Source organism: Streptomyces sp. NPDC043908 (genome assembly GCF_056435525.1).
Genome location: NZ_JBWKEI010000012.1, coordinates 1 through 57,671, shown reverse-complemented (window position 1 = coordinate 57,671; position 57,671 = coordinate 1). Strand labels below are relative to the sequence as shown.

46 protein-coding genes, 1 tRNA gene and 1 rRNA gene (1 of these 48 running past the window's edge) are annotated in these 57,671 nt (G+C 72.4%); 17 read left to right on the top strand and 31 right to left on the bottom strand.

Annotation, left to right across the window (positions count from 1 at the left end):
* On the bottom strand, positions 1-429 hold the beginning of the coding sequence (locus AC069K_RS25310; RefSeq protein WP_478620143.1) for a diaminobutyrate--2-oxoglutarate transaminase family protein. Its footprint begins 981 nt before the window's first position; only the first 429 of its 1,410 coding nucleotides appear in the window; it begins with the start codon at positions 427-429; the stop codon falls past the left edge of the window.
* A gap of 396 nt (positions 430-825) precedes the next feature.
* Here AC069K_RS25310 and AC069K_RS25305 point away from each other — a divergent pair, with 396 nt between their 5' ends.
* Both AC069K_RS25305 and AC069K_RS25300 read left to right on the top strand, forming a co-directional pair.
* A complete protein-coding gene (locus AC069K_RS25305; protein ID WP_365108700.1) occupies positions 826-2,046 on the top strand; it encodes a trypsin-like serine peptidase in 1,221 nt (406 codons plus the stop codon).
* A 209-nt stretch (positions 2,047-2,255) separates the two neighbouring features.
* Positions 2,256-3,425 carry a trypsin-like serine peptidase gene (locus tag AC069K_RS25300; RefSeq protein ID WP_478620140.1) on the top strand — a complete coding sequence of 390 codons (1,170 nt, stop codon included), beginning with the start codon at positions 2,256-2,258 and terminating at the stop codon, positions 3,423-3,425.
* A gap of 110 nt (positions 3,426-3,535) precedes the next feature.
* On the opposite strand, the gene hflX is transcribed toward AC069K_RS25300, so the two are convergent.
* The 6 genes from hflX to miaA all read right to left on the bottom strand — a co-directional run bounded on the left by hflX (position 3,536) and on the right by miaA (position 11,708).
* A complete protein-coding gene (gene hflX, locus AC069K_RS25295; RefSeq protein WP_358833849.1) occupies positions 3,536-5,041 on the bottom strand; it encodes a GTPase HflX in 1,506 nt (501 codons plus the stop codon).
* 152 nt (positions 5,042-5,193) lie between these two features.
* Positions 5,194-6,663, bottom strand: a complete 1,470-nt coding sequence (locus AC069K_RS25290; protein WP_478620135.1) for a M1 family metallopeptidase — start codon at positions 6,661-6,663, stop codon at positions 5,194-5,196.
* An 80-nt stretch (positions 6,664-6,743) separates the two neighbouring features.
* Positions 6,744-8,831, bottom strand: a complete 2,088-nt coding sequence (locus AC069K_RS25285) for a RelA/SpoT family protein (protein ID WP_478620132.1) — start codon at positions 8,829-8,831, stop codon at positions 6,744-6,746.
* A gap of 140 nt (positions 8,832-8,971) precedes the next feature.
* A complete protein-coding gene (gene dapF, locus AC069K_RS25280) occupies positions 8,972-9,856 on the bottom strand; it encodes a diaminopimelate epimerase (protein ID WP_478620129.1) in 885 nt (294 codons plus the stop codon).
* A 222-nt stretch (positions 9,857-10,078) separates the two neighbouring features.
* The gene (locus AC069K_RS25275) at positions 10,079-10,663 is read right to left on the bottom strand and encodes a hypothetical protein (protein WP_478620126.1); all 585 of its coding nucleotides are present in this window, start codon (positions 10,661-10,663) and stop codon (positions 10,079-10,081) included.
* A gap of 106 nt (positions 10,664-10,769) precedes the next feature.
* On the bottom strand, positions 10,770-11,708 hold the full coding sequence (gene miaA, locus AC069K_RS25270) for a tRNA (adenosine(37)-N6)-dimethylallyltransferase MiaA (protein WP_365108719.1): 939 nt from the start codon (positions 11,706-11,708) through the stop codon (positions 10,770-10,772).
* 183 nt (positions 11,709-11,891) lie between these two features.
* On the opposite strand from miaA, the gene AC069K_RS25265 reads away from it, so the two are divergent.
* Positions 11,892-12,155 carry a hypothetical protein gene (locus AC069K_RS25265; protein ID WP_365108722.1) on the top strand — a complete coding sequence of 88 codons (264 nt, stop codon included), beginning with the start codon at positions 11,892-11,894 and terminating at the stop codon, positions 12,153-12,155.
* Positions 12,156-12,411: 256 nt separating this feature from the next.
* Here the strand turns inward: AC069K_RS25265 and AC069K_RS25260 are convergent, their stop codons facing one another.
* Positions 12,412-13,131, bottom strand: a complete 720-nt coding sequence (locus tag AC069K_RS25260) for a class III extradiol dioxygenase subunit B-like domain-containing protein (RefSeq protein WP_358991324.1) — start codon at positions 13,129-13,131, stop codon at positions 12,412-12,414.
* Positions 13,132-13,387: 256 nt separating this feature from the next.
* Positions 13,388-14,884 carry a tRNA (N6-isopentenyl adenosine(37)-C2)-methylthiotransferase MiaB gene (miaB, locus tag AC069K_RS25255; RefSeq protein WP_365108725.1) on the bottom strand — a complete coding sequence of 499 codons (1,497 nt, stop codon included), beginning with the start codon at positions 14,882-14,884 and terminating at the stop codon, positions 13,388-13,390.
* 97 nt (positions 14,885-14,981) lie between these two features.
* On the opposite strand from miaB, the gene AC069K_RS25250 reads away from it, so the two are divergent.
* Positions 14,982-15,977 (top strand): TAXI family TRAP transporter solute-binding subunit, encoded by a 996-nt coding sequence (locus AC069K_RS25250; RefSeq protein WP_478620121.1) that lies wholly within the window; start codon positions 14,982-14,984, stop codon positions 15,975-15,977.
* Between the two features lie 36 nt (positions 15,978-16,013).
* Here AC069K_RS25250 and AC069K_RS25245 read toward each other — a convergent pair whose 3' ends face one another.
* Positions 16,014-17,414 (bottom strand): sensor histidine kinase, encoded by a 1,401-nt coding sequence (locus AC069K_RS25245; protein WP_365108729.1) that lies wholly within the window; start codon positions 17,412-17,414, stop codon positions 16,014-16,016.
* A 15-nt stretch (positions 17,415-17,429) separates the two neighbouring features.
* Positions 17,430-18,134, bottom strand: a complete 705-nt coding sequence (locus tag AC069K_RS25240) for a response regulator transcription factor (protein ID WP_358834130.1) — start codon at positions 18,132-18,134, stop codon at positions 17,430-17,432.
* 252 nt (positions 18,135-18,386) lie between these two features.
* Here AC069K_RS25240 and AC069K_RS25235 point away from each other — a divergent pair, with 252 nt between their 5' ends.
* The 8 genes from AC069K_RS25235 to AC069K_RS25200 all read left to right on the top strand — a co-directional run bounded on the left by AC069K_RS25235 (position 18,387) and on the right by AC069K_RS25200 (position 24,844).
* Positions 18,387-19,172: an amino acid ABC transporter ATP-binding protein gene (locus tag AC069K_RS25235; RefSeq protein ID WP_358834131.1), complete on the top strand. Its 786-nt coding sequence runs from the start codon at positions 18,387-18,389 to the stop codon at positions 19,170-19,172.
* Positions 19,173-19,269: 97 nt separating this feature from the next.
* Complete coding sequence (locus tag AC069K_RS25230; RefSeq protein ID WP_365108733.1) at positions 19,270-20,190, top strand: glutamate ABC transporter substrate-binding protein; 921 nt, start codon at positions 19,270-19,272, stop codon at positions 20,188-20,190.
* A 142-nt stretch (positions 20,191-20,332) separates the two neighbouring features.
* Positions 20,333-20,980 carry an amino acid ABC transporter permease gene (locus tag AC069K_RS25225; protein ID WP_365108736.1) on the top strand — a complete coding sequence of 216 codons (648 nt, stop codon included), beginning with the start codon at positions 20,333-20,335 and terminating at the stop codon, positions 20,978-20,980.
* Positions 20,977-21,891, top strand: coding sequence for an amino acid ABC transporter permease (locus tag AC069K_RS25220; protein ID WP_365108738.1), 915 nt, complete (start codon positions 20,977-20,979; stop codon positions 21,889-21,891). Before AC069K_RS25225 ends, AC069K_RS25220 begins: the two co-directional genes overlap by 4 nt.
* Positions 21,892-22,034: 143 nt before the next feature.
* The gene (locus AC069K_RS25215) at positions 22,035-23,684 is read left to right on the top strand and encodes an FAD-dependent monooxygenase (RefSeq protein WP_478620113.1); all 1,650 of its coding nucleotides are present in this window, start codon (positions 22,035-22,037) and stop codon (positions 23,682-23,684) included.
* Positions 23,591-23,803 carry a putative leader peptide gene (locus tag AC069K_RS25210; protein WP_358991321.1) on the top strand — a complete coding sequence of 71 codons (213 nt, stop codon included), beginning with the start codon at positions 23,591-23,593 and terminating at the stop codon, positions 23,801-23,803. The genes AC069K_RS25215 and AC069K_RS25210 overlap by 94 nt, the downstream gene beginning before the upstream one ends.
* Positions 23,804-23,882: 79 nt before the next feature.
* On the top strand, positions 23,883-24,449 hold the full coding sequence (locus AC069K_RS25205) for a cupin domain-containing protein (protein ID WP_478620110.1): 567 nt from the start codon (positions 23,883-23,885) through the stop codon (positions 24,447-24,449).
* Entirely contained in the window at positions 24,440-24,844 is a 405-nt protein-coding gene (locus AC069K_RS25200; protein ID WP_478620450.1) for a rhodanese-like domain-containing protein, read from the top strand. Before AC069K_RS25205 ends, AC069K_RS25200 begins: the two co-directional genes overlap by 10 nt.
* A 269-nt stretch (positions 24,845-25,113) precedes the next feature.
* Here the strand turns inward: AC069K_RS25200 and recX are convergent, their stop codons facing one another.
* The 4 genes from recX to AC069K_RS25180 all read right to left on the bottom strand — a co-directional run bounded on the left by recX (position 25,114) and on the right by AC069K_RS25180 (position 28,741).
* The gene (gene recX / locus AC069K_RS25195) at positions 25,114-25,776 is read right to left on the bottom strand and encodes a recombination regulator RecX (RefSeq protein ID WP_478620107.1); all 663 of its coding nucleotides are present in this window, start codon (positions 25,774-25,776) and stop codon (positions 25,114-25,116) included.
* Between the two features lie 3 nt (positions 25,777-25,779).
* Positions 25,780-26,901: a recombinase RecA gene (gene recA, locus AC069K_RS25190; protein WP_365108749.1), complete on the bottom strand. Its 1,122-nt coding sequence runs from the start codon at positions 26,899-26,901 to the stop codon at positions 25,780-25,782.
* 234 nt (positions 26,902-27,135) lie between these two features.
* Positions 27,136-28,254: an AI-2E family transporter gene (locus AC069K_RS25185; RefSeq protein WP_478620447.1), complete on the bottom strand. Its 1,119-nt coding sequence runs from the start codon at positions 28,252-28,254 to the stop codon at positions 27,136-27,138.
* A gap of 292 nt (positions 28,255-28,546) precedes the next feature.
* The gene (locus AC069K_RS25180; RefSeq protein ID WP_358834139.1) at positions 28,547-28,741 is read right to left on the bottom strand and encodes a DUF3046 domain-containing protein; all 195 of its coding nucleotides are present in this window, start codon (positions 28,739-28,741) and stop codon (positions 28,547-28,549) included.
* A gap of 78 nt (positions 28,742-28,819) precedes the next feature.
* Here AC069K_RS25180 and AC069K_RS25175 point away from each other — a divergent pair, with 78 nt between their 5' ends.
* Entirely contained in the window at positions 28,820-29,770 is a 951-nt protein-coding gene (locus tag AC069K_RS25175; protein ID WP_478620102.1) for a hypothetical protein, read from the top strand.
* A 75-nt stretch (positions 29,771-29,845) separates the two neighbouring features.
* On the opposite strand, the gene AC069K_RS25170 is transcribed toward AC069K_RS25175, so the two are convergent.
* From AC069K_RS25170 to AC069K_RS25160, 3 genes are read right to left on the bottom strand one after another with little or no spacing between them, the layout of a single operon-like run.
* Complete coding sequence (locus AC069K_RS25170; protein ID WP_365108754.1) at positions 29,846-30,154, bottom strand: AzlD domain-containing protein; 309 nt, start codon at positions 30,152-30,154, stop codon at positions 29,846-29,848.
* Complete coding sequence (locus AC069K_RS25165; RefSeq protein WP_365108757.1) at positions 30,151-30,993, bottom strand: AzlC family ABC transporter permease; 843 nt, start codon at positions 30,991-30,993, stop codon at positions 30,151-30,153. The genes AC069K_RS25170 and AC069K_RS25165 overlap by 4 nt, the downstream gene beginning before the upstream one ends.
* A gap of 10 nt (positions 30,994-31,003) precedes the next feature.
* On the bottom strand, positions 31,004-31,858 hold the full coding sequence (locus tag AC069K_RS25160; protein ID WP_365108759.1) for a helix-turn-helix transcriptional regulator: 855 nt from the start codon (positions 31,856-31,858) through the stop codon (positions 31,004-31,006).
* A gap of 56 nt (positions 31,859-31,914) precedes the next feature.
* Here AC069K_RS25160 and AC069K_RS25155 point away from each other — a divergent pair, with 56 nt between their 5' ends.
* From AC069K_RS25155 to AC069K_RS25145, 3 genes are all read left to right on the top strand, one after another.
* A complete protein-coding gene (locus tag AC069K_RS25155) occupies positions 31,915-36,564 on the top strand; it encodes an ATP-dependent helicase (protein WP_478620097.1) in 4,650 nt (1,549 codons plus the stop codon).
* A gap of 562 nt (positions 36,565-37,126) precedes the next feature.
* Positions 37,127-37,921: an Fpg/Nei family DNA glycosylase gene (locus AC069K_RS25150; RefSeq protein WP_365108764.1), complete on the top strand. Its 795-nt coding sequence runs from the start codon at positions 37,127-37,129 to the stop codon at positions 37,919-37,921.
* A 99-nt stretch (positions 37,922-38,020) separates the two neighbouring features.
* Positions 38,021-38,785 (top strand): SDR family NAD(P)-dependent oxidoreductase, encoded by a 765-nt coding sequence (locus tag AC069K_RS25145; RefSeq protein ID WP_365108767.1) that lies wholly within the window; start codon positions 38,021-38,023, stop codon positions 38,783-38,785.
* Here the strand turns inward: AC069K_RS25145 and AC069K_RS25140 are convergent.
* The 10 genes from AC069K_RS25140 to AC069K_RS25095 form a co-directional block, all read right to left on the bottom strand.
* The gene (locus AC069K_RS25140) at positions 38,733-38,948 is read right to left on the bottom strand and encodes a hypothetical protein (protein ID WP_478620445.1); all 216 of its coding nucleotides are present in this window, start codon (positions 38,946-38,948) and stop codon (positions 38,733-38,735) included. The genes AC069K_RS25145 and AC069K_RS25140 overlap by 53 nt on opposite strands.
* A gap of 128 nt (positions 38,949-39,076) precedes the next feature.
* Entirely contained in the window at positions 39,077-39,547 is a 471-nt protein-coding gene (locus tag AC069K_RS25135) for a Dps family protein (protein ID WP_365108773.1), read from the bottom strand.
* Positions 39,548-39,702: 155 nt separating this feature from the next.
* Positions 39,703-40,086 (bottom strand): helix-turn-helix domain-containing protein, encoded by a 384-nt coding sequence (locus AC069K_RS25130; protein WP_067165033.1) that lies wholly within the window; start codon positions 40,084-40,086, stop codon positions 39,703-39,705.
* Between the two features lie 109 nt (positions 40,087-40,195).
* On the bottom strand, positions 40,196-40,684 hold the full coding sequence (locus tag AC069K_RS25125) for a CinA family protein (RefSeq protein WP_478620090.1): 489 nt from the start codon (positions 40,682-40,684) through the stop codon (positions 40,196-40,198).
* Positions 40,685-40,701: 17 nt separating this feature from the next.
* Positions 40,702-41,391, bottom strand: coding sequence for a CDP-diacylglycerol--glycerol-3-phosphate 3-phosphatidyltransferase (gene pgsA / locus AC069K_RS25120; RefSeq protein ID WP_365108780.1), 690 nt, complete (start codon positions 41,389-41,391; stop codon positions 40,702-40,704).
* Positions 41,388-42,863, bottom strand: coding sequence for a 30S ribosomal protein S12 methylthiotransferase RimO (gene rimO / locus AC069K_RS25115; RefSeq protein ID WP_358991315.1), 1,476 nt, complete (start codon positions 42,861-42,863; stop codon positions 41,388-41,390). Before rimO ends, pgsA begins: the two co-directional genes overlap by 4 nt.
* 93 nt (positions 42,864-42,956) lie before the next feature.
* Complete coding sequence (locus tag AC069K_RS25110; protein ID WP_478620085.1) at positions 42,957-43,820, bottom strand: helix-turn-helix domain-containing protein; 864 nt, start codon at positions 43,818-43,820, stop codon at positions 42,957-42,959.
* Positions 43,821-44,075: 255 nt separating this feature from the next.
* Positions 44,076-46,874, bottom strand: a complete 2,799-nt coding sequence (locus AC069K_RS25105; RefSeq protein WP_478620082.1) for a DNA translocase FtsK — start codon at positions 46,872-46,874, stop codon at positions 44,076-44,078.
* Between the two features lie 223 nt (positions 46,875-47,097).
* A complete protein-coding gene (locus tag AC069K_RS25100; protein WP_478620079.1) occupies positions 47,098-47,778 on the bottom strand; it encodes a response regulator in 681 nt (226 codons plus the stop codon).
* A 273-nt stretch (positions 47,779-48,051) separates the two neighbouring features.
* Positions 48,052-53,514: a HAMP domain-containing protein gene (locus AC069K_RS25095; protein WP_478620076.1), complete on the bottom strand. Its 5,463-nt coding sequence runs from the start codon at positions 53,512-53,514 to the stop codon at positions 48,052-48,054.
* Between the two features lie 299 nt (positions 53,515-53,813).
* Between AC069K_RS25095 and AC069K_RS25090 the strand changes: the two genes are divergently transcribed.
* Positions 53,814-56,516, top strand: coding sequence for a SpoIIE family protein phosphatase (locus tag AC069K_RS25090; protein WP_365114202.1), 2,703 nt, complete (start codon positions 53,814-53,816; stop codon positions 56,514-56,516).
* 108 nt (positions 56,517-56,624) lie between these two features.
* On the opposite strand, the gene AC069K_RS25085 is transcribed toward AC069K_RS25090, so the two are convergent.
* From AC069K_RS25085 to rrf, 3 genes are all read right to left on the bottom strand, one after another.
* Positions 56,625-56,697 (bottom strand) — tRNA-Thr (locus tag AC069K_RS25085).
* A gap of 111 nt (positions 56,698-56,808) precedes the next feature.
* Positions 56,809-57,486 carry a DegT/DnrJ/EryC1/StrS family aminotransferase gene (locus AC069K_RS25080; protein WP_478620072.1) on the bottom strand — a complete coding sequence of 226 codons (678 nt, stop codon included), beginning with the start codon at positions 57,484-57,486 and terminating at the stop codon, positions 56,809-56,811.
* A gap of 97 nt (positions 57,487-57,583) precedes the next feature.
* A 5S ribosomal RNA gene (rrf, locus tag AC069K_RS25075) occupies positions 57,584-57,671 on the bottom strand; the annotation flags it as partial.

Sequence of the window (57,671 nt, the reverse complement as noted above, 5' to 3'; positions counted from 1 at the left end):
CTCGACCGCGTCGGTGCCGGCGGGGCTGCAGAACTGGATCCGCGCGCGGTCGGCCAGCGCGCGCGGCAGGGTGGTGAACAGCTCGGTGGTGAAGGCGTCCTTGACCGGGGTGGCCAGGTCGAGCGCGTGCAGCGGGGCGCCGGAGTCGAGGACCTTGCGGATGGCTTCGAGCACGACCGGGTGGTTGTGGCCGAGGGCCAGGGTGCCCGCGCCCGCGAGGCAGTCGAGGTAGCGCCGCCCGTCGGCTCCCTCGATGGTCAGTCCGCGGGCGCGCACCGGCACGATCGGCAGCGAGCGGGCGTACGTCCGGGCGGCCGACTCGCGCAGGGACTGCCGCCGCAGGATCCCCTCGTGGGCGGGCGGGGTCCGCGGCGATGTGGTCGGAAGCTCGGCCGACGGTGGCACCGGCGCGGATTCGGTCACGGCCACGAGTTCTGGTCCTCCCACGGTGGGCGCTGCGCTGTGCGTGCCAGCTCCGTGCCGGGAGCCTGTGACGGTTCCGTGGCACGTCCGTTGCCCGGTGCGAACGGCGGGGCTGAAGGCTGGCGCGTTGTCCCCCGTACGTACCAACGACGGCGGGGCCGGAGGAGCACGGGTGACCGTGAAGATCCTTGCGGAGCGGAACCACGGCCCTGCCGCACACCGTCCCCACCGGCACCGGCATAGTGGGGGCCGCGCTTCGGCCGGTGGTTTCCGGCCGGGGCGGGTGGGCCGACGGCTCCGAGAGGGCCGGCGGTTCGCTTCAGTAACGGCAGGCGGTGGAGCAACGGTGGCTGCACCGCGCATCAGCACTTTCAGTACCGAAGTCCCAGGGGGATCACGAACATGCGACCGACACGTCCGAATTCCGCGGCACGTGGGGGGAAGGGCGCGCGTCGGCGCACCTCCCCGGTGCTGGCCGCGCTCGGCCTCACGGCCGCCCTGGCCCTGACCGCCACCGCGTGCGGTCCGGGCGACGACAAGGCCGACGCCAAGCCGACCGCCTCGGCGACGAGCGGCGACGACGGCCTCCAGATCCCGGACGACATCAAGGACCGGCTCAAGAAGCACGGCATCGACCCGGACAAGTGGAAGAACGGCGAGTGGAAGAACTGGGAGAAGTCCAAGTGGCTGCGTGAGGCCAGGGACTTCGTCAACCCGATCATCCAGGACCTGTGGGACCCGGACCGGATGCGCAAGGCCGAGAAGCCCCCGCAGAAGCCCGTCCCCAACGACATCTCGGGCGACAAGGGCGTGACGGACCCGACCCCGAAGCCCGTCAGGGCGCGGGCCCAGAAGGCTCCGTACCACGAGAGCCTGCCGGAGCTCGGCAAGCTCTTCTTCGACGGCCCCCAGGGCTCGATGGTCTGCTCCGCGACCGTCGTGAAGGACCCGGCGCACCCGGGCAAATCCAACATGGTGTGGACGGCGGGCCACTGCGTCCACGCGGGCGCGAAGGGCGGCTGGTACCGCAACATCGCGTTCGTCCCCTCGTACAACAACGCCGACATGTCGCTCGCGCAGCTGCGCAAGGCGACCCGTCAGCAGATAGCGCCGTACGGCGTGTTCTGGGCGGACTGGGCGCAGACCTCGCAGCAGTGGATCCAGGGCGGCGGCCCGACCGGCGGCCAGGGCGCGCCGTACGACTTCGCGGTGCTCCACGTCACCCCCGAGAAGAACAAGGGCGGCAAGTCCCTGGAGGAGACCGTGGGCGCGGCCCTGCCGGTGGACTTCAACGCCCCGGCCGTGCCGAAGATCGCGAGCATGACGGCGAACGGCTACCCGGCCGCGCCGCCGTACGACGGCCAGAAGCTGTACCAGTGCAAGGACAAGCCGGGCCGGCTCTCGCTCGACGCCGGTGCCCCGACGATGTACCGCCTGGGCTGCACCATGACCGGCGGCTCCTCCGGGGGCGGCTGGATCGCGGCGGGCGCCGACGGCAAGCCCGCGCTGGTCTCCAACACCTCCATCGGCCCGGTGACGGCCGGCTGGCTGGCGGGTCCGCGCCTGGGCCCGGAGGCCAAGGGCGTGTACGACTCGGTCAGCGCCAAGTACGCGGGCCGCTAGGCTCGCGGGGTCCGGGAGCTCTCCACGAGAGCTCCCGGACCTGCGTACGAGTCCCCCACGTGCCGACGGCATAGTGGGGGGTCGCGCGACGGCGGTCCCGGAAGACCCCGTCGCCCTTATGACATGCCCATGGCGGCACGCTCTCCCGGCGTGCCGCCCGGCATGAGCGGCAGAACACGGTACGAGCAATCTCAGGGGGAATCGTTTCCATGCGATCCATACGTCCGCTGCTGGCCTCCACCGGCCTCGCGGCGGCACTCGCGCTGACGGCCACCGCCTGCGGCCCCGGCGACGACGGCGCGGACGGCAAGCCGTCCGCGTCCAGCACCGCCCCGGGCAAGGACGGCCGGGGCCTTCCCGACGACGTCGCCGGCGCCCTCAAGAAGCACGGCGTCGACCTCGACAAGTGGAAGAACGGCGAGTGGAAGAACTGGGACAGGTCCACCTGGCTGCGCGAGGCCAAGGACTTCGCCAACCCGGTCATCGCCGGACTGTGGAAGCCCGAGCGGATGAAGTCCGCCAAGGACCCGCAGAAGACCATGGCCACCGGTGACGTCAACGGCGACCCCGGCATCAGCGACCCGGAGCCCCGGCCGGTCAGGGCCAAGGCCGAGAGCCTGCCCTACCACGACTACGCCGCCCCGGTCGGCAAGGTCTTCTTCGACTCCCCCAAGGGCTCCATGGTGTGCTCGGGCACGGTCGTGAAGGACCCCGCCCACCCGGGCAGGTCGAACCTCGTGTGGACCGCCGGCCACTGCGTCCACGCGGGCGCCCAGGGCGGCTGGTACCGCAACATCGCCTTCGTCCCGGCCTACAACGACCAGGGCAGGTCGGCCGCGCAGCTGCGCACCGCCCAGTCGCAGGAGATCGCCCCCTACGGCGCGTACTGGGCCGACTGGGCCTCCACCTCCGGCGAGTGGATCAACGGCGGCGGTCCCACCGGCGGCAGCGGCGCCCCGTACGACTACGCCGTGCTGCACGTGAAGCCCGAGCGCGGCACCAAGTCGCTGGAGGAGACCGTCGGCAACGCGCTGACCGTCAACTTCTCCACGCCCGCCGCGCACTCCGTCTCCGCGATGGGCGCCTGGGGCTACCCGGCGGCGCCGCCGTACGACGGCCTCAAGATGTTCAAGTGCGTCGACCGCCCCGGCCGGCTCTCGATCGCGCCCGCGACGCCCGCGATGTACCGCATCGGCTGCACCATGACCGGCGGTTCCTCGGGCGGCGGCTGGTTCGTCAAGGGGAGCGGCGGCAAGGCGGAGCTGGTCTCCAACACCTCGATCGGCCCGGTCACCTCGGGCTGGCTGGCCGGACCGCAGCTGGGCGACGGCGCCCGGCAGATCTTCACGCAGATGAGCCGGAAGTACGGCGGCAGGTAGCACCCTGACGCCCGACGGCTGACGACGCCGAGGCCCGCCCCCTCGTACGGAGGGGACGGGCCTCGGTCCGTCGGTGCGCGGGGCCGGGACGGCGCCCGGCCCGCGCGCGGTCAGTGCTTGGCCGGGACGTACGGAGCGAGCTCCGCCGCCAGCACCTCGTGCACCCGCGCCTTGAGCAGCGTGCCCTCCGGGGTGTGCTCCTCGGAGATCACCTCGCCCTCGGCGTGTGCCCGCGAGACGAGCTGTCCCTGCGTGTACGGCACGAGGGCCTCGATCTCGACCTCGGGGCGCGGCAGTTCGGCGTCGATGATGCCGAGGAGCTGCTCGATGCCCATGCCCGTACGGGCGGAGACCGCGATGGAGTGCTTCTCGATCCGCAGCAGGCGCTGGAGGACCAGCGGGTCGGCCGCGTCCGCCTTGTTGATCACCACGATCTCGGGCACGTCGAGCGCGCCCACGTCGCGGATCACCTCGCGCACGGCGGCCAGCTGCTCCTCCGGGGCCGGGTGCGAGCCGTCCACCACGTGCAGGATCAGGTCGGAGTCGCCGACCTCCTCCATGGTGGACCGGAACGCCTCGACCAAGTGGTGCGGCAGGTGCCGGACGAACCCGACGGTGTCGGCCAGGGTGTAGAGCCGCCCGCTGGGGGTCTCGGCCCGGCGCACGGTCGGGTCGAGGGTGGCGAACAGCGCGTTCTCCACCAGCACGCCCGCGCCCGTGAGGCGGTTGAGCAGCGAGGACTTGCCGGCGTTGGTGTACCCCGCGATGGCGACCGAGGGGACCTTGTTGCGACGGCGCTCCTGGCGCTTGATCTCGCGGCCGGTCTTCATCTCCGCGATCTCACGGCGCATCTTCGCCATCTTCTCGCGGATACGGCGCCGGTCCGTCTCGATCTTGGTCTCACCGGGACCACGGGTGGCCATGCCGCCGCCGGACGAACCGGAGCCGCCACCACCCATCTGCCGGGACAGCGACTGGCCCCAGCCGCGCAGCCTGGGCAGCATGTACTGCATCTGGGCCAGCGAGACCTGTGCCTTGCCCTCACGGGACTTGGCGTGCTGGGCGAAGATGTCGAGGATCAGGGCGGTCCGGTCGACCACCTTGACCTTGACGACGTCTTCCAGATGGATCAGCTGGCCGGGGCTGAGCTCACCGTCGCAGACGACGGTGTCGGCGCCGGTCTCCAGGACGATGTCCCGCAGCTCCTGCGCCTTGCCGGAGCCGATGTACGTGGCCGGATCGGGCTTGTCACGGCGCTGGTAGACGCCGTCGAGCACCATGGCGCCCGCCGTCTCGGCGAGGGCCGCGAGCTCGGCCAGCGAGTTCTCCGCGTCCTTGAGTGTCCCCGTGGTCCAGACGCCGACCAGCACGACGCGCTCCAGGCGCAGCTGGCGGTACTCGACCTCGGTGACGTCTTCCAGCTCGGTGGAGAGGCCCGCCACGCGCCGCAGGGCGGCGCGCTCGGAGCGGTCGAACTGCTCGCCGTCCCGCTCACCGTCGATCTCGTGGCTCCAGGCGACGTCCTCTTCCATCAGGGCATCGGCCCGAAGGCTCTCGGTGCGGTTCTTCTCCGCGAAGCTCTGCTCGTCCTGGGAAGGGGATGAAGAGGAGGTCATTGGATCCTTACGTCGTTGGAATTGCGGTTATGCCGGTCACAACGCGTAGTGGACCCGAAAGATTCCCGGACGGAATCCGATCCCGGCGGCGCCGCCGACCCGACGATGGTCGCACGGTGCCGCCCGGGCCGTCATCCCGGTTTTCCGGGGCCCTAGGGCCTGGGCGCGGGCACGCGTTCCGCGACCGGCGCGGCGGCGTGCCAGTCCGGGTGCCCGGGCATCGGCGGCGTCTTCGTCCCGTACAGCCACTCCTTCAGGAACGGCCCCAGATCGCGTCCGGTGACCTCGGACGCCAGGCTGACGAAGTCGGCGGTCGTCGCCGTGCCGTCCCGGTGCTCGCCCACCCAGCGCCGCTCCACCTCGCCGAAGCTCCGCACCCCGATCTCCTGCCGCAGCGCGTACAGCACCAGCGCGCTCCCGTCGTAGACGACCGGCCGGAAGATGCTGATCTTCTGTCCGGCGGCCGGCGGCTTGGGGGCGGCGGGCGGCCCCCCGGCGGCGCGCCAGCCGTCGGACTGGCGGTAGGCCTCGCGCATCCGCGTCTCCATCGACCGGTTGCCGTGCTCCTGCGCGTACAGCGCCTCGTACCAGGTGGCGTGCCCCTCGTTGAGCCAGAGGTCGGACCACGCGCGCGGGGAGACGCTGTCGCCGAACCAGTGGTGTGCCAGCTCGTGGACCATCACCGAGTCCACGTACCACTCGGGGAAGCCGGGGCGGACGAACAGCGAGCGTTCGAAGAGCGACAGCGTCTGGGTCTCCAGCTCGAACCCGGTGTCGGCGCCGGCGATGAGGACGCCGTACGTCTCGAAGGGGTACGGCCCGACCTGCTTCTCCATCCAGCTGATCTCGGCGGGCGTCCTGCGCAGCCAGCGCGCCAGGCGCTCGCGGTCGGCGGCCGGGACGACGTCGCGCAGGGGCAGCCCGTGCGGCCCCTCGTGGCGCACCACCGCCGAGCGGCCGATGGAGACCTGGGCGAGCTCGGTCGCCATGGGGTGTTCGGTGCGGTACGTCGAGACGGCGCGGGCGCCCGTCCGCGTCCGGCCGGCCTCCAGGCCGTTGGCGACGACCGTGTACTCCTGGGGCGCGTCCACCCGGATGGTGAACATCGCCTTGTCGGAGGGGTGGTCGTTGCAGGGGAACACGCGGTGCGCGGCGTCGGCCTGGTTGGCCATGACGAGGCCGTCGGTGGTGCGCACCCAGCCGCCGTCGTCGCCCGCGCGCGGGTCGCTGGTGTGCCGGACGGTGATCCGCAGCTCCTCTCCCGGGTACACCGGGCGGGGCGGGGTGATCACCAGGTCCTCGTCGGCACTGGCGAACTCGGCCTGCTGCCCGTTGACGTCGACACCGCGGACGGTGCCGCGCGCGAAGTCCAGGTTGATGTGCTCCAGCCAGCCGGTGACGCGCGCGTCGATGGTGGTCACGGCCTCCAGCGGCTTGCTGTTGTCGCCCTGATAGGTGAATCCGATGTCGTACGCGAGGACGTCGTACCCCGGATTGCCCAGATGCGGGAAGAGCCGGTCGCCGATCCCGGCCGGGGCGGGCGGGGGCGGGGCGGCGGCCAGGACACAGGCCGCCGCGGCGGCCAGCACAGCGGCACGCACACGGCGTGAGGAGAGCAGCATGCCCTACCGCTACCAGTCCGCCGCGCGAGGTCGGGGCCGACGCGCACCACCTCCACCCGAACGAGCGTCGGCCCGTCGCCTCAGCCCGCCGCGGCCGGGTGCTGCGCCCGGCTCACGTCGTAGACGCCGGGCACGTCGCGCATCACGCGCATGAGACCGGGCAGTTCGGCGGCGTCGGCCAGCTGGAGGGTGTAGGTGTGCCGCACCCGCTGCTCGCTGGGCGGCTCGACGGTCGCGGAGACGATCGCGGCGCCCGCGGTGGCGATCGCCTCGGTGAGGTCGGCGAGCAGCCGCGGCCGGCCGAACGCCTCGGCGACCAGGGTGACCCGGCAGGCGGCGGTGTCGCCCCAGCGCACCCCGACCCTGGCCCGGCCCAGCGTCGTCATCCGGGCCACCGCCGGGCACTCCTCGCGGTGGACGGTCACGGCGCCGCCGCGCACCGCGAAGCCGGTGACCGCGTCCGGCGGCACCGGCGTACAGCACCCCGCGAGCCGTACCGTCGCGCCCGGCAGGTCGGTGACGGCGTTGGCGGCGCTGCGCCGGTCGGTGGTGACGGACATCTGCGGGCGGGGCGCCGCGGCCGGGATCTTGACCCCTTCGGGGTGGGCGGCGAGCCAGCCGGTGATGGCGATCCGCGCGGCCGGGGTCCTGGCGTGGTCGAGCCAGTCCGGGGAGGGCCCGGAGGCGGCGTCCTGGGCGAGGAGCAGCTGCACGGTGTCGCCGTCGCTCAGGACGGTGCTCAGCGTCGCCAGACGGCCGTTGACGCGCGCGCCGATGCAGCCGTGGGCGTCCTCGCCGTACTGCGCGTAGGCGGCGTCCACACAGCTCGCCCCGGCCGGCAGGGGGAGGGTGCGGCCGTCGGAGCCGAAGACGGTGATCTCGCGGTCCTGTGCGAGCTCCTCGCGCAGGGAGGACCAGAAGGTGTCGGGGTCCGGCGCGTTCTGCTGCCAGTCCAGGAGGCGGGAGAGCCAGCCGGGGCGGGTGGGGTCCTCGCGCTCGTCGGCCGCCGGGTCGGCGCCGTCGCCGGGCCCGCCCCCCGCATACGGGTTGCCCAGCGCGATGACACCGGCCTCGGCCACCTTGTGCATCTGGTGGGTGCGGATGAGGACCTCGGCGACCGCGCCGCCGGTGCTCGCGACCGCCGTGTGCAGCGACTGGTAGAGGTTGAACTTGGGGGCGGCGATGAAGTCCTTGAACTCCGAGATCACCGGGGTGAAGCAGGTGTGCAGCTCGCCGAGGACCGCGTAGCAGTCGGCGTCCTCGGCGACCAGGACGAGCAGTCGGCCCAGGTCGGTGCCGCGCAGCTCCCCGCGTTTGAGGTGGACGCGGTGGACGGAGACGAAGTGCCGTGGCCTGATCATGACTTCGGCGCTGATGCCCGCCTCGCGCAGGACGGCCCGGACGCCGTCCGCGATGGTGGTCAGCGGGTCCTCGGTGCCCGAGTTGGCCGCGATGAGCGCGCGGGTGTGCTCGTACTCCTCGGGGTGGAGGATGGCGAAAACCAGATCCTCCAGTTCGGTCTTGAGGGCCTGCACCCCGAGCCGTTCGGCCAGCGGGATCAGCACGTCGCGGGTGACCTTCGCGATCCTCGCCTGCTTCTCCGGGCGCATCACGCCCAGGGTGCGCATGTTGTGCAGCCGGTCCGCGAGTTTGATCGACATCACACGGACGTCGTTGCCGGTGGCGACGAGCATCTTGCGGAACGTCTCGGGCTCGGCCGCGGCTCCGTAGTCGACCTTCTCCAGCTTGGTGACGCCGTCGACCAGATAGGTGACCTCCTCGCCGAACTCCGCCCGCACCTGATCGAGGGTCACCTCGGTGTCCTCGACGGTGTCGTGGAGCAGGGACGCGGTCAACGTGGTGGTCTCGGCGCCGAGTTCGGCGAGGATCAGGGTGACGGCCAGCGGATGCGTGATGTACGGCTCGCCGCTCTTGCGGAACTGGCCGCGGTGGGACGTTTCCGCCAGGACGTACGCGCGGCGCAGCACCGCGAGGTCGGCGTCGGGGTGGTGGGCCCGGTGCGCCTCGGCGACGTGCCCGATGGCGTCGGGCAGCCGGTCGCGGGAGGCGGGGCCCAGCAGGGCGGCCCGGCCCAGCCTGCGGAGGTCGATCCTGGGGAGGCCGCGTCGGCGACTCTGCGCGTCAGGATTCGTGGCCTCTGCACTCATGGGGGCACCTCCGGCAGCATCGACCGGCGGTGGAAAGGCAGGCGTGCCCTCCGGGCCGGTGCTTGATGCTACCGACCCCACCACGTGGCGCAGTCCGGCTCTCGCTCAGCGTGAACCGGATCACCCATTCGAGCGAAGGTTCAGGCCACAGCCGTTTCAACCGTCGCCAGGAGCGCCGGGTCGATCACACCTTCCGCGACGATCACGGCCGGCCCGGTCATCTCGACCTCGCCGTCGGGCAGCTCCGTGATGATCAAGGTCCCGCCGGGCAGGTCCACCCGGTACGTCACGGGGGCGCCGGTGACGGCGGGGTCGGCGCCGTCCCTGCGCGCCGCCGCCACGGCCACCGCGCACGCGCCCGTGCCGCACGAGCGGGTCTCGCCGGAGCCACGCTCGTACACCCGCATCGCCACGTGGCCGGGGCCCCGGTCGACGACGAACTCGATGTTCACGCCCTCGGGGTAGACGGCGGCCGGGCTGTACGCCGGCACCGAGCGCAGCTCGCCCGCGTGGGAGAGGTCCTCGACGAAGGCGACCGCGTGCGGGTTGCCCATGTTCACGTTGCGGGCGGGCCAGCTGCGGCCGTCCACCTCCACGGTGACGCCCTCCTCAAACAGCCGTGCGCGGCCCATGGAGACCGTGATGTCGCCGCCCTTGGCGAGGTGGACCTTCTTGACTCCGCCCCGGGTGGCGACCGCGAGGTCGCCCTCCTCGACGAGCCCGGCACGCCGGAGGTACCCGGCGAAGACCCGCACGCCGTTGCCGCACATCTCCGCGATCGAGCCGTCCGCGTTGCGGTAGTCCATGAACCACTCGGCCTCGTCCGCCATGGCCCTCGCCTCGGGGTGGGCGGCGCTGCGCACGACGTGGAGCAGCCCGTCGCCGCCGATGCCGGCCCGGCGGTCGCACAGGCGCGCGACGGTGGCGGCGGGCAGCTCGACCGCGTTGTCCGGGTCCGGGAGGATCACGAAGTCGTTCTCGGTCCCGTGGCCCTTGAGGAAGGTGAGAGGCGAGGTGGTGTTCACGCCGCCCATCGTACGGGGGCCCTCGGACAACGGGCCGGGCGCCGGGGAGACGGGACCGGGCCCGGGCGGGGGGCGCGGCGGCAGGGCTCGGGGGCAGTGAGGCCCGTCCGGCGGGTTGGGGGCGGCGGCTTCCGGAAGGGCAGACCCTGGGAGCGGCAGCCCCGGAACGGCAGACCCTGGGAGCGGCAGACCGGAGCGGCGGACCCCAGAAGCGGTGGGGCTTCAGCGCAGCCGGGCGACGCGCCAGACGGCCAGGGCCACCACCACGGCCAGGCCCGCCACGTACAGCCCGATGACGCGCCAGTCGGGGCGCCCGCCTGAGCCGCGCGCGGGCAGTCCCGGCCAGGTGTAGCCGACCCGGCGGGCGGCCATCAGGCCCCAGCCGGCGGCGCAGCAGCTGATCAGGAGGCCGAGCATGGCCACGACCGGGCCGCCGTCGCCGAACTCGAAGGCGAGCGGGAAGGCGAACATCAGCGAGCCCATGGCGGCGAGCGTCACGATCGGGGCGAGCTGCCAGATCCGCAGCCTGCGCTGCGGACGGATCTCGACCTCGACCTCGCCGCCCTCGGCGAGCACGCCCTCGTCCTGCGGCCCGTCGGGGGTGAGCCCGACGGCTCCCGGGACGGTCGGGCCCAGGGCGCCGACGCTCAGCTCCGCGGGGCTCGGCTCCGGGGCGTCGCCGTGGGCGGGCTCCCGTCCGGCGTCGCTCACGTCCGGCCCTTCCGACACTGCCGTCACTTCCGAAGGACCCGGTCGCGCGGACTCGTCCCGCGTTCCGTGCTCTCTGTCGCGAGGGCCGGCCTCCATCGCCACGCGCCCTCCCCACTCGGACTCCACTGGTCGATCGAGGTCGATGATGGCACGCGCGCGGGTGCCTCAATGACCGGCGGTGCGTCCCGATGCCATCACGTGATCAGGCTGTGACCGCTCGTTCGACCAACGTCAGCGCCTGCCCCGGGAGTTCCCGGCGATGCTCGGCGGCGCCGCTGAGCCAGTGCACGCGCGGGTCCCTGCGGAACCAGGAGTCCTGGCGGCGCGCGAAGCGCTTGGTGGCGCGGACCGTCTCGGCGCGCGCCTCCTCCTCGGTGCACTCCCCCGCGAGCGCCGTGAGCACCTGCTGGTAGCCCAGCGCGCGCGAGGCGGTGCGTCCCTCCCGCAGCCCCTGGGCCTCCAGCGCGCGCACCTCGTCCACCAGGCCCGCCTCCCACATCCGGTCGACCCGGAGGGTGATCCGCTCGTCGAGCTCGGGGCGGCCCACGTCGACCCCGATCTGCACGGTGTCGTACACGGAGTCGTGGCCCGGCAGGTTGGCCGTGAACGGCTTGCCGGTGATCTCGATGACCTCCAGGGCCCGCACGATCCTGCGGCCGTTGCTGGGCAGGATCGCGCGCGCCGCCTCGGGGTCGGCCTCGGCCAGGAGCCGGTGCAGCGCGCCCGGCCCGTCCTGCTCCAGCTCCCGCTCCAGCCGCGCCCGCACCTCGGGGTCGGTGCCGGGGAAGTCGAGCACGTCGATCGCGCCGCGCACATAGAGGCCGGAGCCGCCCACGAGGACGGGGGTGCGGCCCTCGGCGAGCAGCCGGTCGATCTCGGCGCGGGCGAGCCGCTGGTACTCGGCGACGCTGGCGGGCTCGGTCACGTCCCAGATGTCCAGGAGGTGGTGGGGCACGCCGCCGCGCTCCCGCGGCGTCAGCTTGGCGGTGCCGATGTCCATCCCCCGGTAGAGCTGCATCGAGTCGGCGTTGACGACCTCGCCGCCGAGCTGCTGGGCCAGGAAGACACCCAGATCGGACTTTCCGGCCGCGGTCGGACCGACGACGGCGATGACCCGCGGTGCGGGAGCTGCAGTTCTCACGGTCACAGTCTCGCAAACCTCGGCGGCCGTCCCCGAACGAGCTACGTGACGGGGCGCATCCGGGTTCGTTGCCTGTTGCGAGGTTCCGACCGCCGGTCTGCCGAACCGGTGCCCCCGGCCGCCGCAATGAGGCGCTCCGGATGGGGTGGGATTTCGCCCACACGAGTACGCTATGGAGTTGATATGGGCGTTTTTTCGAGGTTTCGCCGTAAGGCGGTAGAGGCGTCGACCGAGGAGGCCCCGTCCGCCACCGCGACGGCCGAGGCCGAGGAGGCCGTCGAGGCCGGGCCGGAGGCCGCCGCTTCCACGGAGGAGCCCGAGCCCGCCGCGGAGGCCGCGCCGACGGAGGCCGCCGAACCGGCCGCCGCCGAGGGCATGGAGATCCCCAAGCAGCAGTCGGCGGAGGAGGCGGCGGACAACGAGGCGGGCGAGAGCGCCCGGAAGTAGCGCGGCGTACGAGGACGGCGGCGGCACCCCGCCCCCGTCGGCCTGATCACCTCGGAGACGGCCGTGGAGCACTCGCGCTCCGCGGCCGTCCCCGTGTGCGCCGACGGGGTCGCGCCCTCGCCGGGCCCCGCGTCGTGCCGCTCGCCGCTCTGGTCACGGCCGTCCCCGTGTGGCCCGCCCCTGCGCAAGGCCGCGCGCCGCCCTGACGCGGGCGCCCGCCTCGGGCCGGCGCCGGCCCGGTACCCCCGACGCGCCCTCAGGACCAGACGGCCACGAAGTACCCCACCCCGTACGGCGCGTCCTCGTACAGCAGCCGGCCCTCCAGGCCCGCGCCCTCGGCGGCGCCCGCGAGCACCTGCCAGGGCGCCCGGCCCGCCGCCTTCAGTTCGTACGCCAGCTCCGCGTCCAGCTCCAGCAGCGCGCGTGTGTCGGCGGCGCCCAGCGCGTTCGCCACCCCCTCGTCGAAGGCCGCGGCACGCTCGTCGAGGTAGCCGGGGGCCTTCAGGGTGCGGCAGGCACTGCCGTCGCCCATCACCAGCAGGGCGACGCGGTCCGCCCGGGCGGGCAGGCCCCGGCCCACGTCGGCGCAGCGCGCGGCCTCCAGCGGCTCACCGACCCCGAGGCCCTCGACCGGGGCGTCCGACCAGCCGGCACGTTCCAGCAGCCACGCGCCGACGGCGAGGGAGGGCGGCAGCTCGCGGGCGGTGCCGTCCGGCTCGCCCGGCGCCGGGCCGAGGGTCACGCGCAGGTCCACGCCGAAGGGCGCGAAGGACCCGGGCGCGCCCTGGGGGTGCGGGCCGCGGGCCGCCTGCTCGGCGGGGCCGACCACGACGAGCAGGTCGGGCCGGGAGGCGGCCAGCAGGCCCACGGCGTCCGCGCAGGCGTCCCGCGCGGCGTCGAGTTCGGGCGCGGCGCCGGAGGCGACCGCGGGCACCAGCAGCGGCGGACAGGGGCAGACGGCGGCGGCTACGAGCATGATCCGCAGCGTAGTGGGTGCGTCCCCCCGCGGCCCGGCACGGGCGGCGCGAACCGGCCACGCGCGCGGGGACGGGCCGAGGATGGCCCGCCGGAGCGACTGGGCGACGATGAACCGGCCCCGCGCACGGACGGACCGCCCGTCCCCGAAAGCCCTTCCGTGCGCGCGTGGGCGGACCTCCCGCGTGCCTGGAAGGACCGCCCGCCTCCGGCCCTGGCCGGAGACGAACGCCGCCCCACGCGCGCGTGGAGACGCGTCAGACGACGCTGCACCCGCCCGTCGCGGCCGGCAGCGGCTCGGGGACGCCGATCTTCGGCAGGCCGAGCAGCACTCCGGCGGGCTGGGCCGGGGCCGCGTTGCGCTTCTCCCAGGCGTCGCCCGCGCGGGTGCGGCGCACCGCGGTGGTGGGGCCCTCCGCCAGCAGGTGGTGCGGGGCCGCGTAAGTGATCTCCACGGTCACCACGTCGCCGGGCCGCACGTCCTGCTCCGGCTTGGTGAAGTGCACCAGGCGGTTGTCGGGGGCGCGGCCGGACAGGCGGTGGGTGCTGCCGTCCTTGCGGCCCTCGCCCTCGGCGACCATGACCTCCAGGGTCCGGCCGACCTGCTTCTTGTTCTCCTCCCAGGAGATCTCCTCCTGGAGCGCGACCAGGCGCTCGTAGCGCGCCTGCACGACCTCCTTGGGGATCTGCCCCTCCATGGTCGCCGCGGGGGTGCCGGGGCGCTTGGAGTACTGGAAGGTGAAGGCGTTCGCGAAGCGGGCCTCGCGGACCGCGTGCATGGTCTGCTCGAAGTCCTCCTCGGTCTCGCCGGGGAAGCCCACGATGATGTCGGTGGAGATGGCCGCGTGCGGGATGGCGGCGCGGACCTTCTCGATGATCCCGAGGAAGCGCTCCTGGCGGTACGAGCGGCGCATCGCCTTCAGGATGGTGTCCGAGCCGGACTGGAGCGGCATGTGCAGCTGCGGCATCACGTTCGGCGTCTCGGCCATCGCGGCGATGACGTCGTCGGTGAAGTCGCGCGGGTGGGGCGAGGTGAAGCGGACCCGCTCCAGGCCCTCGATCTTCCCGCAGGCGCGCAGCAGCTTGGAGAAGGCCTCGCGGTCGCCGATGTCCGAGCCGTACGCGTTGACGTTCTGGCCGAGCAGCGTGATCTCGGAGACGCCCTCGGCGACCAGCGCCTCGACCTCGGCGAGGATGTCACCGGGCCGGCGGTCCTTTTCCTTGCCGCGCAGCGCGGGGACGATGCAGAAGGTGCAGGTGTTGTTGCAGCCCACGGAGATGGAGACCCACGCCGCGTAGGCGGACTCGCGCCGGGTGGGCAGCGTCGAGGGGAACGCCTCCAGCGACTCGGCGATCTCGACCTGCGCCTCTTCCTGGACGCGGGCGCGCTCGAGCAGCACCGGCAGCTTGCCGATGTTGTGCGTGCCGAACACGACGTCCACCCAGGGGGCCCGCGCGACGATGGTGTCGCGGTCCTTCTGGGCCAGACAGCCGCCGACGGCGATCTGCATCCCGGGCCGCTTCGTCTTCATCGGGGCGAGGCGGCCGAGATTGCCGTACAGCTTGTTGTCGGCGTTCTCGCGCACCGCGCAGGTGTTGAAGACGACGACGTCCGCGTCCCCGTCGCTGCCCTCGGGCGCGCGTACGTACCCCGCGCCCTCCAGGAGGCCGGACAGCCGCTCGGAGTCGTGCACGTTCATCTGGCACCCGTAGGTGCGCACCTCGTACGTTTTCAAACCCTCTACCTCGCTCATCTCGTACACCAGGGTACGAGGTCGCACCGACAGGCCGTCCCGCCTTCCCCGACCCCGGGCCTGGCCATCACGGGGAGTGAGCTGGCAGGATCGCGCCATGCTCCAGGCCCTCCCCCGTGTCAGCCGCCGCCGTGCCCTCCAGGGGGCGGTCGCGGCCCTGGTCGCGTTCGGGCTGCTGCTGTGGTGGCTGCTCTCGGTGGGGGGCTCGCCGCCCTCGGGGACGATCACGTTCAGTACCGGTGTGCGGACCGGGGTCTACCAGCGGTACGGCGAGCTGCTGGAGCGGGCCCTCGCCGACGACCTGCCCGAGGTGGACGTCCGGCTCCAGACCAGCGAGGGCTCGCAGCAGAACCTCAAGCGGGTGGCCACCGGCCAGGCGGACTTCACCATCGCGACCGCCGACGCGGTGGCCAAGTACCTCCGCGACGGCTCCACGGGCGCCGGCCGGCTGCGCGGCTGCGCCCGGCTCTACGACGACTACGTCCAGCTCGTGGTGGACCGCGATTCCCCGGTGCGCACCACGGCCGACCTGCGCTCCAAGCGCGTCGGCATAGGGCAGCCCGGGTCGGGGGTGCGGCTGCTCGCGGAGCGGCTGATGACCGCCGCCAAGCTGGATCCGGCGCATGACATCACGCCGGTGTCGGCGGGCATCGACACCATGCCGGAGCTGCTGCGGGCCGGGAAGATCGACGCGTTCTTCTGGTCGGGCGGCCTGCCCACCACCGCGGTGCTGCGGCTGTCCCAGCAGGACCAGATCCGTCTCGTCCCGCTGGGCGACCTGGTCACCGCGCTGCACGCCGCGGACGGCCTCACCGGCTTCTACCGGGCCGCGACCATGCCCGCCGACGCCTATCCGCAGGCGCAGCGGGGCGCCGCCGTGCCGACGATCGCCGTGGCGAACCTGCTGGTCACCACGGACCGTACGGACCCGGGCCTGACCGAGGAGTTCACCCACACGGTGATCCGCAGCCGGGACGCCATCGGACGCGAGGTGCACGCCGCGCAGCTGGTGGACCTGCGCACCGCGATCTACACGGAACCGCTGCCGCTGCACGACGGCGCCCGGCGCTACTACCTGTCGACCAAGCCCTGAACCGGGGCGCGGGCCCGGACCGCGCTCCCCAGGCTCTCAGCCCGTCGGTGAGGTGCGCGGCACCCTGAGCGTCACCCGCAGGCCGTGCGGGGTGTGATGGGCGTACGTGATGGTGCCGCCGCCCGCCGCCAGCAGGGTCCGCGAGATGGACAGGCCCAGGCCCGAGCCCTTGACGTTCTGGTGCCGGCCCGCGCGCCAGAAACGGTCACCGACCCGGCTCAGTTCGTCGTCGGTCAGACCGGGTCCGCGGTCGGTCACGGTGATCATCGAGTGGTCCCCGTCGGCGGCGACGGAGACCGTGACCTCCTCACCCGCGGGGGTGAACTTCAGTGCGTTGTCGATGACGGCGTCCAGGGCGCTGGAGAGCGCCACCGGGTCCGCCCAGGCGGTGACGGCGGCCCGCCGCTCGGTGAGCCGCACGCCCTTGTCCTCGGCGAGCGGACGCCAGGCCGCCACCCGCTCGCCGGCCAGCGCGCCGATGTCGGTGAGCCGCAGGTCCGCCTCGGCGTGCTCGGCCAGGGCCAGGCCCAGCAGGTCGTCGAGGACCTGGGCCAGGCGCTTGCCCTCGGCGCGCACCGAGGCGATCTCCTCGTTCCCCTCGGGCAGTTCGAGGGCGAGCAACTCGATGCGCAGCAGCAGCGCGGAGAGCGGGTTGCGCAACTGGTGGGAGGCGTCGGCGACGAAGGCGCGCTGCTGGTCCAGCACGTCCTCGACGTTGTCGGCCATCTCGTTGAACGAACGGGCCAGCCTCCGCAGTTCCGGGGGACCGCCGGCGACCGCGACCCGTGACTTCATGCGCCCGGTCGCGATGTCGTGGGTGGCCGCGTCCAGGACGCGTACGGGCCGCAGCACCCAGCTGGTGAGCCGGAAGGCCGCGCCGACCGCGAGCAGCATCGCCGCCACCTCGCCGGCCGCGATCAGCAGCCAGCCGCGCAGCACCGCCGAACGCATGTGTCCCGTGGGCGAGTCGGTGACCACCACGGCGATCACGTCGCCCTCGCGCACCACCGGGGAGGCCACCACGAGCCGTCCGAGCTGCCACGGCCACACCTGGGGCGGATCGTGGCTCCTGCGGCCCGCCAGCGCCTCCTGGAAGGCGTCTTGGCCCTTGCCCTCGTCCGGCACGCCCCAGCCCTCGGGGGCGCTCGCCATGGCGGCGCCGTTGCGGAAGAAGACGCCCGCGCGGATCCCGTACAGCTCGTGGTAGCGGGCCAGTTCCTTCTCCAGGGTGGCCAGGCGCTCCCTGCTGCTGGTGTCCTTGTCGTCGACGGCGGTGACGAACTGGGCGAGCGCGGCGAAGCGCGCGGTGTCGTCGATCCGGTCGACGACGACCTTCTGCTGCTGGGCGGAGGCCACGCTGATCGCGAGCGGGAAGCCCAGCGCCACCAGGACGAGGGCGAGCAGGAAGATCAGCAGCGGCAGGAGTCGCGTACGCACCTGGGGTGTCGGGCCTTACAGCGCGGCCGGGGCGACGAGCCGGTATCCGACGCCGCGCACGGTCTCGATCAGGGCGGGCATCCGCAGTTTGGAGCGGAGCGAGGCGACGTGCACTTCCAGGGTGCGCCCGGTGCCCTCCCAACTGGTCCGCCACACCTCGCTGATGATCTGCTCGCGCCGGAAGACCACTCCGGGCCGCTGGGCGAGCAGGGCGAGGAGGTCGAACTCCTTGCGGGTGAGCTGGACGCTCTCGCCGTCGACGCTGACGCGCCGGGTGGGCAGTTCGATCTCCACGGGCCCCAGCCGCAGGGCGACCGCCGGGACGGCCCCGCTGTCCTCGCCCGCGGTGGTGCGGCGGCTGACGGCGTGGATGCGCGCCAGCAGCTCGCCGGTGTCGTAGGGCTTGACCACGTAGTCGTCGGCGCCGAGGTTGAGGCCGTGGATGCGCGAGCGCACGTCCGCGCGCGCGGTGACCATGATCACCGGCGTGGCGGTGCGCTTGCGGATCTTCCCGCAGACCTCGTAGCCGTCCTGGTCGGGCAGCCCGAGGTCGAGCAGCACGACGGCGAAGGGCTCCTTGGGGGCGCGGTCGTCGGGCAGCAGCGCCCGCAGCGCCTCCTCGCCGTTGCGCGCGTGCACGACGGCGAAGCCGTGCCTGGCGAGCACGGCGGACAGGGCCGCGGCGACATGGTCGTCGTCCTCGACGAGCAGCAGTCTCATCGTCCCCCTTCCGTAGTCGTCGCCAGGCATGTACTCCCGCATCCACGCCCATGCCGCGGGTGTGCGTCAAGGGGGCACCCACCGGAGCGCGGTATCCGTTACGGAGCCGGTATTGCGCGGCGCGCCCCCTTCACGGAGAGTGCCACCCCGCTACCGGATCGTGATGCTCAATTCTCGCTCAGATGTAATGACGCTGGTCGCAGCGGCGCACTACGTTCCTCCCCAACCGAGGAAGAGCGGAGCTGGAAGCCGATGAGCGGAGTATCAGTGACCAAGGACGTCCAGGACGCGGCACCCGCGTCGGGCGACCTGGTCGTGCTGAGCGGCGTCAACAAGCACTTCGGCGCGCTGCACGTGCTCCAGGACATCGACCTGACGATCGCGCGCGGCGAGGTCGTGGTCGTGATCGGACCGTCGGGGTCCGGGAAGTCCACGCTGTGCCGCACGATCAACCGCCTGGAGACCATCGACTCCGGGTCGATCACCATCGACGGGAAGCCGCTGCCCCAGGAGGGCCGCGAACTGGCCCGGCTCCGCGCCGACGTCGGCATGGTCTTCCAGTCGTTCAACCTCTTCGCGCACAAGACCGTGCTGGAGAACGTCATGCTGGGCCAGACCAAGGTCCGCGGCACGGACAAGAAGCAGGCCGAGGAGAAGGGCCGTGCCCTGCTCGACCGGGTCGGCGTGGGCACCCAGGCCGACAAGTACCCGGCGCAGCTGTCCGGCGGACAGCAGCAACGTGTCGCCATCGCGCGCGCGTTGGCGATGGACCCGAAGGTCATGCTCTTCGACGAGCCCACCTCCGCGCTCGACCCGGAGATGATCAACGAGGTCCTGGAGGTCATGCAGCAGCTGGCGCGCGACGGCATGACGATGGTCGTCGTCACCCACGAGATGGGCTTCGCCCGCTCCGCCGCCAACCGCGTCGTCTTCATGGCCGACGGCCGGATCGTCGAAGAGGCCGTGCCCGAGCAGTTCTTCAGCAACCCGCGCAGCGACCGGGCCAAGGACTTCCTGTCGAAGATCCTTCACCACTGAGGCTGCCGAGGACCCGGAGCGGCCGCACGCGCCGCTCCTCCCCGACGGGCCGACGGCCCCCCATCTGAGCGATTCAAGCGATACGAGGGATGTTCACATGAAGCTCCGCCAGTCCGCCGCCTTCGCGGCGATCGCTGTGCTCGCGCTGACCGCGACCGCCTGTGGCGGCAAGTCGGGTTCCGCGGGCGACAAGCAGGCCGCCAAGCCCGGCCAGTCGGGCGCCCCGCAGCTGCCCACGTACACCGTCGCCAAGGACGTCGCCCTCGACTCCCCGACGTTCAAGTCCGCCAAGGCCCGCGGCAAGCTGATCATCGGCGCCAAGGCCGACCAGCCCTACCTGGGCTTCCAGGACCAGGCGACCAACGAGCGCTCCGGCTTCGACATCGAGCTCGCCAAGATGATCGCCGCCGACCTGGGCTTCGGCAAGGACCAGATCGAGTGGAAGACCGTCGACTCCGGCGTCCGTGAGACGGCCATCTCCAAGGGCCAGGTCGACTACTACGTGGGCACCTACACGATCAACGACAAGCGCAAGAAGCTCGTCGGCTTCGCGGGCCCGTACTACAAGGCCGGCGCCGACCTGCTGGTCCGCAAGGACGAGACGGCGATCACCGACAAGAGCACGGTCAAGGGCAAGAAGGTCTGCTCGATCGTCGGCTCCACCCCGCTCCAGGAGATCAAGAAGCCCGAGTACGGCGCCAAGGTCGTCGAGCTCGCCAAGTACTCGGACTGCGTCCAGCAGCTGCTGACCAAGCAGGTCGACGCGGTGACCACCGACGACTCGATCCTCAAGGGCTACGCGGCCGCCAACTCCGGCAAGCTCAAGGTCACCGGCCACCCCTTCACGCAGGAGCCGTACGGCGTCGGCATGAACAAGGACGACAAGGCGCTGCGCGACTTCGTCAACGACGCGATCGAGAAGCACGTCAAGGACGGCACCTACAAGAAGATCTACGAGGCGACGCTGGGTCTGTCCGGCGCCGGCTACGTCGAGCCGCCGGCCGTCCAGCGCTACTGATCCGGTGCCACCCGTCCGGGTGGCACCGAGTCGGCGCGGTTGACCGCGCCGCCGCCGACCCCGCCGGCCGAGCCGCCCTCCACGCGCGCGTGGAGGGCGCTCCCGGCCCTGCCCGCCAGCCGCCCGCCGACGCGGAGACCTCATGAACGTACTGCTCGACAACTTCTCGGAATTCCGTGACGGCTTCATAGGAACCGTGGAGATCACCGCCGTCAGTTCGGTCATCGCCCTGGTCCTCGGGCTGCTGCTGGCCGGATTCCGGGTCTCGCCGGTGCCGCCGCTGCGCTTCTTCGGCACCGCCTGGGTGACGCTGCTGCGCAACACCCCGCTGACCCTGCTCTTCCTCGTCTTCTTCTTCGTCGTCCCGGAGATCTTCTTCCCCGGGATGAGCCCCTTCCTGCTGGGCTCGCTCGCCCTCGGCTTCTACACCGCCTCCTTCGTCTGCGAGACGGTCAGGTCCGGCATCAACACCGTCCCGCTGGGCCAGGCCGAGGCCGCCCGCTCGATCGGGATGTCGTTCACGCAGACCCTCCGCCTGATCGTGCTGCCGCAGGCCACCCGGACCGTGATCCCGCCGCTGAGCTCGATCTTCATCGCGCTCACCAAGAACTCGGCGATCGCCGGCGCCTTCAGCGTCACCGAACTCTTCGGCTGGCAGAAGCTGATGAGCGACCAGGGCTACGACATCGTCCCCGTCTTCGTCTGGGTCGCCCTGGGCTACCTGGTCGTCACCTTCTTCATCAGCGGCCTCTTCCGCCTGCTGGAGAGCCGTATGGAGGTCGCCCGATGAGCGCCAGCGTTCTCTACGACGCCCCGGGCCCCAAGGCCGTCGTACGCAACCGGATCTACGCCGTCCTCGGCTCGCTCGCCATCCTCGCGCTGCTCGCCCTGAGCATCGTGCGACTGTCGGACAAGGGCCATCTCGCCCCCGAGATGTGGGACATCTTCAACTACTCGGGCATCCGGCAGAACATCGCCGACGGCGTCGTCGCCACCCTGAAGGCCTTCGGCCTCGCGGCGGTCGGCTCGCTGGTCCTCGGCGTACTGCTCGCGGTCGCGCGCCTCTCCGACCACAAGCCGGTCCGCTGGGCCGCGACCGGCTTCGTCGAGCTGTTCCGTTCGATCCCGCTGCTGATCACCATCTACGCCGTCTGGGTCGGTTTCCTGACCGACTACTCGATGTGGGCGCTGGCGCTCGGCCTGTCGATCTACAACGGCTGCGTCCAGGCCGAGGTGCTGCGCGCGGGCGTCAACTCCGTGCCCCGGGGCCAGCGCGAGGCGGCGTACGCGCTCGGCATGAGCAAGACCCAGGTCATGACCAGCGTGCTCATGCCACAGGCGGTCCGGGCGATGCTGCCGACGATCATCAGCCAGCTGGTGGTCACCCTGAAGGACACCTCGCTCGGCTTCATCATCCTGTACCCCGAGCTGCTCCAGACCGCCCGTCTGATCGCGAGCAACACGCAGGTCAACGGCCAGTACCCGTACGTGTCGACGATCGTCGTCATCGGCGTCATCTACGTGGCGATGTGCCTGGCCCTCTCCGGGCTCGCCACCTGGATCGAGCGGCGCGGCCGGCGTGCCAGGACCGGCATCCCGGTGGCCGGGGCGGCCGCGCCGCTGGCCGCCGCCGATCCGGTCGGCGCGGTCGCGGGAACCGGCGGCGAAGCGCCCGACCGGCGTGACGATACGACAATCTGACGATGTATGAGGCAGTGGCGCTCGCGTCACTGCCTCCGTCACTTGACGCAAGCACCCGCAGTGGGTTGCATACGTTCTGTGATCGTGCACCGGGTCCTCAGCGCCACCTGCCAGTCGTCCCGCCGGGCCCAGGGAGCCACGCCGTGGACCCGGTGATCGTCGTCGGCGCCGGTCCGGTCGGACTCGCGCTCGCCCTCTCCCTCGCCGCCCAGAAGGTCCCCTCCGTCGTCCTGGACGAGCAGCCGGGCGGTGAGGAGCCCCGCCCGGTCCGTACGGCCGTCCTGCGGCCCGACACGGCCGCCTTCGTGGAACGGCTGGGCTGCGCCGCGGTACGCGACGAGGGGGCCCGCTGGACGGGCTGGCGGGGCATGCGGCGCGCCACCCTGCAACGCCAGGTCTCCTTCGGCGACGACCCCGAGGGCCCCGACGGCCCCGGCAACCTCGACGGCCCCGGCAACCTCGACGGCGGCCCCTCCCCGGTCCATCTGCCCCAGCACGCCCTCACCCGCGCCCTGCGGGACGCGGCGGCCGTCTCCCGGCTCGTCCGGCTGGCGCCCGCGGGCCGTCTGGACGCCTTGGAGCAGGACGACGACGGCGTCGCCGCCCACACCACGGGCCCGGACGCCACCTGGTGGCGCGGCAGCTACCTGGTGGGCTGCGACGGCGCGCGCTCCACCGTGCGCAAGCTCCTCGACGTCCGCTTCGCCGGGCGTACGGCGGTGGAGCGCCTGGCCGTCGTGGCCCTGCGCACCGAACTCCCCTGGCCCGGTGAGGCGGTGCTGCACCGGCTGCCCCCGTGGCGCTCCGCGGGCGAGGAGATCACCGCCCGACCGCTGCCGGAGGGGGCCTGGCGCGTCGACTGGCTGCTGCCCGACCGCTCCGAACTGGTCACCCCGGACGCGCTGATGGGCCGGCTGCGCGACACCCTGGCCGGCTGGTGCGGCACGACTCCCCCGTACGAGCTGCTGGACACCGGTGTGTACACGCTGCACCACCGCCTCGCCCGGCGCTGGCGGGTGCGGCGCGCCTTCCTCGCCGGGGACGCCGCCCATCTGCTGGGCGCCGTGGGCATCCAGGGCCTCGACGAGGGGCTGCGGGACGTCTCCAATCTGGCCTGGAAGCTGGCACAGGCCTGGCACCACGGTGCCTCCGAAGTACTGCTCGACAGCTACCAGACGGAGCGCCGCGCGAGTGTCGCCGCCCGGCTGCGCGCCGCCGACCAGGCGATGCAGGTGCTGCGCGGCGGCGGAGGGTTGCGCGCGTACCTTCCGGGCGCCGCGCGCGGCCACGACACGCTCCTCGCCGACGGCCACTTGGGGCGCGGCCCGCTCGGCGCGCCCCCCTCCTACCCGCACTCCCCCCTCGCACCCCCACCCGCCGAGGCGCACACACCGGTCGGCACGGAAGTGGGCGCGCCGGTCGACGACGTCCCGGTCACGGCGCCGGACGGGTCGGTGGTGGCCCTGCGGGACCGGCTCGGCCGGGGCCGGCTCCTGGTGGTCCTGGTGGCGCCCGGTACCGGTGTCTGGGACCGGCGGCACTGGCTGACCGCCGGGGTCATGCCGCGTCTGACGGCCGCGGTCAACACCCTGCCCGCCGAGGCCGAGTTGCTGGTGGCCGAGGCCTACCCGGGAGCGGCGGCCCACACGGTGCTGCTCGTACGCCCCGACGGGCATCTGGTCGCGGCGTTCGGCGGGGTGTGGCCGGGCGAGCTGTACACGGCCGCCGACGCGGTGCGCGGCGGGGCCGTCGTCCACGCGCGCGCGGAGGACCGCACCGCGGACATCAATTGACCCGTCCAGGCGCACATGGTGTACTCCGGAACGTGACCGACACCGATGTGCGCCTGTGGCGGAGGGTCCATATGGACCTCGTCCGCTACGCGGGCTGCGTGTGTCGTCCGTCCCGCTGATTCGCTCCCCGCACCTCGCGCCGCCGGGCCGCTGTCCGGCGTACGCGCGCACCCGCGAACTCCCCCAGGACGGCACCCCATGTCACCTTCCGCGCACCCCTCCACGCCCGGCCCCCATGTCTTCGCCCCCGGTACCACCGCCGCCGCGTCCGCCGCGCCGAACGAGGCGGACCTGCTCGACTTCGTCCGCCGCACCGCCGCCGACGCCTCGCTCGTCTCCTCCCTGCCGCTCGACCCGCAGGGCAGGACGTGGATCCGGCTGGAGGGGCCCGGCGGCAGCGAGGCCTGGCTGATCGGCTGGCCGCCCGGCACCGGCACCGGCTGGCACGACCACGGCGGCTCCCACGGCGCGTTCGCCACGGCCGCCGGAACGCTCAGGGAGGACTCCCTGGCGGCCAGGCTGCCGGCGGAGGGGTGGAAGACGCTGGAACTCGCCGCGGACCTCGACCGTTCACGCAGCGTGGAGGCCGGGGAGGGGCGGGCTTTCGGCCCCCACCATGTGCACGAGGTCAGGAACGAGTCGACGACCCGGCACACGATCTCGGTCCACGCCTACTATCCGCCGCTGCCCCTGATCCGGCGCTTCAGCCGTACGGGCGCGGTGCTGCGGCTGGAGCACGTCGAGCGTCCGGAGGACTGGCAGTGAGCGAACACCCGGTGGGGATCGACGCGTTGCTGGAGCGCGTCCGCGAGGGCCTGGACCGGGTGGGGCCGCGGGAGGCGCACGACGCCGCGCTCGCGGGCGAGGCGCTCCTGGTCGACATCCGGTACGCGGCGCTGAGGGAGCGCGACGGTCTGATCCCGGGGGCGCTGGTCGTCGAGCGCAACGAGCTGGAGTGGCGGCTGGACCCGCGGGGCAGCCACCGCGCCCCGGAGGCCACGAGCCATGACCTGCGGATCGTGGTGATCTGCAACGAGGGCTACGCCTCGTCCCTCGCGGCCGCCTCCCTGCACGGGCTGGGGCTGCACCGGGCGACGGACCTGGCGGGCGGATTCCAGGCATGGCGCGCGGAGGGGCTGCCGGTGACGGCACCCGCGTGAGGGCCGCTGCCGGTCGGCGGGTGAACGCCTGAGACCGGCAGCCCGGCACCCGCCACCCGGGGCGGTACGCCCCGCAGGCGCGACCGTCCGGAACGTCCGCTCCGCAAGCCCTGTCCGTACGCCCCGGCTACACGGAAGCCGTCACCATCGGGATCGGCGCCGTCCCGAGACCGACGTGCAATCCCTGCGCCGCTGGACGACCGCCGGAACATCTGGTCCGCACGCCGCATGCGTACGCCCCGCCCGCTCCGGCCTGTCCGTTCGCCCTGTCAGAACGTCTCGTACAGGTCGTCCGCCGTTTCGCCCTCGGCCTCCAGGGCCTGGCGGACGACCCGCAGGGCCATGCCCTCGGGGTAGCCCTTGCGGGCCAGCATCCCGGCGAGGCGGCGGATGCGGCGGTCGCGGTCCAGGCCGCGGGTGGAGCGGAGCCTGCGGGCCACCAGCTCCCGCGCGGTCTCCTCCTCCTGGTCGGAGTCGAGCTGTCCGACGGCCTCGTCGACGACCGCCGAGTCCACGCCCTTGGTGCGCAGCTCCCGGGCGAGCGCCCGGCGGGCCAGGCCGCGCCCGTGGTGGCGGGACTCGACCCAGGCGTCCGCGAACGCCGCGTCGTTGATCAGCCCCACCTCCTCGAAGCGGGAGAGGACCTCCTCGGCGACCTCATCGGGGATCTCGCGCTTCTTGAGGGCGTCGGCCAGTTGCTTACGGGTCCGGGGGGTCCCGGTGAGCAGGCGCAGGCAGATCGTCCGCGCCCGCTCGGCCGGGTCCTGCGGCGCCGGGTCCCTCTCGGCCCCCGACGAACCGGCGCCTTCGCCGTCGCCGAATCCTTCCGGGCCGGCCCGTCGGGAACCGGCCCGCTGCGCGCCCGGCCGCGCGGACCGGGCCCTTTCGGGGCCCGGTCCGTCCGGCTCGGCCCATTCGGTCCTGCGTGTCATGGTCTAGCTCTTGGCAGCGGCGGCCTTGGCCGTCTTGGCCTTGGTGGCCGGGGCGGGCACGGATGCCGCCTCCGCCTCCGGGGCCGCACCGGCCGCGTCCGCGCCGGACTCGGCCTTCGGCTCCTCCGGCCGGACGCCGACGCCCAGCTTCTCCTTGATCTTCTTCTCGATCTCGTTGGCGAGGTCGGGGTTGTCCTTCAGGAAGTTGCGGGCGTTCTCCTTGCCCTGGCCGAGCTGGTCGCCCTCGTACGTGTACCAGGCGCCGGCCTTGCGGACGAAGCCGTGCTCGACGCCCATGTCGATCAGGCCGCCCTCACGGCTGATGCCCTGGCCGTAGAGGATGTCGAACTCGGCCTGCTTGAAGGGAGGCGCGACCTTGTTCTTGACGACCTTGACCCGGGTGCGGTTGCCGACCGCGTCGGTGCCGTCCTTCAGGGTCTCGATACGGCGGATGTCGAGGCGCACCGAGGCGTAGAACTTCAGGGCGCGGCCACCGGTGGTGGTCTCCGGCGAGCCGAACATCACACCGATCTTCTCGCGGAGCTGGTTGATGAAGATCGCGGTGGTCTTGGACTGGTTCAGCGCGCTGGTGATCTTCCGGAGCGCCTGGCTCATCAGCCGGGCCTGGAGACCCACGTGGGAGTCGCCCATCTCGCCCTCGATCTCCGCGCGCGGCACCAGGGCCGCGACGGAGTCGATGACGATCAGGTCGAGCGCGCCCGAGCGCACCAGCATGTCGACGATCTCCAGAGCCTGCTCGCCGTTGTCCGGCTGGGACAGGATCAGGTTGTCGATGTCGACGCCGAGCTTCTTCGCGTACTCGGGGTCCAGGGCGTGCTCGGCGTCCACGAAGGCCACCTGGCCGCCGGCCTTCTGCGCGTTGGCCACCGCGTGCAGGGTCAGGGTCGTCTTGCCGGAGGACTCCGGGCCGTAGACCTCCACCACGCGGCCGCGCGGGAGGCCGCCCACGCCGAGCGCCACGTCGAGCGCGGTCGACCCGGTGGGGATGACCTCGATGGGCTCATTCGGCCGCTCGCCCAGGCGCATCACCGCGCCCTTGCCGAATTGCCGTTCAATCTGTGCGAGCGCGGCGTCGAGCGCCTTCTCGCGGTCGGTTCCTGCCATGGGTTCCACCCGGTTTGCTTGAGTCGATCGCTTCACGTCAAAGACGCTAACCCCTGCCACTGACAATGGGCCCCGGAGTCCCTCCCGCCTGTGGATAACCCCCACCGGAAACCCGGCGGAACCCAAGTGAACCCAGGGCCGCGCTTCCATATGAATGGATGTTCGATTTTGGTGTCAAGCGCACCACGCGGGCCCCGCCGGGCGTCGCGGTGACGCCCCGGCGGGGGCGGGCGGCTACTCCGCCCGGTCCCGGCGCAGCGCCCGCCGGACGCGCACCAGGGCGGAGTCCCCGACCCGCTCGCGCCGGCCGTGGACGCGCGGGTCGTCCATCACGTCGTACCGCTTCACATAGGCGCCCAGGAACGCCTGGAGCGTCGCCACCGCGGGGATCGCGATCAGCGCGCCGACCGCCCCCATCAGGGCGGTGCCCGCGATGACCGAGCCGAAGGCGACCGCCGGGTGGATGTCGACCGTCTTGGCGGTGAGCTTGGGCTGGAGCATGTAGTTCTCGAACTGCTGGTAGATCACCACGAAGCCGAGCACCCACACCGCGTACCAGGGGTCGACGGTGAAGGCGATCAGCATGGGCAGCGCGCCCGCCAGGTAGGTGCCGATGGTGGGGATGAACTGGGAGACCAGACCCACCCAGACCGCGAGCACCGGGGCGTACGGCACGCCCAGGATCTGCAGCAGGACGTAGTGCGCGACTCCGGAGATGAGCGCCATCAGACCGCGCGAGTAGAGGTAGCCGCCGGTCTTGTCGACCGCGAGCTCCCAGGCGCGCAGCACCTCGGCCTGGCGGGAGGGCGGCAGCATGGAGCAGACCGTGCGCCGCAGCCGGGGCCCGTCGGCCGCGAAGTAGAACGAGAAGAGGAAGATCGTCAGCAGCCGGAAGAGGCCGCCCAGCACGGTGGTCGAGACGTCGAGCACACCGCTGGCGCTGTTCTGCACGTACTTCTGGAGCCAGTCCGAGTGCAGCAGGCTGTCCTGGACCTCGACCCGGGAGAGGTCGGTGTGGAAGTTCTGGTTGACCCAGCTGATCACGGAGTCAAGGTACTTGGGGAAGTGCTCGACCATGTCGACGATCTGGCCCGCCAGCATCGAGCCGAGCAGCACGATGAACCCGGCCGTCACGAGGAAGACCGCGAAGAAGACGATGAAGGTGGCGAGGCCGCGGCGCATCCCGCGCGCCGACATCCGCCCCACGGCCGGTTCCACCGCGAGGGCGAGGAAGAACGAGATCAGCACGTTGATGAGCAGCCCGATGAGCTGGTGGAACGCCCAGTTGCCGAGCTGGAAGCAGGCGTAGAGGGCGAGCGCGAGCACCATGGCGCGCGGCAGCCACCGGGGCATGCGCACGGCGCCGCCGGTCCCGGGCACGGGCGGCGGCGGCCCGGCGGTCCCGCCCCCCGGGGCCGCGCCGGGGGCGGCCGGGACGTCGCCCGCGCCCCCGGCCTCGGGCGGGCGCCCCTCGCCCGCGGAACGCGGCTCGGACGCGGAACGGGCTTCTGCTTCCCCGGCTCCGCGGTCGTTCCCGGCCGGGCGGTCGGCCCGGTGGTCTGTCTGGGTGTCGCTCTCGTCAGTGGGTGCCACACGGCCAGTCTCGCCCATGGCCCGGACAGCGCGGGCCGTCAGCCCCGGATCGTCACCGCCTGTGTGCGGGCACGTCCATGGCGGCGCACACGGCCCGCCAGACGTCCCTGGTCTCCCAGCCCGCGTCGAGCGCCTCGTGCACGGTGCGATGGCCGAGCTCGGCGATCACGTGGTCGCGCGCGAAGGAGTCGGCGTAGGCGGCGCCGAAGTGCTCGGCCATCCGCTCCCAGAAAATCGTCAACCGCATGCCACCAGTATCCCGCCCTGAGAGTGCAGCCGAGGCCGTCCGGCTCGACCGCGGCGCCGGGCGCCCTACGGTCGGACCATGGCCGGATCCGGAACATCACCCGCGACTGTCCGCACGTCCCGCGCGCCCCGCACACCGCTCGCCCGAGCCGAGCACTTCGTGTGGCTGACGGCCCGCGTGCTGGAGCAGCGGCGGTTCGCGCACCACTTCCTCGGCAGCGGCGCCGACCCCGTGGAGACCGCACTCGCCGCCTACCAGAACGACGACGGGGGCTACGGGCACGCGCTGGAGCCCGATCTGCGCGGCCCCGTCAGCCAGCCGCTGCACACCGCGCACGCGCTGCGCGTCCTGGACTCCGTCGCCCGTGTGAGCGGCCGGGGGACGGAACGGGTCTGCGGCTATCTGACGGCGGTCTCCACGCGGGACGGCGCCCTGCCCGCGCTGCACCCGTCGGCGCGCGGCTACCCCGTCGCGCCGTTCGTGCGGATCGTCGACGACCCGCCCAGCGAGCTGCTGGCCACCGGCCCGGTGGTCGGGCTGCTCCACCGCAACCAGGTGTGGCACGCCTGGCTCTTCCGGGCCACGGACTACTGCTGGGCGGCCGTCGACGCCCTGGAGAAGTCGCACCCGTACGAGATCGAGGCGGCGGTCGCCTTCCTGGACGGGGTGCCGGACCGCGCGCGGGCCGAGGCGGCGGCCGACCGGCTCGGGCGTCTGGTGCGCGAGCAGCGGCTCGCGGTGCTCGATCCGGACCGGCTCGGGGACTTCCCGGTCGCCCCCGGATACGCCCCGTCCGAGCACCACTTCCCGCACGACTACGCGCGCGTACCGGAATCCCTGGCCCGGCGCTGGTTCACGGACGAGGAGATGGCGCGCTCGCTCGACCACCTCGCGGCCGAGCAGCGGGAGGACGGCGGCTGGCCCATCCACTGGCGCGAATGGGCGCCGGGCACCGCTCTGGAGTGGCGGCCGATCGTGACGATCGAGGCGCTGCGGACCCTGCGCGCGCACGGCCGCGCGATCGACTGAGGCAGGGCGTCCGGACATCCGCCCGCGCCCGGTACGGGACGGGCGGATGTCCGGCGTGCGGACCGCGGGGCGCCCTCAGCCGCCCAGGGCCCGCACCGCGGCCGTCACCAGGACGGCGGCGGCGACGATCACCAGGAACGGCGCGCGCAGCATCAGGGCCACGGCTGCCGCCGCGAGACCCGCGCCCCTGGCGTCGAGGACCAGGGCGTGGCCGCTGCTGAAGGTCTGCTGGGCGGTGAGGGCGGCCAGCAGGGCGACCGGGAGCAGCGCGGCGAGCCGTCGCACCAGGGGCCGCTCCAGCGCCCCGGCGGGGACCAGGAGGCCGAGGAGCTTGACCAGGTAGCAGCTGACGGCGGTGGCGGCGATGGCGAGCCAGATGGTCAACGCCCCGCTCCCTTCGTGGAGTTCCCGTCGGCCGAGGCGGAGTCCGGGGTGGTCCCGCGGCTCCTAGAGGCGCCCGCGCGCCCCTTCAGGAAGAGGACGACGGGTGCGGCGAGCGCGGCCACCAGGACCGGTGCCCCGGCGGGCAGCACCGGCAGGAAGCCGAGGGCCAGCAGGACCGCGAGCCCGGCGGTGACGCGTTCCGTGGCGGTGGTGAGCATCGGCGCGAGCAGCGCGAGGAAGACGGCGGGGCTCGCCGCGTCCAGCCCCCACGCGTCCGTGTCGCCGATCGCCTCCGCGCCCATCGCCCCGGCCAGGGTCGTCAGGTTCCACAGGACGTAGAGCGTGAGGCCGGTGACGGTGAAGCCGATCCGCGCGGCCCGCCGGGTGGGCTGGGCGAGGGTGACGGCGGTCGTCTCGTCGATGACCCATTGGGCGGCGAAGGGCCGCACCGCGCGCGGGAGTGCCAGTAGCTGCGAAAGCCGCAGCCCGTAGAAAGCGTTGCGTACGCCCAGGAAGAAGGCGCCGGCCGCCGCCGTGAAGGGGTTGCCGCCCGCCGCGAGCGCCCCCACCAGGGCGAACTGCGAGGCGCCGGTGAAGACGAGCAGGCTGAGCGCGCACGTCTGTAGGAGGGTGAGCCCCGAGCCCGCCGAGGTCACGCCGAAGGCGAAGCCGGAGAGCCCGACCGCGATGCCGACGCCGAGGGCGTCCCTGACCACGGCGGAGTCGGGCTTGTGCTCGCCCGCGACGGCGGGGTCCGGCCGTGCGCCCCTGCCGGGGGAGCTCGGGGGACCCGCGTCCTCGGGGCGTATGTCCGGGAGTGCTGACTGTTCTGCTGCCACGCCCCGGACGTTACGTGGGCGGGGCTCCCGCGTTCTTGTACGTTCTTGCGCGCTCCCTGCGGTACGCGCCCGGCGTCACGCCCACGATGCGGGTGAAGTGGCGGTTGAGGTGCGGCTGGTCGGTGAAGCCCACGGCCACGGCGGCCTCCGCGGGCGCGGTCCCGGCCTCCAGGAGCAGCCTGGCGCGCCGCACGCGCTCACCGGTGAGCCAGGTGTGCGGGGGCAGCCCGTACGTGGCCTTGAAGGCCCGCAGCAGGGCGAACGGGCTGGTCCCGAGGTCGTGGGCGAGCCGCTCCAGGGACGGCGGGTCGGCGAGGCGCTCCTCCAGGAGGGCGCGGGCGGCCGCGGCCGTACGGGTGCCCGCCGATCCGGTGGTGCGCGCGGGCAGGGAGCGTCCGTGCCGGCGCAGCAGCCGGGCGACGGCGATGCGGAACACCGTGTCGGCGGCGAGCGCGTTGCCCTGCTCGGCCGCCCGGTGCACCTCGTGGATGAGCAGCGAGGTGTCCGGGTCCTCGACGATGGTCTCGGCGAAGCCCACGCTCCCGCGCAGGGTGGTGACCTCGGCCGCGAGGTCGGCGATGAGCTGCGAGGACGGATAGAGCGTGGCGTACGTCCAGCCCTCGGGGACGCCGGCGCGGGCCGAGTGCGGCACCTCGGGGTTGATCATGACGACGGTGCCGGGGCGCGCCCGTACGGTCTCCCCGGGCAGCACGACGTCCTCGATCCCGCCGCGCACCGCGCCGAAGACGAAGCCCTCGTGGCTGTGGCGGGAGAAGGAGTGGCTGACGTAGCGGGCGTGCAGCAGTTCGAGGCCCGGCAGCCCCGGGTACCGCCAGTGCCGTGCCCACTCCTCGGCCGCGTTCATATCCGTATTCTCGCAGCTCCGGGCCATTGTCAGTGGGTGGGTGCACGATGGGGACCATGGCAAGGACAGCGCTGGACTCCTTCTCTCCCGCGACCAGGAGCTGGTTCACGGGGGCCTTCACCGCGCCCACCGCCGCTCAGGAAGGCGCCTGGCGGGCGATCTCCGAGGGGTCGGACGTGCTGGTGGTCGCGCCGACGGGTTCGGGCAAGACCCTCGCCGCGTTCCTTGCCGCGCTGGACGGGCTGGCCGCCGCCCCGCCGCCCGCCGAGCCGAAGAAGCGCTGCCGGGTGCTGTACGTGTCGCCGCTGAAGGCGCTGGCGGTCGACGTCGAGCGCAATCTGCGCTCCCCGCTCACCGGTATCCGCCAGGAGTCGGTGCGCCTGGGGCTGCCGGAGCCGGAGGTGCGGGTGGGGATCCGGTCCGGCGACACCCCGCCCGCCGAGCGCCGCGCCATGTCGACCCGGCCGCCCGACATTCTGATCACCACCCCCGAATCGCTGTTCCTGATGCTCACCTCCTCCGCGCGCGAGGCGCTCGCGGGCGTGGAGACGGTGATCCTGGACGAGGTGCACGCGGTGGCGGGCACCAAGCGCGGAGCCCATCTGGCCCTGTCCCTGGAGCGGCTGGACGAGCTGCTGGCCAGGCCGGCCCGCCGGATCGGCCTTTCGGCGACGGTCCGCCCGGTGGACGAGGTGGCGCGCTTCCTGTCGCCGCAGCGCAAGGTGGAGATCGTCCAGCCGCGCTCCACCAAGGAGTTCGACCTGTCGGTGGTCGTGCCGGTGGAGGACCTGGGAGAGCTGGGCGGCGCGCCGGCGGCCGACGCCGCCGAGGGCGCGGAGAAGCCGTCGATCTGGCCGCATGTGGAGGAGCGCATCGTCGACCTGGTGCAGGCGCACCGCTCGACGATCGTCTTCGCCAACTCCCGGCGCCTGGCCGAGCGGCTGTGCAACCGGCTCAACGAGATCGCTCACGAACGGGCCACGGCGGCCGCGCTGGAGGCGGGCGAGTCCGCCGTGCCGCTCGACGAGGCCCATGCCCCCGCCGAGGTCATGGCGCAGTCGGGGGCGGCCAAGGGCGCGCCGCCCGTCCTCGCGCGCGCCCATCACGGCTCGGTCTCCAAGGAACAGCGCTCCCTCGTCGAGGAGGACCTCAAAGCGGGCCGGCTGCCCGCCGTGGTCGCCACCTCCAGCCTGGAACTGGGCATCGACATGGGCGCGGTGGACCTGGTCGTCCAGGTCGAGTCGCCGCCCTCGGTCGCCTCCGGCCTCCAGCGGGTGGGCCGCGCGGGCCACCAGGTGGGCGCGGTCTCCACGGGAGTGGTCTTCCCGAAGTATCGGGGCGATCTGGTCCAGTCGGCGGTGGTGACCGAGCGGATGCGTTCGGGAGCCATCGAGTCCCTGCGGATCCCGTCCAACCCGCTGGACGTGCTGGCGCAGCAACTGGTCGCCATGACGGCGCTGGACAGCTGGCAGGCGGACGACCTGCTGGCCCTGGTCCGCCGGGCGGCGCCCTTCGCGGCCCTGCCGAAGTCGGCGTTCACGGCCGTCCTGGACATGCTGGCGGGCCGCTATCCCTCGGACGCCTTCGCCGAGCTGCGCCCGCGCGTGGTCTGGGACCGCGTGGCGGGGACGGTCACGGGCCGCCCCGGCGCGCAGCGCCTCGCGGTGACGTCCGGCGGCACCATCCCGGACCGCGGCCTCTTCGGCGTCTTCCTCGCGGGCTCCGACCCCAAGAAGGGCGGCGGCCGGGTCGGAGAGCTCGACGAGGAGATGGTCTACGAGTCACGCGTCGGCGATGTGTTCACGCTGGGCACCACGTCCTGGCGGATCGAGGACATCACCCGCGACCGGGTACTGGTCTCCCCCGCCCCCGGCGTGCCGGGCAGGCTGCCCTTCTGGAAGGGCGACCAGCTGGGCCGCCCGCTCGAACTGGGGCGCGCGCTGGGCGCGTTCCTGCGCGAGGTCGGCTCCCTCAGCGCCGAGGACGCGCGGCTGCGGCTGCTGAGCGCGGGCCTGGACGCCTGGGCGGCGGACAACGTGATCGCCTACCTCGACGAGCAGCGCCGCGCCTGCGGCCATGTGCCCGACGACCGCACGATCCTCGTGGAGCGGTTCCGCGACGAGCTGGGCGACTGGCGGGTCGTCATCCACTCCCCCTTCGGCGCCCAGGTGCACGCCCCCTGGGCGCTGGCCCTCGGCGCCCGCCTGGCCGAGCGGTACGGGATGGACGCCCAGGTGATGCACGCCGACGACGGCATCGTGCTGCGGCTGCCCGACGCCGATCTGATGGGCCTGGACCTGCTCGACCAGGACCCGGGCCACCTGGACTCGACGTTCGACAGCGAGCAGGCGCCGGTCGGCGCCGCGGACGCCGTCTTCGACAAGAGCGAGATCGAGCAGATCGTCACCGAACAGGTCGGCGGCTCCGCGCTGTTCGCCGCCCGCTTCCGCGAGTGCGCCGCGCGCGCGTTGCTGCTCCCGCGCCGCAACCCGGGCAAGCGCACCCCGCTGTGGCAGCAGCGCCAGCGCGCGGCCCAACTGCTCCAGGTGGCGAGCGAGTTCGGCTCGTTCCCGATCGTCCTGGAGGCCGTCCGCGAGTGCCTCCAGGACGTCTTCGACGTACCGGGTCTGACCGAGCTGATGGGCGACCTGGAGGCGCGCCGGGTCCGGCTGGTCGAGGTGACCACGCCCGAGCCGTCCCCCTTCGCGCGGTCGCTGCTCTTCGGCTATGTCGCCCAGTTCCTGTACGAGGGCGACTCGCCGCTGGCCGAGCGGCGGGCCGCCGCCCTCTCGCTCGACTCCCATCTGCTGGCCGAGCTGCTGGGCCAGGCGGAGCTGCGCGAGCTGCTGGACGCGGAGGTCCTCACCGAGCTGGAGCAGGAGCTCCAGTGGCTCACCGAGGACCGCCGGATCAAGGACGTGGAGGGCGTCGCCGACCTGCTGCGGGTCCTGGGCCCGCTGACCGACGAGGAGCTGGTCGCGCGCGGCGCCGAGGCGCCGTGGCCGCAGGAGCTCGCGTCCGCCCGCCGCGCCATCCGGGTCCGGCTCGGCGGCACCGAGCACTGGGCGGCGATCGAGGACGCCGGGCGGCTGCGCGACGCGCTGGGCACGGCGCTGCCGGTGGGCGTGCCGGAGGCGTTCATGGAGCCGGTCAAGGACCCCCTCGGCGACCTCCTCTCGCGGTACGCGCGCACGCACGGCCCGTTCACCTCGGCCACGGCCGCAGCCAGGTTCGGCCTCGGTACGGCCGTCACCGAGGGCGCGCTGCAACGGCTGGCGGCGAGCGGGCGGGTGGTGCAGGGCGAGTTCCACCCGGCGGGGCTCGGCCAGGAGTGGTGCGACGCGACGGTGCTGCGCAGGCTGCGGCGCCGCTCCCTGGCGGCGCTGCGCCACGAGCTCGAACCGGTGCCGCCCGCGGCGCTGGCCACCTTCCTGCCCCAGTGGCAGCACCTGGGGAGCAACAGCCTGCGCGGGATCGACGGGCTGGCCCGGGCCGTCGAGCAGGTGCAGGGCGCCGCCGTACCCGCGTCCGCGCTGGAGAAGCTGGTGCTGCCGTCCCGGGTCTCCGACTACGGACCGGGGATGCTGGACGAACTCACCACCACCGGCGAGGTCCTGTGGGCGGGGGCGGGTGCCCTGCCGGGCAAGGACGGCTGGGTCTCGCTGTATCTCGCGGACGCGGCGCCCCTGCTGCTGCCAGCGCCGCACCCCTTGGAGCTGACCGCGCTGCACGAGTCGGTGCTGACGGCGCTCGCTCCCGGGTACGGGCTGTTCTTCCGCCAGATCGCCGACCAGGTCCGCGCCACCACGCACCCGGAGGCGACCGATCCCCAGCTGGCCGACGCCGTATGGGACCTGGCGTGGTCGGGGCGGCTCACCAACGACACCCTGGCGCCGCTGCGGGCGTTGCTGGGGTCGGGCCGCACCGCCGGGTCCACCGCGCACCGGGCCAAGCGGGCGGTGCCGCGCGGGCGGTACGGGTCGCTGACGGCGGCCGCGCGCTCCGCCTCGCGCACCGGTCCGCCGACGGTGTCGGGGCGCTGGTCCCTGCTGCCCGCCCGTGAGCCGGACCCCACGCACCGGGCGCACGCCCTGGCCCGCACGCTCCTCGACCGCCACGGCGTGGTGACGCGGGGCGCGGTCGCGGCCGAGGGGGTCGAGGGCGGCTTCTCGGCCACGTACCGGATCCTGGCGGCGTTCGAGGACAGCGGGCAGGCGCGGCGCGGCTATGTGGTCGAGGGGCTGGGCGCGGCCCAGTTCGCGATGGACGGGGCGGTGGACCGGCTGCGGGCGGCGGCCACCGCGCGCGACCGCGCGGAGGCGCGGCCGACGCCCCGGGGGGTGGTGCTGGCGGCGGCGGACCCGGCCAACGCGTACGGGGCGGCGCTTCCCTGGCCCGAGCCGCCGTCGGGGGCCGGGCACAAGCCGGGCCGCAAGGCGGGGTCGATGGTGGTCCTGGTCGACGGCGAGCTCACGCTCTACATGGAGCGTGGCGGCAAGTCCCTGCTCGTCTGGCCGTCCGAGCCCGACGATCCGGCGCTGCTGGCGGCGGTGGAGTCGCTGGCGGGGGCGGCTCGGGCGGGGCGGCTGGGGACGGTGATGGTGGAGCGGGTCAACGCCGAGGCCGCGCTCACGTCGCCGCTGGCGCGGGCGCTGGAGTCCGCGGGGTTCGTTCCTACGCCGAGGGGGTTGCGGCTGCGGCCTTGAATCCCCCACCCCGCCCCTTCCCTGAACCCTCCGGGGGTGGGGGCGGGCTGAGGCGTGAGCTTCTCCCCGGGGCGGCGCCCCGACCCCCCTCAAGGCGGGCCGCGCGAGCCCCGCACCCCACTTACCGGGCTGCGCCCAAGCCCCCTCAAAGCGGACTACGCAAGCCCCTCACTCACTCACCGGACTGCGCCCCGGCCCCCCAACCCACCGGGCTGCGCCCCGACCCCCTCAGAGCGGGCCGCGCGAGCCCCGCACCCACCCATCGGGCTGCGACCCCGGCCCCACCGCCACCACGAGCCATGCGGCCCTTCTTGCCGGGCTGCGCCCGGGCAGCCCCCTCTTTCATCTGCGGAGCGTGCTGGGTTGCTCGCGCAGTTCCCCGCGCCCCTGAGGGGGTCCCCCGCACCCGGACCACTTGCCTCAGCCACAACCCCCAGGGGCGCGGGGAACTGCGCGACCAGCCCCCACCGACCCGCAGACGCATCACCTCCCCAGACACCCCACCCCCACTCCCGCCCCCACCCTCACCCCCACCCTCACCCCCACCCTGCACAATGGCTTCATGCCCGAAGGAGACACCGTCTGGCAGGCCGCCCGTCGGCTCGACGCCGCGCTGGGCGGATGTGAGCTGATCCGGTCCGATCTGCGGGTGCCCCGGCTCGCGACCGTGGACCTGACGGGGCGGACCGTCCTGGACGTCACCCCGCGCGGCAAGCACCTCCTCACCCGTATCGAGGGCGGCCTCACCCTCCACTCGCATCTGCGCATGGAGGGCACCTGGCGGATCTTCGCGCCCGGGGAACGCTGGCGGGGCGGCCGGAGCGACCAGATCCGGGCGATCCTGGGCACCGAGGAGCGTACGGCGGTCGGCTACCGCCTGGCCGTCCTCCAACTCCTCCGCACCCGCGACGAGCACCGCGTCGTCGGCCACCTCGGCCCCGATCTGCTCGGCCCGGACTGGGACCCCGAAATCGCCCTGCGCAACCTGCTCCGGGACCCCGCCAGGCCCCTCGGCGAGGCCCTGCTCGACCAGCGCAACCTCGCGGGCGTCGGCAACATCTACAAGTCCGAGATCTGCTTCGCCGTCCGGGCGGTGCCCTGGCTGCCGGTGGGCGACCTCACCGACCCCGTCCGGGTCGTCGTCGCCGCCAAGAAGATCATGGAGGCGAACCGGGAGCGCACGTCCCGGCAGGTGTACGTGTACGGGCGCGGCGGGCGCCCCTGCCCCCGCTGCGGTACCGCCCTGCGCGTCACCACCCTCCGCGACCCCTCCGGAAGCGAGCGCCCCACGTACTGGTGCCCCCGGTGCCAGCCCAGCCCGCCGGTGTCCGCCCAGGCCGGACGGAACAGCGACTGACCCGGAAGCCCGGCACGGCGGGTAGGGGCCACGAAGGGCCGCAAGGGCACCGCGACCCCCCAGTTGACGCCCCGTCAGCTCCCCCCGTACCGTCCCCGCATGCCCCTCTCGGCGTACGACCTCACCGATCGGACCGCCTTCGTGACCGGCGCCGCCGGCGGTATCGGGCGGGCCAGTGCCGTCCTGCTGGCGCAGGCGGGCGCGGTCGTGCACTGCGCCGACCTCGACGAGCAGGGCCTCCGTCGCACCCGCGAGCTGATCGCCAAGGCGGGCGGCACCGCGTACACCCACGCGCTCGATGTGACCGATCACACCCGGCTGCGCGCGGCCGTCCGGGACGCGGGCCGGATCGACGTCCTGGCCGCCGTCGCCGGGATCATGCACTCCAGCACGGTCCTCGACACCGACGACGCCGACCTCGACCGTGTGCTCGCGGTCAACTTCAAGGGCGTGCTGCACTCCTGCCAGGAGGCGGCCCGCGTGATGATCGAGAACGGCACGCCCGGCAGCATCGTCACCATGGCGTCCGGAGCCGTCGACTCCGCCGGGGCCGGGCTGTTCTGCTACAGCGCATCGAAGGCGGCCGTCATCCAGCTGACCAAGACCCTCGCCACCGAGCTCGGCCCGCACTCCATACGCGTCAACGCCATAGCCCCGGGCTGGGTCCGTACGCCGATGACCGAGCGGCACTCGGCCGAGCACCAGCGGCAGATCGAGTCGACGATGGTCCGGCTCTCCCCGCTCGGACGGCTGGGCGAGCCCGAGGACATCGCGCACACCGTGCTCTACCTCGCCTCGGACGCGTCCTCGTTCATGACGGGTCAGATCCTCCGTCCGAACGGCGGCGTCGCGATGCCCTGGTGACCGCGGGGCCCGTGACGTGGACGGGCAGGAGGCTCAGGCCCCAGCCGCCCGCCGCCACCGTGCCTTCGAGCACGCCGGCGTCCTCGGGCGCCGCCAGCAGGCGCACCACCGCCCACCACCACAGCGCCCCCACCACGAGCGCCGGCACCCATCGCACCGCCACTGCCATGGCCGCCTCCTCGGGCCGACGCTAGACCGCTCCCCCCGTCCATCGGGAGGGCGCACCGGGTACCACCCCGGCGCGCATGCCGCCCCGTACGCCCCGCGAGCCGGTCCGGGCTCCCGGGCCCGTCAGCCGCTCTCCGCCTGGAACATCCAGGCGTGCTTCTCCAGGTCCGCCGTCAGCCCGATGAGCACGTCCTGGCTGACCGGGTCCGGGTCGCCGGTGGCGTCGATCCGTTCGCGCATCCTCGTCACGACCGCGCCCAGCGCGTCGACCAGGATCCGTACCGCGTCCCCGTCCTTGATCCAGCCGGTGGGCGTCTTGCCGATCGCGCTCGTCGAGGACACGGTCGCCGCCCTGCCGTCCGGGGTGACCCCGAGCGCGGCGGCCCGCTCGGCGACCGTGTCGGAGTGGAGCCGGGCGGTGTCGACCACCTCGTCGAGCTGGAGGTGCACGGACCTGAAGCGCGGCCCGACGACGTTCCAGTGGACCTGCTTGGCGACCAGCGCCAGGTCCACGAGGTCGACGAGTGCGCCCTGGAGGGCGTCACCCACCACCTTCAGATCGGTCTCGGACAGCGAGCTCTTCACGACAGACATCCATGGACTCCGTTCGGTGTGCACCGGCTCCTCGCGTTCACCCACCACCTTGGCACGAAGCCCCAAAGGGGGCATGTCAAAGGTTTCAGGGCAAAGAGAAGCCCCGGCCGGTCAAGAGACCGGCCGGGGCTTCTCACAGACAGAGCCCGACAGCGTCAGGCCGCGACGACGTCCACCGCTTCCGCGGGCGCCTTGATCGTCACACGCTCGGTCGGGACGCCGGTCACCGACGTCACGGAGATCGAATTGAGCATCGGACGTACCGGTGCGGGCACCGGGTCGCTCGCCGCCGCCGAGGCAGCGAGCTCGGCAAGTGCCAGCTCGTCGCTCACTTCCCGCATGAGCTCGGACATCCGTACGTCAAGCGCGTCGCAGATGGCGGAGAGCAGCTCGGAGGATGCCTCCTTCTGCCCCCGCTCCACCTCGGAGAGATAGCCGAGTGAGACTCGGGCGGACGAGGAGACTTCGCGCAGAGTACGGCCCTGGCGCTGGCGCTGCCGACGCAGCACGTCACCCAGCAGGCGACGGAGCAGAATCATCGGTGGCTCCCTCCTCGGACCGCGTAGCCGCATCCTTCACGCCCCACCGTACCGCCTCGCGCCGCGGCCGTGCGGGGAGCGATGTCGTGTTCACTCAGGGCTGCAAACATCAATTCCCCCCGTTCTGTTCCGTATCCTGTGCCCGTGCGTCTTCGCGGAGTTCACCGGCGAGCAGGTCGAGTACGCTCCGTACACTCTCCCTACGGATTTCCTCCCTGCCGCCGTTCAACCGCAAAGCGACGGATTTCCCGGTCCCGTCCGGTCCCTCGACCGCCACGTGGACCGTCCCGACGGGCTTGCCGTCCTGGGGCTCGGGGCCCGCGACGCCGGTCGTCGCCACACCCCAGTCGGCCCCCATGAGCCGGCGCACACCCGCTGCCATCTGCCGCGCGACCTCGCCGTCCACGGCTCCGCGCTCAGCCAGCAGGGTCCCGTCGACGCCCAGGACCTTCTGCTTGACGTCCGTGGCGTAGGCCGTCACCGAGCCGAGGAAACCCGCCGAGGCGCCCGGGGCCTCGGTCAGCTCCGCGGCCACCAGCCCGCCGGTGAGCGACTCCGCGGCCGCCACCGTCTGGTCACGGTCCGTGAGCAGTTGCATGATCCGCGCGGCTTCTTTCACCGGCCCGGTCCCTCCACGGCGGCCTCGGCGGCGCGCGCCGCGCGCTGTGCGGCGAGCCCCTTGCGCCTCAGTACGACCGCCTGTCGCACATAGTCCAGTCCCGTGACGACCGTCAGCACCACGGCGATCGCCATCACCCAGAAGCGCAGGGTCGCCAGTGGACCCGTGAGCGCCAGTACATACATACCCGTCGCCGTGCCCTGGGCGAGTGTCTTCAGTTTCCCACCGCGGCTGGCGGGAATCACGCCGTGCCTGATGACCCAGAAACGCATGAGCGTGATCCCGAGTTCCCGGAACAGGATCACCCCGGTCACCCACCACGGCAGATCGCCCAGCGAGGAGAGGCAGACCAGCGCGGCACCCATGATCGCCTTGTCCGCGATGGGGTCCGCGATCTTCCCGAAGTCGGTGACCAGGTTGTACGTCCGGGCCAGATGCCCGTCGAAGATGTCCGTGATCATGGCGACGGCGAACGCCGCCCATGCCCAGGCCCGCCAGGCCGGGTCGTACCCGCCGTCCTGGAGCATCAGCACCACGAAGCCCGGCACGAGCACGAGCCGGACCATGGTGAGGAGGTTCGCGACGTTCCAGAGGCTCGCCTGGTTGACGGCCGCCGCGCCCAGCTTGCCGCCGGGCGCCGGCGTCCGGCCGGTACCGCCCGCCGCGGATGCCGGGACTCCGGTCATCTGGCCGCCTCCTCAGGGACGTCGAGACTCGTCACCACCAGGTCGACGCCCTCGGCGGCGACGACCTTCGCCTCGACGATACGGCCCGGCGTCAGTCCCGCGCCCTCCGTGAACCGCACTTGACCGTCGGTCTCCGGCGCCTGGTGCTCGGCGCGGCCGATCACGCCGTCCTCGCCGTCGACCGACTCGACCAGCACCCGGACGGTGTCGCCGACGCGCTCCTCGGCGCGCTGGGCGGTGAGCTCCTCGGCGAGCCGCGAGAGGTGGTCGAGCCGCTCCGCGATCACCTCGGCGTCCAGCTTGTTCTCGTACGTGACGGCCTCGGTGCCCTCCTCGTCGGAGTAGCCGAAGACGCCGATGGCGTCGAGGCGGGCGGCGGTGAGGAAGCGTTCGAGCTCCTGGAAGTCGGCCTCGGTCTCACCGGGGAAGCCGACGATGAAGTTGGAGCGGACACCGGCCAGCGGCGCCTTGGCGCGGATCGTCTCTAGCAGCTCCAGGAAGCGCTCGGTGTCGCCGAAGCGCCGCATGGCCCGCAGCACACCGGGGGCGGAGTGCTGGAAGGAGAGGTCGAAGTACGGGACGACCTTGTCGGTCGAGGTCAGTACGTCGATCAGGCCCGGGCGCATCTCGGCGGGCTGGAGGTAGCTGACGCGTACACGCTCGATGCCTTCGACGGCCGCGAGCTCGGGGAGCAGCGTCTCCAGGAGGCGGATGTCGCCGAGGTCCTTGCCGTACGAGGTGTTGTTCTCGGAGACCAGCATGACCTCCTTGACGCCCTGCTCGGCCAGCCAGCGCGTCTCGCCCAGCACGTCCGAGGGACGGCGCGAGATGAAGGAGCCGCGGAAGGACGGGATGGCGCAGAACGAGCAGCGGCGGTCGCAGCCGGAGGCCAGCTTCACCGAGGCGACCGGGCTGGTGTCCAGCCGGCGGCGCAGCGGGGCGCGCGGACCGGACGCGGGGGCGACGCCCTCGGGCAGGTCCTCGGGGGCGCTCTCCTGGGCCTCCTGGGCGTGGCCGGGCAGCGCCACGGCGGCGCCCTGGCGCTCGACGGGGCTCAGGGGCAGCAGCTTGCGCCGGTCGCGCGGGGTGTGCGCCTCGACGCTCCCGCCGCTGAGGATGGTCTGGAGGCGGCCGGAGATGTCGGCGTAGTCGTCGAAGCCGAGCACGCCGTCGGCCTCGGGGAGCGCGTCGGCGAGCTCCTTGCCGTACCGCTCGGCCATACAGCCGACCGCGACGACGGCCTGGGTCCTGCCGTGATCCTTGAGATCGTTGGCTTCGAGGAGGGCGTCGACGGAGTCCTTCTTGGCGGCTTCGACGAACCCACAGGTGTTGACGACGGCGACATCGGCGTCCGCGGCGTCCTCGACGAGCTCCCAGCCGTCCGCTGCCAAGCGGCCTGCAAGCTCCTCCGAGTCCACCTCGTTACGGGCGCAGCCGAGAGTGACAAGGGCGACGGTACGGCGTTCGGGCATGGACTCAAGACTACTTTGTCCCGGCCCGCGTCCCCGCCGCGAGGGCCGATCAAGGAACCGGCGGCCCTGCGGCGCCGGGGTGCGGCGCCGCCGTCAGCCGACGACCGGGTCGCCCTTGGTGTAGGTCAGCCGCTCGACCTGGCCGTCTCCGAACTGGTCCTCGACCTTCTTGCCGTTGACGTAGAGCTCGATCGCCCCGGCGTTGCCGAGGATCAGGTCGATCTTCTCGCCGTCCACGAAGGTCTTCGACTCGCCCTTCTCCAGGAGGCCGTCGTAGAGCACCTGGCCGTTGTGCGCCTTGGCGGAGATCCAGCTCTTGTCGGAGATGGCGCTCAGCTTGACGGTGACCTTGTCCTGCGGGGCCGCCGCGATGGCGCTGTCCGAGGGGGCGGGGGGCTTGGACACCGGCGGCAGGCTCGGGACCGGCTTGGGGCTCGGACTGCGCTGCTGCGTCTGGGTGGGGCCCTCGGCCACCTGGGTGCCCTTGCTCTTGGAGTCGCCGTCGCCGCTGAACATCGTGAAGCCGACGAAACCGACGACCACCACGATCGCGGCGACCATGGCCGCGGTCCAGTTCGGCCGGCGCCGCTCGGGCCGGATCCGCTCCGCCTCGAACATGGGTGCGGCGGGCGTGGGCTCGGGACGGCCGCCGTGATCGGCGTCGTACTGCGCGACCAGGGGCTCGGGGTCCAGGTGCACGGCCCGCGCGACCGTGCGGATGTGTCCGCGCGCGTACACATCGCCGCCGCAGCGGGAGAAGTCGTCGTCCTCCAGGCCGTGGACGATCGGAATGCGCACTCTCGTGATCGAACTGACCTCGTCGACGGTCAGTCCCGCCGCGATACGGGCCTGCTTGAGCGCGTGCCCGATCGTCGGCCGGTTGTCGTCAGCAAAGGAGGGCCGGTCGTCGTCGCCGAGGGAAGGCCGGTCGTCTTCGGGGGAGTTGCCGATGGACACGGGGGCGCCTTTCGAGCGTGAGCCACCTGCTGGAGGTTCAGTCTAGGGGGGGTACGAAAGGGTGGGGCAACCGGGAGGGTGGAGTTTGTACGCCATAGGAATGGCCTCCTCCCTTCCTCCTAACGGGTCAGGAGGGGGGCATGTTCCTGTTCTTCCCTCAACTGGACGTACAACCGGGGAGAACGGTTGCCCCACGCTCCCGTACGCGTGCTCCATTCGGCCGCCCAATCGCCCCTTCGGGCCCGCCCCGGGCCATCAGGGAGCCTCCCCCCGGATGACCGCGAGCACACCGTCGAGTTCGTCCGGTTTGACCAGGACGTCGCGCGCCTTGGAGCCCTCGCTGGGTCCCACGATCCCGCGCGACTCCATCAGGTCCATCAGCCGGCCGGCCTTGGCGAAGCCGACCCGCAGCTTGCGCTGGAGCATCGAGGTCGACCCGAACTGGGTGGAGACCACCAGCTCGGCGGCCTGGCAGAGCAGGTCGAGGTCGTCGCCGATCTCCTCGTCGATCTCCTTCTTCTGCTTCTGGCCGACCGTGACGTCCTCGCGGAAGACCGGCGCCATCTGGTCCTTGCAGTGCTGGACGATCGCCCCGATCTCCTCCTCGGTGACGAACGCGCCCTGGAGGCGGGTCGGCTTGTTCGCGCCCATCGGCAGGAACAGTCCGTCACCCTTTCCGATGAGCTTTTCGGCGCCGGGCTGGTCGAGGATGACGCGGCTGTCGGCGAGCGAGGAGGTCGCGAAGGCGAGCCGGGAGGGCACGTTCGCCTTGATCAGGCCGGTCACGACGTCGACCGAGGGCCGCTGGGTAGCGAGGACCAGATGGATGCCGGCGGCGCGGGCCAACTGGGTGATGCGCACGATCGCGTCCTCGACGTCACGCGGCGCCACCATCATCAGGTCCGCGAGCTCGTCGACGATCACCAGCAGATACGGGTACGGGGTCAGCTCCCGCTCGCTGCCCTCGGGCAGCTTGACCTTGCCGTTGCGGATCGCCTCGTTGAAGTCGTCGATATGGCGGAATCCGAACGCCGCCAGGTCGTCGTAGCGCAGATCCATCTCGCGCACGACCCACTGGAGCGCCTCGGCGGCCCGCTTGGGGTTGGTGATGATCGGTGTGATCAGATGCGGAATGCCCTCGTAGGCGGTGAGTTCCACCCGCTTGGGGTCGACGAGCACCATCCGTACGTCCTCGGGGGTGGCGCGCACCATGACCGAGGTGATCAGGCAGTTGATGCAGGACGACTTGCCGGAGCCGGTCGCGCCCGCCACCAGGACGTGCGGCATCTTCGCCAGGTTGGCCATCACATAGCCGCCCTCGACGTCCTTGCCGAGCGCGACGAGCATCGGGTGGTCGTCCTCGGCCGCGTCCGCGAGCCGCAGCACGTCACCGAGGTTGACCATCTCGCGGTCGGTGTTCGGGATCTCGATGCCGACCGCCGACTTGCCGGGGATCGGCGAGATGATCCGTACGTCCGGGCTGGCCACCGCGTACGCGATGTTCTTGGTCAGCGCCGTGATCCGCTCGACCTTGACGGCCGGCCCCAGCTCCACCTCGTACCGGGTGACCGTCGGGCCCCGGGTGAAGCCGGTGACGGCGGCGTCGACCTTGAACTCCGTGAAGACGTTCTGGAGCGAGGCCACTATGGCGTCGTTGGCGGCGCTGCGCGTCTTGCCGGGCCCGCCGCGCTCCAGCAGGTCCAGCGAGGGCAGCGCGTACGTGATGTCGCCCGCGAGCTGGAGCTGCTCGGCGCGCGCGGGCATCTGCGAGTGCTCCGGCGCCGCCTTGGTCAGATCCGGTACGACGGCGGGGGCGCCCGGGGTCGCCCTGGGCGCCGGACCGGCCGCACCGGCCTTGGCGGTCGGTGTCCCGGCCGCGCCCGCCGCCTCACCGCGGGCCGTGGGCACCGGTGTGGTGCTCCCCCGCTCCCGCTCGGTGGTGACGCCCTGGGTGAGGTCCGCGACGACCGGGGAGGGCGGCAGGCCGTTCAGTACGGCGCCGTCGAGCGCCGCGGCCGCGGCGGCGGCCACGTCGACGGGGTCCATGGGGGTGTCGAACGCCGGTTGCACCGAGGCGCGCCGGGGCTTGCGGCGCTGCGAGAGCGCCGCTTGCTCGGCCTCGCCCGGGGCGTAACCGTCACCCGGCGCGATCCTGCGCCCGGGCGTGCGCCGGGCGCGCGGCGCGGGCTCCGGTTCGTCGGCGGTACGCCAGTCGTCCTCGTACAGCTCGTCCTCGACCAGCTCCCCCGGCAGCGGCTCCAGGACGCCGAGGCGGACGCACAGGGCCCGCAGGCGCTGCGGGATGGCGTTGACGGGCGTCGCGGTGACCACGAGCAGCCCGAAGACGGTCAGCAGCACCAGCATCGGCACCGCGAGCACATCGCCCATCAGGAATTCCAGCGGCTTGGACGCGCCCCAGCCGATGAGGCCCCCGGCGTCCTGCATCGCGCTGGTGCCGTCGTCGCGGCCGGGCGAGCCGCAGGCGATGTGGACCTGGCCGAGCACGCCGAGCACCAGCGCGGAGAGGCCGATCACGATCCTGCCGTTGGCCTCCGGCTTCTCCGGATAGAGGATCAGCCGGACGGCGATCGCCCCGAGCAGCAGCGGCACCAGCAGGTCGAGCCGGCCGAACGCGCCCGTCACCAGCATCTCGACGAGCTCGCCGACCGGGCCGCGCAGCTGGGACCAGGTGCCCGCGGCCACTATCAGCGCGATCCCGAGCAGCAGCAGGGCGACGCCGTCCTTGCGGTGGGCGGGGTCGAGGCCCTTGGCGCCGCGCCCCACGCTGCGGAACATCGCGCCGACGCCATGGGCGGCGCCCAGCCACACGGCGCGCGCGAGCCGGTACACGCCCCCGGTGGGTGAAGGCGCGCGCTGGGGCGCGGGCTTGGGGGGCATCGCCTTCTTGGCGGGCGCCCTTTTGGCGGGTGCCTTCTTCGCGGGCGCGACGGTCTTCTTCGCGGGCGCCTTCTTGGCGGGCGCCGCGGTACGGCCGGTGCGCTTCGCGGTGCCCGCCGTGCCCTGGGAACCCTTGCCGGACGTACGTGAGGCCATGGTGCTGAGGTTACCGGTGCGGACGGCCGTCGACACGGCGGCCGGTGCTTCACCCGTTCGTGTCGTACCGAAAGACGATAGTCACGGGCGCGGGGACAGGACCGGCGTACGGGCGAAGGGGGCTGACGCGCCCTCAGCGCCGGGCCCCCTCGAACGGCTCGCTCCGGATCCGTTCGGTTCCGCGAGTCGGTCTGGGTTCAGTTCTGCGGGTCAGTTCTGCGCGTCAGTTCTGCGAGGGGACGGCCGCGGTGCCGCTGCCGGTGCCCGGCTCCAGGGCGTCGAGCGCCCGCCGCAGGCCGGTCAGTTTGCGCTCCAGATGGGCGGCGGTGGCCACCGCCGCCGCGTCCGCCGACTCGTCGTCGAGCTGTTTGGAGAGCGCCTCGGCCTGCTCCTCGACCGCCGCGAGCCGCGCGGACAGCTCGGCGAGCAGCCCCGCGGGCTCCTTGGGGCCGCCGGCCGTCTGGCCGCCGCCCTCCAACTGGAGCCGGAGCAGCGCGGCCTGCTCGCGCAGCTGACAGTTCTTCATGTACAGCTCGACGAACACCGACACCTTGGCACGCAGCACCCAGGGGTCGAAGGGCTTGGAGATGTAGTCGACGGCTCCCGCCGCGTACCCCCGGAAGGTGTGGTGGGGGCCGTGGTTGATGGCGGTGAGGAAGATGATGGGGATGTCCCGGGTCCGCTCCCGCCGCTTGATGTGCGCGGCGGTCTCGAAACCGTCCATGCCCGGCATCTGGACGTCCAGCAGGATCACCGCGAAATCGTCCGTCAGCAGCGCTTTGAGCGCTTCCTCCCCTGACGATGCCCGCACCAGTGTCTGATCGAGCGCGGAGAGGATGGCCTCCAGCGCCAGCAGATTCTCCGGCCGGTCATCGACCAGGAGGATCTTGGCCTTCTGCACCATGGCCCGTCCTCCTCGCCCCGGCTTGGGGCCTCCCCTGTCCGAAGGACTTGGGGAAGCACCGGGCGCCGCCCCTGGGGACGACTCCCTTGCGCCGCCCGTCCTTGTGCCGGTCATGGTAGCCGCACCCCGCCTGTCGCCACACCCTGTCACCGCGATGTCACTGTGCACGTAGCAGAAACGTAGTGGGAGACCAGAAGGTTCCCCGAATACCGCCCTCCCACACGCCTTCGGCCACAGTCAGTCAGCACCGCGCGGCGGATCTCCCGCCGGCGATCACTTCTCCCGCATCCACTGCTCCATCACCGAGAGCAGGTGGTCGGGGTCGACCGGCTTGGTCACGTAGTCCGAAGCCCCGGACTCGATGGCCTTCTCCCGGTCGCCCTTCATCGCCTTCGCGGTGAGCGCGATGATCGGCAGCCCGGCGAACTGCGGCATCCGGCGAATCGCCGATGTCGTGGCGTACCCGTCCATTTCCGGCATCATGATGTCCATCAGCACGACGGCCGTGTCCTCGTGCTGCTCCAGGACCTCGATCCCCTCGCGACCGTTCTCCGCGTACAGCACCGAAAGGCCGTGCTGCTCCAGGACGCTGGTGAGCGCGAAGACGTTCCGTACGTCGTCGTCGACGATCAGCACCTTCTCGCCGCCGAAGTGGAAGGTGCGCGCGGGCGCGTGCTCCGGCTCCTGGGCCGCCCACGCGTCCGGCCGCGCCTCTCCCTGCTGTCCGGGAAGCGTCGCGGCCGGCTCCGCGCCGAGCGCCTTGCGGCGGCGCCGGAAGAGCCCGGCCGTCCCCGTCTGGGCCTCGCTCGGGGCGAGCGTCGCCGTCTCGTGCGGCACCGGGTCCTGGCGGCCCGCGTCCGCCTGGCCGGCCTCGCTGCCCGTCTCGCCGCCGGGCGGCAGCTGCGGATAGCCCTGCGGCGGCAACTCGCTGGGGTGCAGCGGCAGGTACAGCGTGAACGTGGAGCCCCGGCCGGGCTCGCTCGCCGCGTGGATCTCACCGCCGAGCAGCCGGGCGATCTCGCGGCTGATCGACAGCCCCAGGCCCGTGCCGCCGTACTTGCGGCTGGTCGTGCCGTCGGCCTGCTTGAACGCCTCGAAGATCACCCGCATCTTGCTGGCCGCGATGCCGATGCCGGTGTCGGTCACCGAGAACGCGATCAGATCGGCGTCCGCGTCGCGCAGCGAGCCCGCCTCCAAGAGCTGTTCGCGGATCGCGTGCGGCACATCGGCGTGGGCGGGCCTGATCACCAGCTCGACGGCCCCGCTGTCGGTGAACTTCACCGCGTTCGACAGCAGGTTGCGCAGCACCTGGAGGAGCCGCTGCTCGTCGGTGTGCAGGGTCGCCGGGAGCTCCGGCGACACCCGTACGGAGAAGTCGAGCCCCTTCTCCGCGGTGAGCGGCCGGAAGGTCGCCTCCACGTAGTCGACGAGCTGCACCAGGGCGATCCGGGTCGGGCTGACGTCCATCTTGCCCGCCTCGACCTTGGACAGGTCCAGGATGTCGTTGATCAGCTGGAGCAGGTCGGAACCCGCACCGTGGATCGTTTCCGCGAACTCGACCTGCTTCGGCGAGAGGTTGCCCTCCGCGTTGTCGGCGAGCAACTTGGCGAGGATCAGCAGCGAGTTGAGGGGGGTCCGCAGCTCGTGCGACATGTTCGCCAGGAACTCGGACTTGTAGCGCATCGAGACCGCGAGCTGTTCGGCGCGCTCCTCCAGGACCTGCCGGGCCTCCTCGATCTCGGTGTTCTTCACCTCGATGTCGCGGTTCTGCTGGGCGAGCAGCTCGGCCTTCTCCTCCAGCTCCGCGTTGGAGGCCTGGAGGGCCTTCTGCCGGTTCTCCAGCTCCGCCGACCGCTCGCGCAGCTGCTCGGTCAGCTCCTGCGACTGCTTGAGCAGCACCTCGGTCTTGGAGTTGACGCTGATCGTGTTGACGCTGGTCGCGATCATCTCCGCGATCTGGTTGAGGAAGTCCTTCTGGATCTGGGTGAACGGCTGGAAGGAGGCCAGTTCGATCACCCCGAGGACCTTGCCCTCGAAGAGCACCGGCAGCACGATCACATGCGCGGGCGGCGCGTCCCCGAGCCCGGAGGAGATCTTGAGGTAGCCCGGCGGCACGTTCTCCACCAGGATCGTGCGCTTCTCCTCCGCCGCCGTGCCGATCAGCGTCTCACCGGGCCGGAACGAGGTGGGCATCGAACCCGCCGAGTACCCGTAACTCCCGCGCATCCTCAGCTCGTACGGGCTGTCCTCGTCCCCGCCGACCTCGTTGGAGCCGCCGGTCGGCAGCGCCAGGAAGAACGCGCCGTGCTGCGCCGAGACCACCGGCGTCAGCTCGGTCATGATCAGGGAGGCGACGTCGTCGAGGTCGCGCCTGCCCTGCATCAGACCGGAGATACGGGCGAGGTTGCCCTTGAGCCAGTCCTGCTCCTTGTTGGCGACCGTGGTGTCGCGCAGGTTGGCGATCATCGTGTTGATGTTGTCCTGGAGGGCCTGGATCTCCCCCGCCGCGTCCACGTCGATCTTGAGGTTGAGGTCGCCGCGGGTCACCGCGGTGGCGACGGCCGCGATGGCGCGCACCTGCCGGGTCAGGTTCCCGGCCATCTCGTTCACGGACTCGGTCAGGTCGCGCCAGGTGCCGTCCACGTCGCGTACGCGCGCGTGGCCGCCCAGCTGGCCCTCGGTGCCCACCTCGCGCGCGACGCGGGTGACCTCCACGGCGAACGAGGAGAGCTGGTCGACCATCGTGTTGATGGTGTTCTTCAGCTCCTGGATCTCACCGCGCGCGTCGATGTCGATCTTCTTGGTGAGGTCGCCCTTGGCGATGGCGGTGGTGACCGTGGCGATCTGGCGCACCTGCCCGGTGAGGTTGTCGGCCATGGAGTTCACCGACTCGGTGAGGTCCTTCCACGTACCGGAGACGCCGGGGACGCGGGCCTGGCCGCCCAGGATGCCGTCGGTGCCCACCTCGCGCGCGACCCGGGTCACCTGGTCGGCGAAGGACGACAGGGTCGTCACCATGGTGTTGACGGTGTCGGCGAGCTCCGCGACCTCGCCGCGCGCCTCGACCGTCACCTTCTTGGTGAGGTCGCCGTTGGCGACGGCGGTGGAGACCCGGGCGATGTTGCGCACCTGGTAGGTGAGGTTCGCGGCCATCAGGTTGACGTTGTCGCTGAGGTCCTTCCAGATGCCGGTGACCCCGCGCACCCGGGCCTGACCGCCGAGGATGCCCTCGGTGCCCACCTCGCGCGCGACCCGGGTCACCTCGTCCGCGAAGTTCGAGAGCTGGTCGACCATCGTGTTGACGGTGGTCACCAGCTCCAGGATCTCGCCCTTGGCGTCGACGGTGATCTTCTTCGAGAGGTCGCCCTTGGCGACCGCCGTCGTCACCTCGGCGATGTTGCGCACCTGGAAGGTGAGGTTGTTCGCCATGAAGTTGACGGACTGCGTCAGGTCCTTCCAGGTGCCCGAGACGCCCTGTACCTCCGCCTGGCCGCCCAGGATGCCCTCGGTGCCCACCTCGCGGGCCACCCGGGTCACCTGCTCCGCGAAGTTCGATAGCTGGTCGACCATCGTGTTCAGGACGTTCTTGAGCTCCAGGATCTCGCCGCGCGCGTCCACGTCGATCTTCTGCGACAGATCACCGCGCGCCACCGCCGTGGCGACCTGGGCGATGTTGCGGACCTGGGCGGTGAGGTTGCCGGCCATGCCGTTCACCGAGTCCGTCAGATCCCGCCACACCCCGGCCACGCCCGGCACCTGCGCCTGGCCGCCCAGGCGTCCGTCGGTGCCCACCTCGCGCGCGACCCTGGTCACCTGCTCGGCGAAGCCTGACAGCTGGTCGACCATGTTGTTGATGGTGTTCTTGAGCTCCAGGATCTCGCCGCGCGCGTCCACGTCGATCTTCTGCGACAGGTCACCGCGCGCCACCGCCGTGGTCACCTGGGCGATCTGGCGCACCTGGGAGGTCAGGTTGCCCGCCATGAAGTTGACGGAGTCGGTGAGCTCCTTCCAGGTGCCCGAGACGCCGTCCACCCGGGCCTGACCGCCGAGCCGGCCCTCCGTACCCACGTCCTGGGCCATCCGCGTCAACTGGGCGGCGAACGAGGCCAGCTGGTCCACCATCGTGTTGACGGTGTTCTTCAGCTCCAGCATCTCGCCGGAGACGTCCACCGTGACCTTCTGCGACAGGTCGCCGTTGGCGACGGCCGTGGTCACCTGCGCGATGTTGCGCACCTGGCCGGTGAGGTTGCGGAACGCGTTGTTGACGGAGTCCGTCAGGTCCTTCCAGGTGCCCGCCGCGCCCGGCACCTCCGCCTGACCGCCCAGGCGCCCCTCGACGCCGACCTCCCGGGCCACCCGGGTCACCTCGGAACCGAACGACTGGAGCTGGTCGACCATCGTGTTGACGGTGTTCTTCAGCTCCAGCATCTCGCCCGCGACGTCGACCGTGACCTTCTGGGTCATGTCACCGTTGGCGACCGCCGTGGTCACCTGCGCGATGTCCCGCACCTGCGTCGTCAGGTTGCGGAAGACCGTGTTCACCGAGTCGGTCAGGTCCTTCCAGGTGCCCGCCGCGCCCGGCACCTGCGCCTGCCCGCCGAGCAGGCCCTCGGCGCCGACCTCGTTGGCGACCCGGGTCACCTCGTCCGCGAACGTACGCAGCGTCTCGGTCATCTGGTTGATCGTCTCGGCGAGCTGGGCGACCTCCCCGCGCGCGTTAACGGTCACCTTCTGCGACAGGTCACCGTTGGCGACCGCCGTCGTCACCTGCGCGATCCCGCGCACCTGTGCGGTGAGGTTGCCCGCCATCAGGTTGACGGAGTCCGTCAGGTCCTTCCACACACCCGCGACGCCGGGCACCTGCGCCTGCCCGCCGAGCTCGCCCTCGGTGCCCACCTCGCGCGCGACCCGGGTCACCTCGGAGGAGAACGAGGACAGCTGGTCGACCATCGTGTTCACGGTGTTCTTCAGCTGGAGCATCTCGCCGGCGACGTGCACGGTCACCTTGCGCGACAGATCGCCCTTGGCAACCGCCGTCGTCACGAGAGCGATGTCACGTACCTGGGCGGTCAGCCGGTACGCCATCGTGTTCACCGAATCCGTGAGGTCCTTCCACGAACCGGACATTCCACGCACCTGGGCCTGGCCGCCGAGCTTGCCCTCGGTACCGACCTCCAGTGCGACCCTCGTCACCTCGTCGGTGAACGCCGACAGCTGGTCGACCAGGTTGTTGACGGTCCGCCCCACCTTGAGGAACTCGCCGCGCAGCGGCCGCTCGGCGTTGTCCACGCCGTGCGAGCGCAGGTCCATGCGCTGCTCCAGATCGCCCTCCGCGACCGCGGACAGCACCCTGCCGACCTCGGAGACCGGCCGGGCCAGATCGTCCACCAGGGCGTTGGAGGCGTCGATGGCGGCCGCCCAGGAGCCCTCACAGGCCCCGGTCTCCAGCCGCTCGGTCAGCTTCCCCTCCCGGCCCACCATCCGCCGCACCCGGGCGATCTCGCCCGTCAGATGCAGATTGCGGTCGGCGACCTCGTTGAAGACCGCGGCGATCTCGGCCATCATCCCGTCCCCGGAGACGGTCAGCCGCTTGCGGAAATTGCCGTCCCGCATCGACGCCAGTGCGGCGAGCAGCCGCTGCAGCGCAGCGGTGTCCACCTCGGTCGTCCCCTTGCCGCGGGTCCGTCCGCCCTTCGCGCGCGTGCTCTTGCCACGCGCCGCCACGCCAGACTCCACCGTGTCCCTCCCGCAGGGGTCGACCGCCCTCGTCGGGCTTTGCTCGAAGCCTTCCCAGTGTTTCACCATGGCCGGACCCGGCCATAACAGTTCGGCAGCTTCGCATACCGTCCCCGCCCACGGAGGGCGGAAACACTGGTGACCGGCATCCGCCAGGACAGTGAAGGTAAGTAACCTGGCTTCCGGCTGTCCAACCGCCCCGGTCCGTCCGAGGGCGGCGGCGCCCCCTGCTCCAGTGAGCCCGGGGGCCGCGGACGCCACAAGGACGACCACGGGACACCGGAGGGGGCGGGCCACACATGGGAGTGTTGATTCCCGGGGGGCACCTTCCCGGACCCCGGCAGGGGAAACCGGGCGTCGAGACGCGTACGAGGAGTTCTGTGATCACCGCGCGGGCGGAAGCCAGCTTCGAACCCGTCGGGCGGTCCGTGGCGACCGCCCGCGCCTTCGTCCGCGACACCCTCCAGGGCTGGGGGTACGCGGACGTCGTCGACGACGCCGTCGTCCTCACCAGCGAGCTGGTCACCAACGCGGTCGTCCACGCCGGCACCGCCGCCGACGTCCTGTGCCTGCGCTCCGAGGACGGCGTCCGCGTCGAGGTCGCCGACCACTACCCCGAACGTGAGGTCCCGCTCCACGCCTCGCCCGCCGAGGTCGCGGGACCCGACCGCGAGAACGGCCGCGGCCTGCTGCTGTGCGCCGCCATCGCCTCCCGCTGGGGCGTCGAGTACACCCCCACCCGCAAGCACGTCTGGTTCCAACTCGACCTGCCCGCCCGCCGGGTGGGCACCCGCTCGGCCGGCCCCGCCCTGCCCCTGGACCTGCTGCCCGTCACCGACGGCCGGGTCCGCGTCGCGGTCATCCAGATCGACAGCACCGGCGCCGTCCGCGCCTGGAACGAGGACGCCGAGGAGCTCTTCGGATACCCCGCGGAGAAGGTCACCGGCAAGCAGCTCACCGACTTCGCGGCCTGGCCGCACACCCCCGGCACCTCCACCGGGATCGTCGAGGCCCTCCAGCTGTCGCGCTGGGAGGGCAGCTACGGCATCCGCGGCGCCGACGGCCGCGTCCTGCCCGTGTACGCGTCACACCTGCGCGTACGGGACACCAACGGCGAACCGTCCACCGTCTGCCTCCTGGTCCGCGACGACGAGCGCGCCGTGCTCCAGACCCCCGTACGCGCTCCTGCCGGCGACCCCGCGGCCATGGGCGAGAGCCGCAACGTCGACCCGTTCGAGGTCTTCATCGGCTCCCCCGCCCCCGACGACCTCGACGGACTGCTCCAGCGCACCGTGGAGCGCGCCCGCGACATGCTCGACGGCGACGCCGCCTTCCTGCTGCTCGCCACCGACGACGAGACCGAGCTGGAGGTCCGCGCCACCACCGGCCTGCCCTCCGCCCGCCAGCGCTTCGCGCGCGTGCCCGTCGAAGCGGGCACCGGCCGCTACGGCTCGGCCAGGATGCCCGCCGTCCACGAGGACCTCGCGGCCGTCCCCGGCGCCGTCCCCATCCTCGGCGGCTCCGGCATGCGCTCGGTCGTCACCGTCCCCCTCAAGGTCGAGGGCCGCCTCACCGGCTCCCTGGGCGTCGCCGCCGAATCCGCCGGGCGCTACTCCAACGAGGAGGCGCTGCGCCTCCAGTTCGCCGCCGACCGCATCGCGCTCGCCGTCGAGTCGGCCCGCCTCGGTGAGCTCGAACGCCTCCGCCGCGGATCCCTGAGCTTCCTCGTGGAGGCCTCGGACCTGCTCGCGGGAACCCTGGACCGGGACCAGACGTTGGCCCTGATGGCACAGATGACCGTCCCCACCCTCGCCACCTGGTGCGCCGTCTACACGATCGCGGACCAGTCCTCCGACCCGTACCTGTCCTACGTCCTGCACGAGGACGAGGAGCGCATCGACGGCCTCAAGGCGCTCCTGTCCAAGATCGACCCGCCGGAGCCGGTCCCCACCCCGGGCGCCCGCGTCTGGAGCGCCCCCGGCGAAGCCGCCCACCAGGCCGCGCTGCGCACCTCGATGCGCGACCTCGGCCGCGTCAGCAGCCCGCACCTGGGCAGCGGCCTCGGCACCACGCTGTCCACGGCCGCCGCCGTCGGCGGCGAGACCGTCGTGCTGCCCCTGGTCGCCCGCAACCGCGTCATCGGCATGCTCACCCTCGGCAAGCCCTCCGACGACCACTTCCGCCAGGAGATCCTGGAACTGGCCGAGGACCTCTCCCGCCGGGCCGCGCTCGCCCTCGACAACGCCCGCCTCTACTCGGAGCGCATGGCCATCAGCCGCTCCCTCCAGCGCAGCCTGCTGCCCCCGGGCCTCCCCCAGATCCCCGGCGTCGAAGTCGAGGTCATCTACCGCGCGGCCGGCGAGGGCAACGAGGTCGGCGGCGACTTCTACGACCTCTTCCCCATCCGCGACGGCGCCTACGGCTTCGCCATCGGCGACGTGTGCGGCACCGGCCCCGAGGCGGCGGCCGTCACGGGCCTGGCCCGCCACGCGCTGCGCCTGCTCGCCCGCGAGGGCTTCGGCGGCCCCGCGGTCCTGGAGCGTCTCAACGCCGCGATCCTCGACGAGGGCGCCCGCAGCCGCTTCCTGACGCTCCTTTACGGCGAGCTGTGGCCCCAGGAGGACGGCAGCGCCGTCCTGAAGGTCGTCTGCGCGGGCCACCCGCTCCCGCTGCGCCTGCGCCAGGACGGCACGGTCGAGCCCGCGGCCGAACCCCAGCCGCTGCTCGGCGTCATGGAGGACCTGGAGCTGTACGAGGAGACGATCACCCTGGACCCGGGCGACGTCCTTCTCTGCGTGACGGATGGCATCACCGAGCGCCGGGAGGGTACCCGCATGTTGGGAGACGACGGTCTGACCGACGTCCTCGCCACGTGTACGGGCCTGACCGCCGGCGCCGTTGCGGCCCGCGTCCTGCGCGCGGTGGAACGCTTCGCCGCCGAGCCCGCGTCCGACGACATGGCGATTCTGTCGATGCGTATCCCGGAACAGCCCCGGCATTAGCGGAGCCGGGGCCCCGGCCCGACAGGACCAGGGGCCACCGCCCACGGGTGGCCGGAGAACGCGAAAGGCCCCGCCCAATGGGCGGGGCCTTTCATCGTCTTCCTGCTGAGCCCCCATGCGGAATCGAACCGCAGACCTTCTCCTTACCATGGAGACGCTCTACCGACTGAGCTATAGGGGCCGGTTGTTGTTTCGGGGTTTCCCCCTCACCAACGAGATAAAGCATACCCTGAATCAGACGGTGTTCCGAACCACGCCCGCCCGTTCCTCCGGCTCCCGGCCCACATCCCCGTCAGGCGGGCTGAAGCAGCCCCCCGAGCGCGTTGCAGACCGACACCAACTTCCGTACGTCCGCGTCGGAAAGCCCGTCGAGGCGGGGCAGCGCGAGCGTCTCGTCCACGGCCCGCTCGGTCTCCGGCAGCACACACCCGATCCGCCTGAACTCCCGCGTCCGGTGCACGGGCGTGAGCACGGGCACGTCACACGCGACCCCGCGCCGCCGCAGCAGCCGCGCGAACGCGTCCCGGTCGGGCCGCCCGTTTCCCGGCACCCGTACGACATAGCGCTGGTACGCGTGCCCGGCGGCCGGCACGGGCGTCCGTACGCCCACGAGCCGCCGGTCCAAGTACGCGGCCCGCTCCCGGCGTTGTACGACGTCACCGCCCTGGCCGTCGTCCTCGTCCGTCTCCACCAGCAACAGTCCGAGCCGCTCCGCGAGTTGCCTGAACTGCCCGGCCTCGCCCGGGTGCCCGAAGCGGTGCACGAGGACGATCCCGACGGTCCGCGAGGTCACCACGGCCTCGATGCCCCCGACCCCCAGGCAGTACGTCTCCGGGTCTATGTCGGCGAACACCGGCAGGGCGCCTGCCGCCACGACGGCCCGGGCCACGGTGCCGTCGTCATAAGCCGGCACGATCACTTCGTCCCCGGCGGTGAGACGCGCGGACTCCAGCTTTCCGATGATCCCCATAGCTGGGCATGGTGCTCGCCGCATATGAACAACAGGTGATCGGGCATAAAAAAACGCGGGTCCCCGAGCCGAAGCTCGGGAACCCGCGTGAAAATTTGTTCGGCGGCGTCCTACTCTCCCACAGGGTCCCCCCTGCAGTACCATCGGCGCTGAAAGGCTTAGCTTCCGGGTTCGGAATGTAACCG

Coding starts and splice junctions, on each gene's coding strand:
- AC069K_RS25305 (WP_365108700.1), top strand. CDS start 826: ATGCGACCGACACGTCCGAATTCCGCGGCACGTGGGGGGAAGGGCGCG.
- AC069K_RS25300 (WP_478620140.1), top strand. CDS start 2,256: ATGCGATCCATACGTCCGCTGCTGGCCTCCACCGGCCTCGCGGCGGCA.
- hflX (WP_358833849.1), bottom strand. CDS start 5,041: ATGACCTCCTCTTCATCCCCTTCCCAGGACGAGCAGAGCTTCGCGGAG.
- AC069K_RS25290 (WP_478620135.1), bottom strand. CDS start 6,663: ATGCTGCTCTCCTCACGCCGTGTGCGTGCCGCTGTGCTGGCCGCCGCG.
- AC069K_RS25285 (WP_478620132.1), bottom strand. CDS start 8,831: ATGAGTGCAGAGGCCACGAATCCTGACGCGCAGAGTCGCCGACGCGGC.
- AC069K_RS25275 (WP_478620126.1), bottom strand. CDS start 10,663: ATGGAGGCCGGCCCTCGCGACAGAGAGCACGGAACGCGGGACGAGTCC.
- AC069K_RS25265 (WP_365108722.1), top strand. CDS start 11,892: ATGGGCGTTTTTTCGAGGTTTCGCCGTAAGGCGGTAGAGGCGTCGACC.
- AC069K_RS25260 (WP_358991324.1), bottom strand. CDS start 13,131: ATGCTCGTAGCCGCCGCCGTCTGCCCCTGTCCGCCGCTGCTGGTGCCC.
- miaB (WP_365108725.1), bottom strand. CDS start 14,884: ATGAGCGAGGTAGAGGGTTTGAAAACGTACGAGGTGCGCACCTACGGG.
- AC069K_RS25250 (WP_478620121.1), top strand. CDS start 14,982: ATGCTCCAGGCCCTCCCCCGTGTCAGCCGCCGCCGTGCCCTCCAGGGG.
- AC069K_RS25240 (WP_358834130.1), bottom strand. CDS start 18,134: ATGAGACTGCTGCTCGTCGAGGACGACGACCATGTCGCCGCGGCCCTG.
- AC069K_RS25235 (WP_358834131.1), top strand. CDS start 18,387: ATGAGCGGAGTATCAGTGACCAAGGACGTCCAGGACGCGGCACCCGCG.
- AC069K_RS25230 (WP_365108733.1), top strand. CDS start 19,270: ATGAAGCTCCGCCAGTCCGCCGCCTTCGCGGCGATCGCTGTGCTCGCG.
- AC069K_RS25225 (WP_365108736.1), top strand. CDS start 20,333: ATGAACGTACTGCTCGACAACTTCTCGGAATTCCGTGACGGCTTCATA.
- AC069K_RS25220 (WP_365108738.1), top strand. CDS start 20,977: ATGAGCGCCAGCGTTCTCTACGACGCCCCGGGCCCCAAGGCCGTCGTA.
- AC069K_RS25205 (WP_478620110.1), top strand. CDS start 23,883: ATGTCACCTTCCGCGCACCCCTCCACGCCCGGCCCCCATGTCTTCGCC.
- recX (WP_478620107.1), bottom strand. CDS start 25,776: ATGACACGCAGGACCGAATGGGCCGAGCCGGACGGACCGGGCCCCGAA.
- recA (WP_365108749.1), bottom strand. CDS start 26,901: ATGGCAGGAACCGACCGCGAGAAGGCGCTCGACGCCGCGCTCGCACAG.
- AC069K_RS25185 (WP_478620447.1), bottom strand. CDS start 28,254: ATGCCCCGGTGGCTGCCGCGCGCCATGGTGCTCGCGCTCGCCCTCTAC.
- AC069K_RS25180 (WP_358834139.1), bottom strand. CDS start 28,741: ATGCGGTTGACGATTTTCTGGGAGCGGATGGCCGAGCACTTCGGCGCC.
- AC069K_RS25175 (WP_478620102.1), top strand. CDS start 28,820: ATGGCCGGATCCGGAACATCACCCGCGACTGTCCGCACGTCCCGCGCG.
- AC069K_RS25160 (WP_365108759.1), bottom strand. CDS start 31,858: ATGAACGCGGCCGAGGAGTGGGCACGGCACTGGCGGTACCCGGGGCTG.
- AC069K_RS25155 (WP_478620097.1), top strand. CDS start 31,915: ATGGCAAGGACAGCGCTGGACTCCTTCTCTCCCGCGACCAGGAGCTGG.
- AC069K_RS25150 (WP_365108764.1), top strand. CDS start 37,127: ATGCCCGAAGGAGACACCGTCTGGCAGGCCGCCCGTCGGCTCGACGCC.
- AC069K_RS25145 (WP_365108767.1), top strand. CDS start 38,021: ATGCCCCTCTCGGCGTACGACCTCACCGATCGGACCGCCTTCGTGACC.
- AC069K_RS25135 (WP_365108773.1), bottom strand. CDS start 39,547: ATGTCTGTCGTGAAGAGCTCGCTGTCCGAGACCGATCTGAAGGTGGTG.
- AC069K_RS25130 (WP_067165033.1), bottom strand. CDS start 40,086: ATGATTCTGCTCCGTCGCCTGCTGGGTGACGTGCTGCGTCGGCAGCGC.
- AC069K_RS25125 (WP_478620090.1), bottom strand. CDS start 40,684: ATGCAACTGCTCACGGACCGTGACCAGACGGTGGCGGCCGCGGAGTCG.
- pgsA (WP_365108780.1), bottom strand. CDS start 41,391: ATGACCGGAGTCCCGGCATCCGCGGCGGGCGGTACCGGCCGGACGCCG.
- rimO (WP_358991315.1), bottom strand. CDS start 42,863: ATGCCCGAACGCCGTACCGTCGCCCTTGTCACTCTCGGCTGCGCCCGT.
- AC069K_RS25105 (WP_478620082.1), bottom strand. CDS start 46,874: ATGGCCTCACGTACGTCCGGCAAGGGTTCCCAGGGCACGGCGGGCACC.
- AC069K_RS25100 (WP_478620079.1), bottom strand. CDS start 47,778: ATGGTGCAGAAGGCCAAGATCCTCCTGGTCGATGACCGGCCGGAGAAT.
- AC069K_RS25090 (WP_365114202.1), top strand. CDS start 53,814: ATGGGAGTGTTGATTCCCGGGGGGCACCTTCCCGGACCCCGGCAGGGG.
- AC069K_RS25080 (WP_478620072.1), bottom strand. CDS start 57,486: ATGGGGATCATCGGAAAGCTGGAGTCCGCGCGTCTCACCGCCGGGGAC.